The organism is Vibrio sp. TAP-3B (assembly GCF_057784735.1).
Map to the genome: position 1 here is coordinate 1,037,809 of NZ_CM173496.1, position 57,671 is coordinate 1,095,479.

Here is a 57,671-nt window from a genome sequence, read left to right on the forward strand (position 1 = left end):
CTTCCGCTTTTTTAGGTTAATAATTGAGCTGTATAACCACTAACGCACTTGATGAAGAAAATATAAGTGTTTTTCGTACTGGTCTATAATGTCCGCTATTAATTGGTTTTTGCTGTAACCGCAGATATTATACTGTTGTGAACCTTCTTGAAGGTAAACCTCAATGTAGTATTGCGACTCAGTTTTTGTACCACTGCGCTCGCCAATAAAGGAAGGAGTCGACACTTCTCGGGCCCAGGCACCATAAAGGAAATCAATTTCATTTCCGTGTCCCACGACCAGCGCACAATGCGTATTATCGATCTCTACTTTGGTTTCTAGACCTTTATTACTAAACACTATCGCAACGTCTTTCATTGCTTCTGTAATGTCAGTGTGTAGAAAGTCCATGGCTTCTGTTTTTTGTGGCATTGCAATCAAGTTCTCGAGTTGTTGCTGCCAACCGACTTCTTGAATACGCGCTAAACTACTCGGTGTGGCTTGATTAAGGTGCTGCACACTGTCGCGCTTGAGCATTTCCAACCGCAGTGATTTAAACAAACCATAACCGACTAATAATAGTACGGGAGCAAATGGAAGTGCTGATGCCAAAGAGGCCGCTTGTAGCGCTGATAAGACATCTTGCCCACCCGCAATGATTAACGCGGCTGCTACTAAACCTTCCGATACTGACCAAAAAATACGCTGTTTGACAGGCGTTTCATCGCCATCTTTTGCTGTGAGCGTATCAATAACGAGTGAGCCAGAATCTGATGACGTCACAAAAAACGTAAAGATCAAGAGTGTAGCTAATACCGATGAGATGCTTGCGAACGGCATGGTATCTAAAAAGCGAAATAACGACGTTGGTGTATTCGCGAATACTTGGTCGACAAGTTCAGGCATCTCGCCAGATAAAATACCGTGCAAAGCCGTATTACCGAACACTGTCAGCCAAATTATCGTAACGCCGACGGGGACAAAGAGTACACCTAACACAAATTCTTTGATCGTGCGGCCACGAGAAATTCTCGCTACAAACATGCCAACAAAGGGTGACCACGCAATAAACCATGCCCAGTAGAAGAGTGTCCAACCACCAAGGAAAGACTGCGTATCTTCATTGCCTGTGTAAGCAAAGTTATTGAATGTCATGTCAACAATTGACGAAAGGTACGAACCAACATTTTGTGCTAACGACTGGAAGATAAATAAAGTTGGACCGACGACAGCAACAAATACCAAGAGCAACACAGCAAGGAGTAAGTTCCATTCTGATAAACGGCGAATCCCCTTATCTAAACCTAATATCACCGAGCAGGTTGCCATGCCCGTTACGACTGCTATTAAAATAAGTTGGGTCGTCGTGCCTATTGGAATATCAAAGAGGTAGTTTAATCCAGAGTTGATCTGTAAAACTCCGAGACCTAAAGAGGTCGCAATTCCGAACATAGTTCCGAACACGGCCAAAATATCGACCGCGTAGCCGATTGGGCCATAAATTCGATCCCCGATGAGAGGGTAAAGCGCAGAACTAATGCGCAAAGGTAAGTTGTGACGGAAACTAAAGTAAGCTAAAGCAAGTGCGACAATCGCATAAACGCCCCAGGCATGAACACCCCAATGGAAAAAGGTTTGTGTCATCGCTTCACGTGCTGCTTCTGCGGTACCACCAGCCCCTTGCGCAGGGGTAGCAAAGTGGAAAATAGGTTCGGCGACACCGTAAAATATTAGACCAATCCCCATGCCAGCAGAAAACAGCATCGCAAACCAAGAGAGGTTACTGTATTCGGGCTTACTATGGTCAGGGCCGAGTTTAATTTGACCGTATCGGCTGAATGCGAGCACAAGCGTGATGATGAGATAGACGCCCATTGCTAATAAGTAGAACCAGCCAAATGTATCGATAATCCAAGACTGTAGAGAGCCAAACCAAGAGCCTGCGAGCTCTGGCATAGTGATCGTAAACAGGACAAAAAGGACGATTAAGCCTGCAGAAGGGAAAAAGACGGGTGGGTTAATTCCAGCCAACTTGGGGGAATTTACTTCAATAGTGTTACTCATAATCAGATGATTTGATTAACCTCTTAGTTATTTAAAGAACGCCAATCTTGGTTTAGTAGAGGGCATAACGTAATGATGTAATGAGGAAACGTTATGCAGGGCAACGCCAAGAGAGGTAATGTTTTGGAGCGGATAGCATTTTGAAACAAGAGCTAATATTATGAAAACGATAAATGATGATATGAGTATTACGAAACATGATAGTAGATAAGTCACAAGTACGACTCTTAGATTTGGTTGTACTCAATACTTTTATAAAAGTTGTTGATAATAAAGGTTTTACTTCTGCTGCTGACGAGTTGCACTTGGCTCAATCTACGGTGAGCGCGCATATTAAACGTTTGGAAGAAACGGTAGAAGGTCGTGTTTTAGAAAAAGGCCAGCGAGTACCAACCCCCACATCAATCGGAACGAAAGTGTTGGCTCATGCGCGGCGACTGATCAACCAAAACACATTAGCTTGGCAGGATATTTCAGAGCAACGTATTGATGGCGTAGTTAGACTCGGGATTCCTGATGATTATTTGGTTTATATCCCGAAAGTGTTGGCTGAATTCGAAAGTCAGTTCCCCGATGTTGAGTTACAGGTTTATTGTGGGTTGAGCGTTGAGTTACTAGATAAAATGCAATCAAAAATGTTGGATCTAGCGGTGACCACACGACAGCCCAATAGCCCCGGTGGCGAGGTGTTGTGCCGTGAAAAGACGGTGTGGGCTGGCGCCCCCGGGTTCGACATGCATCAACGTTCTCCGTTACCACTTGCTGTTTCCACAGATGGTTTATGTATTTTTCGTCAGAGGGGAATAGAAGCTCTCAACAGTGCAAGCATTCCATGGCGAATTGCTTATACGAGTGCAAGTTTATCTGCGTTAACTTCTGCGGTTAAGGCGGGTTTAGCGGTGACAATATTAACCCCGTCAATGCTGGTTCCTGGGCTAGAAGTTTTGTCTGAAACGAAAGGGCTGCCAACTTTACCTATGACAGAGATCGCGTTACATCAACAAAATGACGTCGATTTAAATGAAGCGTCAAAAAAGTTAGCGGAAGAAATTAAGCGTCATATTCAAACGAGTGAGGCGTCTCGGGTTAAATTGCTCTAAAAGAGGGCTCTGTGACCTTTATGCAGTAATCAAATAGATAAAACCAATAAGGCCTTTAAGCGCATTAAAACCGGCGCTCTTGTACATCGATTTGTGATTAATATAGCACCTTTAAACGAAGTGCTATGAAATATTAGGTAATCCATTTATGTGGATCACCTAATTGTGTTATTGCTTAAACTCAACGGACTTCGCTGCAGTAAGCATTTAGACGTTGCTGGGTATATATTACTCTTAGACTTGAACTAAAATGGTAGCGAAGTAAGGAAACAAAGACGTTCAACAAAGTTGAGTAATATAAATAGCTTAATGAGAATTTATTTCATCAACGTCACAAGCCGTTACAAATATCCGTTAGGTATTATACTTTGTTGATGGTTAGTATTTAACCTAACAAGGAGGTTTGTATGAAACGATTTACGAACATACTTTTTGCTACACAAGGATTACCAGGCCATAGCGATGCGCTTGAACAATCCATTAGGATCGCGTCAAGTAATGGTGTGCCTGTCACGGGGCTGATTGCCTGCCCCAACTTCCCTGCAGATATGTTCCAATATCAGCAAAGCTATGAGCAGTCGCTGCAAGACTCCCTTAAACAAAGTATTCACGATTATAGACAGCAGTACAATATTTCCGAAGATGACGTACCATTTCCTCTTACGGTGCGAAGCAGTGAAAAGCCAGCGGTTTGTATCATCCAAGAAGCATTAGCGCACAATAAAGATCTCATTATTAAAGAAGCTGAGCCACTTAGTGACGGCGCGGAAGGGTTCAAAGCCATCGATATGACTTTGCTACGAAAATGTCCTTGTCCGGTTTGGTTGCATCGACCAATTGATAAGCCAAAGGACAAACGCCGTGTGGCGGTAGCCATAGATCCAGTTACAAACAGTGATGAACAGCATTTATTGGCCCTGCGCTTACTGGAGTTATCGCGCTCGATAGCAGATACCTGTGATAGCCGTTTACATGTGATCTCTTGCTGGGAGTATTACTTAGAAAATTATTTGCACGATAATGCCTGGATTCAAGTCGAAGAAGATCAATTAAAACAGGAGATAGATAAGGCGAAAGTAAATCATAAACAAGCGCTACAACAGCTATTAGAAGAGTCGGGGATTGCTGGTGAAATTGTTGTTCATCACCTACATGGAAAGCCAGATGAAAAAATCCCAGATTATGTGGAAAGTATTGAAGTTGATGTACTTGTCATGGGGACACTCGCGAGAACAGGCATATCTGGGTACGTAATTGGTAATACGGCTGAAAATATTCTGCAATCTATTAACTGTAGTTTGGTTGCTCTTAAACCTGATGGTTTCGTATCGCCAATTCAGCAATGAGTTATTGATGTATAACAAACCGAGGTTAAGTCGTTGTTTTTAATTAAGGGAGGGACTGAGTTTTAGAACATGGAATTATCAGCTTATCAATAAGTTATAAGAGGAGAGTGACATGAAAAAACTATGCCCGAAATGCCATACAGAAATGATAGAGCGTGCGAATGTTTATATTTGTCCGAGAAATGACATCGGTGATTGTAGCTACGATGCGTTTGAGTTTACCGATAACGATAATCCATACGTACTAAGCCAAGAACAGGTAAGTTGCGATTTACGTTCTTACACTATAGCGGATAGTAAGTAACCGTTTTTTGTCGTGGTGTCCCTTGAAGTAGCATTCAGTGACTGCTGTTTGCTACTTATCGAACGCTTTTGTTATGGTGTTAGAGACACGAAGACTAAAGCAGCAAAGTTGGTAGTTGTATCGTCCTTATAGCATAAGGCATGTTTCTAATAACTAAGAATGGGCTACGATGTTGAATAGCATAACAGGTAAAAAAAAACTGCCGAAAAATAATGATGATCAGTTTGTACTGCTGATTTTCCCTGTGCTGCCAATTCTAATCTTCTTCTATCTTTTCTACATTTATACACCAGCAGGCATAAGTTGGAATACGGAGTGGATCCCAGGGCTCGATATTAACTTAAGCTTCAGGCTTGATGGGCTTTCATTTCTTTTTGCTGGTTTAATCAGTGGGATTGGTGCGCTGGTTCAAATTTACGCTTTGGGTTATTTACGAGGGAGCGATAGTCGGTTTTCGTTCCATTTGTACCTCACCTTATTCATGCTTGCCATGTTGGGGATTGTAATAAGCGATAACATCCTATTGTTGTTTGTTTTTTGGGAACTCACAACCATCACCTCCTACTTACTGATTGGCTTTAATCACGAAAACAAAACTTCACGCAAAAACGCTTTACAGTCACTGATTGTAACTGGGGCTGGTGGTTTAGCGTTGCTAGCAGGCCTTATCTTGCTTGGAGCCATGGCAGGAAGCTATGAAATAAATACGATTATTAGTCAGGCAGAAGTTATCGCGCAGCATGAATGGTTTATGCCATCTTTAATGCTCATACTGCTTGGTGCATTTACTAAATCAGCTCAATTCCCCTTCCATTTTTGGCTGCCTAACGCCATGGCTGCGCCAACTCCGGTAAGTGCTTATTTACACTCCGCGACCATGGTCAAAGCTGGAGTTTACTTATTAGCGCGTTTATCACCGATTTATGCGCATAGTGATGTCTGGTTTTATGTTTTAGTGTTAACCGGAAGTATCACGGCCGTTTGGTGTACGTTTGTGGCGTTAAAGCAAACCGACTTAAAGCTGATGCTTGCTTACAGCACCAATGTTGCTTTGGGTAAATTAATTCTTTTGCTTGGTATAGGCACAGAGCTGGCCGTTAGTGCCGCATTAATGTTTATTCTGGCGCATTCTTTCTATAAAGCGGCGCTTTTTATGGTGGTGGGGAATATAGATAAGGCCACAGGGACCCGAGATATCAATCAGCTATACGGTCTGAAGTCGGTGCTAGTCATCAGCATGATCGCAGGCGTTTTCGCGGCTCTATCCAAAGCCGGGTTTCCGCCCTTATTGGGTTTTTTGAGCAAAGAGTACATGTACAAAGCCGCTTTAGGGATCAATAGTTGGATTGCCATGGTGCTTTTAGTGGTGAACATATTGATGGTCGCATTAACCATCATGCTGATCGCGAGGCCGTTCTTTGTAAGTCGAAATGGTGTAGCGCTTGAGACCAAACCCGTCGAGACGAAAAGAAGCATGTGGGTTTCACCGTTACTCTTGGCATTCGGCAGTTTGGTATTTCCATTAGTGGGTTTGAGCTGGTTCGATCACAATGTCGTCTTCCCTGGTGCATCTGACATTTTGCCTTCTGCCGATATTAAAGCGACATCTTTGTGGCATGGTGTGAATGTCCCCTTAATTTTGAGTGTCATTACGCTATTACTTGGATACGTGGTTTATCGTATTTATCCGAGCGTTTCTGCCTTTTTCCAACGATTAAATGGGCTCGTACCAAAAGCGGAGAATGTATTTGAACACATGCTAGAGAGCATGATGGCGCTGGCAAAATGGCAAACCGCATTTTTACAACAAAGGCATTTAAGTCGTTATGTATTGTTATTTTTTGTTGTTTTAGCCGCCGCTTTACTGAGTCAGGTAGCACTTGTCCCTCAGTCTTTATTTGAGCAGCTTTCTAATGTGGCATTTTATGAGATTGGCATCGCTTTATTGCTTGTGGCGGCTGCATTAGTGTGCACGTTGTCCTATTCAAGGTTGTTGGCGATTTTAGCTCTGGGGATGATTGGTTTTATGACCACGTTGGTCTTTATGATTTACAGCGCGCCAGATGTTGCGAAAACTTTGCTGTTAGTGGAGACGCTAATGGTGGTCTTTTTAGCGCTATTAATGCGCCATATGCCGCGCTTAACGACCGTGCCCCAACACTCGATAAAACGTAAAGTCGTGCATGTCTTTATCGCCAGTACCATTGGTGTTTCAGTCACGTTGCTATTGATGGGCGTCACGTCACAGCCGATGGACACGATAGTCGCTGATTTCTTCGTCCAAAATAGTGTTCCGGGTGGCCATGGACGTAATATCGTTAACGTTATTTTGGTTGATTTCCGAGCGTTTGATACATTGGGAGAGGTGGTGGTGGTGGTTATTGCAGGTATTGCGGCGGTGAGTTTATTAAAGACGCGAGCCCTAAAGCAAAACCGTATCCAATCGTTGGTTTTCGCGACTACCGCGCACATCGTAGCGGCACTGATGCTGGTGTTTTCTGTTTATTTATTGTTGCGAGGTCACAATGAGCCGGGAGGTGGTTTTATAGGTGCTTTGATCGCCGTTATCGGGTTGTCGCTTCTCATGTTTGCTGAATCACCTAAGTATGTTCGCTCTAGATTGCACTTCAAGCCATTTGTTATTGCGTTATTTGGTATCTCATTAAGCCTTTTCTCTGGAAGTTTGAGCTTTGCTTTTGATAAGCCGTTTTTAACGGGATTATGGTGGAAAGACGTTATACCGCTAGGCACACCGTTGGTATTTGACGTCGGTGTTTATCTTGCCGTTATCGGTGGGGTCATGGGCATGCTACTGCGTATCAATGAGGAACTCGACTGATGGAAATTGTGTGGAGTATTGTGGTTGGCGTGTTTGTGGCCGCTGGTATTTATTTAATGTTGGAAAGACATATTTTGCGCCTGCTGTTTGGGGTCATGTTATTAAGCAGTGCGGTTAATCTCGCAATTTTTACTGCCGGAAGGTTAACACCGGGCGCACCGCCACTTATTGGCGATAACGCCACGTTACCGCAAGAAGGTGTTGCCAACCCCTTGCCTCAAGCGCTGATTTTAACCGCTATCGTCATAGGTTTTGGGTTACTGATATTTACCTTAATGCTGTTTTATCGAGCTTATAAGGAAACGGGCACTGCAGACGTAGATGAGATGCAACACTCAGAGGAGGAACAATGACATTGATTTGGCTAACATTGCCCGTTGTTCTTTCATTGAGTACGGCGCTAGTGATCTTTTTTGTGCGTCGGTTTACGAAAGCTGTGGAATGGCTGAGTGGCGCCAGTGTCGTTCTGAGCCTAATCGTTGCCGGTTTGCTAACGGAAAGTGTGATAAAAAATGGGGTGCAAGCGGTCGCCTTTGGTCAGTGGAAAGCGCCGTTTGGTATTGTTTTTGTGGCTGATCTTTTTAGTGTCGCGATGGTAATGATTACGGCGGTGATCGGTGCGATCAGTATTTTTTACGCCATGGCCGATCTTCGTCAAAAGCGATCATACGGTACGTACCATGCGTTAATGCACGTCTTGCTCGCCGGAGTGTATGGGGCGTTTCTGACCGGTGATATTTTTAATCTGTATGTTTGGTTTGAAGTGATGCTCATCGCATCATTTGGTTTAATGGTGCTTGATGCCACCAAGGCTCAGGTTGATGGGGCAGTGAAGTATGTGATGCTGAACCTGATTTCGACGTTGGTTTTCTTACTTGCCATTGGCTTGCTTTACGGCGCGACCGGAACCTTGAACTTAGCCGATTTATACACCAAAATCGGACAGAGTGAGTCAAATACCAGCACTATGCTCGCTGCTCTGTTTTTATTCGCGTTTGCAATCAAAGCGGCACTGTTTCCGTTATTCGCTTGGTTGCCAGCGTCTTACCATACTTTGCCTAGTGGTGTCGTCGCGCTGTTTGCTGCACTTTTAACCAAAGTCGGGGTATACGCGTTGATCCGCGTATTCACGTTAGTTTTTCCTCTTGCTGAGAGTGGCTGGCAACCGACGTTAATCTGGGTGGCTGGTTTAACGATGTTAACCGGGGTTTTGGGCGCGGCTAGCCAGTTCGATATTAAGAAAATCCTCTCTTTTCATATCATCAGCCAGATTGGTTACATGATCATGGGACTTGCGATCTATACACCATTAGCCCTAGCAGGCGCCATTTTCTATATCGTTCATCATATTATTGTAAAAGCGAACTTGTTCTTAATTGGTGGTTTTATTGAGCGAAAATACGGCTCAAGTGATCTTGAACAACTCGGTGGCGTCTACAAAGCGATGCCCTGGTTAGCATTTTTGTTTCTGGTTCCGGCGTTTTCTCTGGCGGGTTTTCCCCTCTATCTGGTTTTTGGGGGAAGTTTTTGGTGATTAAATCGAGTTTACAGGCGGAATATTATTGGTTAGCAGGCACGGCGTTGCTGGTTGGGCTACTTACGGTGTTCTCAATGACAAAGATTTGGAGTGAGGCATTTTGGAAAAAACCAACTCACGTGAATACCGCGGAGGTGCTGCCGATGAAAGTGCATTGGATGTATTGCATTCCAATTGCCGTCTTAACCACCTTTACTTTGATCATTGGTTTAGTGGCAGATCCTTTTTATCAATTCGCGGTAGAAGCCGCTGAGCAACTATTGAACCCAAGAGAATACATCCAAGCAGTATTAGGAGGAAGTGTATGATCTATCTATTCCTCAACTTTTTTTTAGCACTGGCGTGGATGATGCTCAATGGTAGCTACTCTAGTCTGAGTTTTATCGTCGGTTTCACGGTGGGTTTTTTTGCTCTGCGATTAAGTCAACCCTTTGGGCTCAAAACCAGCTACTTTCGACGCTTTACATCAACGCTCAAACTCCTTGTGTATTTCGGGTATGAAATGCTCATCTCTGTTGCGCGAGTCGTATGGGATGTCGTTACTCCTACGCACCTCAGCGAGCCAGATATCGTGTATGTGCCTTTGGATGTGGATTCTGACCTTGAAATCACGCTACTTGCGAATATGGTTTCTTTGACTCCAGGAACATTAAGTTTGGATGTCACAGCAGATAAGAAGCATCTTATCGTTCATGCAATGTTTGCCCCTGAACATGACGATGTAATACGAGGAATTAAAGAGGGATTGGAGCATCGAATTTTGGAGGTAACTCGTGGATAGCTGGTTACAAATAAGTATTACGTTTGCTTATGCAGGGTTACTAATCAGTTTTGTGATGACCTTTGTTCGCCTAATTTTGGGCCCGACCTTGGCAGACCGAGTGGTCGCGCTGGATCTGATTTCATTTATTACAATCGGGTTTATTACTGTTTACACCTTAGACAGTGGTGAAGATGCGTTGTTGGATATCGCGATCACGTTAGGATTAGTTGCATTTCTTGGCACGATCGCTTTCGCAAGGTTAATCGTTAAACGGAAAGGAAAAACGTAATGGAAGCTTTGATAGGGGGATTTTTATGCTTAGGGACACTGCTTATTCTAAGCGCGAGTTTAGGCGTACTTCGGATGCCAGACTTATATACTCGCATGCATGCTTCAACTAAAGCAGGAACGGTAGGGCTGAGTTGTTTACTTATTGCGGTTGCCATTTCAATACCGGAAGTCAGTGTGATTTCCCGAGTGATTGGTACTATGTTATTCATCGTACTCACTGCGCCAGTAGCCTCGCATTTACTTGGTCGAGCAATGCGAGAGGTTGGTTATAAAATCTGGCGCAATGACTAGGGGCAACATGGAGTGTTGTTAGCCTCGGGTTGAAATAAACTCAAAACTGTACTGATATAACCGGAAGTAATTCACTGTATATTCAAAGGCACGGCCATCATCTAAATAACCAGTAGATTCTACTTTTAGAATCGGGGATGCTTCTGACTCATTAAGGTTTGAAGCGATCTCTGCATCCAGTAGGTAGGGTTTAACAGACTGACTGCTCTTCGCAATTTTCAATCCTTTGTCTTTTTCAATGTATTCGTATTTAGAGCCATTCATAATAGCAATGCTCAAGTCAGGAAATAACCCCGCTGGCATATGAGTGATTTCATAAATTTCAGGCTCATCGTTGATACATCTGAGTCTATGTATTTCATAAGTATCATCGTTAGGGGTGAGGTTGAGTTTCTTAGCAATCTGTTCCGTGGGTTTTTTAAGCTCAAATTTTATGACTTGAGAGCTTGGTACTTTTCCTTGTCGGCTGACCTCTTCAATAAAGCCAAGCAAATGCAATGCATCGTGCTGTGCTTTTAGATCATTGACATAAGTGCCACTACCCCGAGTTCGACTTATTAAGCCTTTATCTACAAGAATTTGTAAGCTTTTTCTTATAGTTACACGACTGACAGAGAACGCTTCTTGCAGCGCACTTTCTTTTGGGATCATCGATTTGGGCTCGAGCTCCCCATCTTTGATCTTCCTTTCTAATAATTCGGCAATTTCTATGTATTTAGGTTTCATAACACCTCACTAAATCTTGTTTCATGATAGCAAGAATGTGATCTGAGATGTAGTTAATACTTTTACTTCCTCCCCTTATGTGATTGCTCTCTCTAATTTCTAATTGGGCTCTTTATATGTATCACAAAAGTATTAATACTTAAGTTATACGTTAAACGAAGATATACCTTTGAGGTGACAAAATGAAACGCCAAAAATTAACCATAGTTGGTGCAGGCAGCACGTACACGCTCGGCATGATGAACAGCTTGATTGCTGAAAAGGAAAATTTCCCCCTTAAAAAAGTGGTGTTTTACGATATTGATGAAAAGCGTCAGGAGTCGAACGCGTTAGCAACGGAGATTCTGTTACGAGAGCAGTATCCAGAAATCGAAGAGTTTGTTTATACAACCGATAAGTCTATCGCCTTCGCCGATTCGGATTTCTTTTTTATTCAGATCCGTACTGGTGGTCTGGCCATGCGTGAACGTGATGAGCAAATTCCGTTATCCAACTCGTGTGTCGGGCAAGAAACCTGTGGTGCAGGTGGCATGGCATATGGACTGCGCTCTATCGGAGACATGATTACGTTGGTGAACGAGATTAGAACAACATGCCCAGAAGCATGGATTCTTAACTACACCAACCCAGCAGCGATTGTGGCTGAAGCTTTAAACCGCGAATTTCCGCATGATAAGCGAATCCTTAATATTTGCGATATGCCAGCTGCAATCATGGTCAGCTACGCGAAATTGTTAGGTTGTGAGATCTGGGATTTTGTTCCGGAATATTTTGGACTCAACCATTATGGGTGGTTCACTAAAATCCGTAACAAACAAGGTGAAGACCTAACCGATAAAATCAAGAACATCATTTTAAAAGAAGGTATCAGCGCGGTTGATGCAGAAATTGCTGATGATCCGTCTTGGCAAGCAACCTTTAAAAACATGCAAACCATGCTAGAGGACAATCCCGAATACTTACCGAATACTTATCTTCAGTATTACTTATATCCTGAAAAAATGACGGCGAAAGAGGACATTAATAATACTCGAGCAAGACAAGTGATTAATGGTCGAGAAAAACGCGTTTTTGAACTGAATTCCAGAATCATCGAGGCGGGAACCACAAAAAACGAAACATTACATGCAGACATCCATGGGCGCTATATGGTGAGAGTGGCGGCCTCGTTGGCTTATAACTTGAGTGATGTTTATCTTGTTATTGTGCCGAACCATGGTGCTATTTCAAACTTACAAGAGGATGCGATGGTAGAGGTACCCGCCGCATTGACCAGTGATGGGCCTAAAGCATTCGCGGTTGGAAAAATACCGACATTCCAAAAAGCAATGATAGAGAGTCAACTGGGGTACGAAAAGCTCGTGGTGGATGCCTGGTACGAAGGCAGTCAACAAAAGCTGATTAATGCACTGACGCTAAACCGTACAGTGATTAATGTTCCGAAAGCGAAAGAAATAACAAAACAATTATTAGAAGAAAATAAAGCCTACCTTCCTCAATTTTTTCAATAACAAATGGATTTAGGAGCCTTTGAATGGGCTCCTTTGCTGAAACAAGAGGTTTATATGAAAGACATTATTCAAAGGTTTGGGGCGGCAATGTTTGTCCCGGTGTTACTGTTTCCTGCTGCTGGTATGCTACTTGGTCTCTCTGTTGTTCTTTTAAATCAGGACGTGTTCCCATGGGCACAAGAGGGCAGTGCTTGGGTGAAAGTTTCGACCATTATTTTACAAGCATCTTTAGCTGTATTTAAAAATATGGCGCTTATTTTTGCCGTCGGCCTGCCAATTGCGTTAGCGAAAAAGGCATCCGGAAGAGCCGTTCTTGCAACGCTGGTTTCTTATATCACGTTCAACTATGTTATTGGCGGAATTCTTCAGTTTTGGGGAGCTGACCTAGGAGTGAATTATACTGCGGGAGAGCGTGGTCTAACGGAAGTCGGTGGTATTTTAACCCTCGACACAAACTTGTTAGGGGCTATTTTAATCGCCAGTCTCTCGGTTTGGGTTCATAACCGATTTTTTGATAAAAAACTGCCCGATTGGGCGGCGGTATTTGGTGGAACACCACTAGTGGTGATCGTTAGCTTTCCAATTATGATTGCCATGGCAATTCTGACTTGTTTGACTTGGCCTAATATTCAACATGGCATTTATAATCTACAAGAATTTTTGGTTTCCGCTGGATCGTTAGGGGTATGGTTATTTACGTTTTTAGAACGAATCATGATTCCGACTGGTTTGCATCATTTCGTATACGGCCCGGTTTTTTATGGTCCAGTGGCGGTTGACGGCGGAACCGTTGCATATTGGATTCAAAATATACAGACATTTGCTCAAAGCTCAGAGAGTCTAACCACTCAGTTCCCACAAGGTGGCCTGATGCTAACGGGCATGGGTAAAGTATTTGGCTGTACAGGCATCGCGTTAGCCCTTTACTCCGTAGCAAAAAAAGAAAATAAAAAAATGGTCATGGGGCTCGTTCTTGGCGCCGCAATTACAGCGATTCTCACGGGGATAACCGAGCCAATTGAGTTCACCTTCTTGTTCATTGCGCCAGCTTTATTTGCCTTACATGCGCTGTTATCAGCAACAATGGCAACAATCGCTTTTATGTTTGGTGTCTCCGGTAACTTTCAGACGGGCTTGATAGACTTTATTTTCCAAAACTGGTTGCCGCTGGCAGGTAATCATGCAGGAACATACGTCATTCAGATCGTTATCGGTTTGGCATTCACTGGCATTTACTTTGTGACCTTCCGTGCTCTGATTTTGAAATACAATATTCTTACCCCAGGAAGAGAGGGAGCCGATACCAAGCTGTATTCAAAAGCAGACTACAAGGAAGCGAAGTCGACGGATCAAAATGGTGTTGAACCGTCTCAAGCCAATGCATTTATAGAAGGCTTGGGTGGTAAAGAAAATATCGCGTTACTGACGAATTGTGCGACTCGTTTACGGGTCAAAGTAAAAGACACATCGCTGGTAAGGGATAATGCTTTCTTTACTCAACATGGAGCGGTGAACGTGGTGAGGAACCAAGAGAGTTTACAAATTATCGTCGGCTTAACCGTCCCTCAAGTTCGTGAAGATATGAGTCAACTGATAAAAGCTTAACCCCCTATTTATGCTCCTTTCTGTGTGACTCTAAGGTGAGGCAATAATAATGTCTCACCTTTTTTATACCGAATATCCTCACTCACTAGATATTCGTGCTGTGGGTTTATTGACCACTGTTTCATGGAATCACTTTCGCTTCATTACGCAGCTTATCCAGAAGTTCTGAGACAGACTCAACGTTGACTCCCCCTTTTCTCTGTGGTGGTGGCATGACCTCTTGGATGGTTTGGCTAAATACGACGTCAACCCCTAAGCTGTCAGGCGTTATTGTATCTAACGGCTTGTGTTTGGCTTTCATGATATTAGGCAGTGAGGCGAAGCGAGGTTCATTTAAGCGTAAGTCAGTACTGATCACGGCTGGCAAACTCATCGCCACCGTCATCAAGCCGCCATCCACTTCTCTTACTACCTGAACGTTTTGAGCTTTGAGCTTCACGTCCGAGGCAAATGTCGCTTGTGGCCAGTCGAGCAGGGCTGCCAACATCTGAGCAACTTGGTTGTTGTCGGTATCAATAGACTGCTTACCGGTAATGACTAATTGCGCTTGTTCTTTCTCCACCAGTGCTTTGAGCAGTTTTGCTACCACGAGTGGCTCTATTTTATCGTCGGTATCGATATGAATTGCACGATCGGCACCTAATGCAAGAGCGGTACGTAATTGTTCCTGACATTGACTACCGCCAGCACTTACCACGAGGACTTCATCCGCCACTCCTTGCTCTTTTAAACGCACGGCTTCTTCAACGGCTATTTCGCAAAATGGGTTGATCGTCATTTTGACGTTATTCGTTTCAACACCGCTGTTGTCGGCTTTAACCCGAATTTTAATGTAAGGGTCAATAACCCTTTTAATTGGCACCAGTATTTTCACGTTAGATTCCTTTTATATTGAAGGCTATGTGACGATATCTTTAAGGTGACTTTGCTTTTCCTCTGCTTCAACTTTAAATATATTGTTGTTCAACAAATGGGCAACATAGACAGTAAAAATGCCATGAGGCAAAGAAAATGCGTGGTGTTTGGCCTTCTGTTCACTGTAGCTGCACGACTGGCTGTTCGCTATTTTTGATCCAAACTTGTCTTTTCTCCATATGACTAACCGCACAATTACTGAGTTTTCCATCATGGGTCTGCGAATAGAACTCACTGATAACACCAATGTAAATAACTTGGGTAAGTCAGGAATTTTAGTATAATCCCGCGTAAGTAAGCCCAATTAGCATACAGCCTTAAGTGATTTTTTGATGCGTGTAATCCAAGGTCGATTGTGTTCGGATCTAACGCCCCAAGTCTCAAAGTCATTTGGGAACATAAATAATAAGCCTCTGATTAATCGATAGATGAGTCAGTTAAGGAAAGTAATGTTTTTTAATAAGTCGCTTCAACAAGAAAATCAACGATTAAAGCAAGAGTTATATAGTCTCCAGCAAATACAACGTAGCCTCGATGAGGACATGCTAAGGCTGACGCTTGATCATAAAGGCAATATCACATCGGTAAACTCAAATTTTCAGCAACAACTTTCGCTGTTAGATACGGCCATTTTATCAAAGCACATTACTGAATTAGTACCGGCAAAAGCAAACAATACCGACCACTTCCATCGGATGAAGAAAGCGGTACATGAGCAAACATTTTGGAATGGCGCATTGCAAATAACCAAAGGTGATGGTGAGGAAGCGTGGTTAAGGACTATTATCCAGCCCGTGTTGAATGTTCATGATCAGGTTGACAACTTTGTTGTGTTTGCCTCTGAGTTAACTCGTACTATTGCGACCTCGCGTGAACAGCAAGACATGCTCAATGCGCTGAGTCGCTCGATGGCGGTGATTGAATTCACCTTGGATGGCACAGTATTAAAAGCCAATGAAAACTTCCTCAGTACGATGGGATACACACATGAGCAAATTGTTGGTAAACACCATCGAATTTTTTGCGAGCAAGAAGAAGTCAACTCTCAAGCTTATGAAGAGTTTTGGCAAAGACTGGCAAAAGGACAGTTTGTATCAGAGCGATTTAAGCGAGTAGACCGTTATGGTGTAACGGTGTGGCTGGAGGCATCTTACAACCCTATTCATAATGATAGGGGAGAGCTTTACAAAGTGGCCAAGTTTGCTACTGATATCACGCAACAAGTGTTGCAAGAGCAGTCGATGGCACAAGCGGCCCAATTGGCCAATGAAGTGTCGAAAGAGACAGGGACGCAAACCCTGCAAGGACAGCAAGTCATCGGTTCCACGGTGGAGAAAATGCAAATGCTCTCAGAGCAGATGCAGCAAGCCAATACGGCAATCGATGAACTAAAAGTGCATTCATCAAGAATCAGTGAATTAGTAAACAGCATCAGTGGCATTGCTGACCAAACTAACTTGCTTGCGCTCAATGCCGCGATAGAAGCGGCGCGAGCCGGTGAGCACGGTAGAGGGTTTGCGGTGGTTGCTGATGAAGTACGACAACTTGCTACGAGAACCAACGCAACGACCGATGAAATCGTTTCTATGGTCGGCGAAAACTTACAGCGAACGAATAATGCCGTCGCGCTCATCTCCCAGTGCCAACAAGAAGCACTCGATACTCTCGAATTGTCAGAAAAAGCTGGCAATGTGATGAATGATATTCAGGATGGCGCAAGCCGTGTTGTTGAGGCGGTCGCGCAATTTAATCGTTCATTGTAATTGAGGCTATGCGTGCCGTAGCCAAGTTAAGCGGTTTGAGCAGGAGACTATTAAGCATCCGGTGCAGGTTTTAACTGGTGTGCTTAATAATTTAGAAATGCTCGAATAATTTAGTGTACGAAAACGCTTGCCTTAAGACTTTGCCTGCCTTTAATGTATCTCGCCTGCAGAGTGTCCCTCTGCATCACAACAATACAGGAGAAAATCGAGTGTCCACTTCTTGCTCGATAAGATCTCCGCTCAAATAAAGACAATGGCGCAGCGAACTTCTCTCGCTGCGCCATTGTGTGTTCCATATTTTGTGAGTATTTATGTTTAACTCAGAACGCAAAGCGACGGTTATTCTGGTTGCGACGACGATGATAGCGGCACTCGGTTGGATCTTTTCCAAAGAAACGATACAAGGTTTGCCACCTTTTGGCTTTATTGGGGCGCGATTTACGATCGCATCACTGTGTTTGCTACCTTTGTGTTATCGAGCTTTGTGGGCCGCAAATTTTAAAGATGTGCTGTCAGCAAGCGGAGTTGGGCTGCTGTTAGGTAGTGCTGTCATGACGTGGATTTACGCTATCTCCATTAGCGATACGTTAGGTGAAGGTGCATTTATCATGAGCCTGTCTATGTTGTTTGTGCCCATTGTCGCTTGGGTGATGTTCCGTCAGCGGCCACAACGAATTTTTTGGATTGCATTACCCATCGCTGTATTAGGGCTTGCTTGTCTCTCTTTAGTGGGTGGCTGGAAGCAATCGGCCAGTCAATTTTGGTTTCTTGGGGCGGCGCTGATCTTGGCGTTGCACTTTAATGTGAACCGTAAATACTCGCAAACATTGCCGGTGTTGTTGCTCACCTGCGTACAACTTTTTTCTGCAGGTTGTTTAGGTTTATTGGTTTCCTATTTTATGGAGTCCTTTCCTACCAAGGTCGACTCATCCATCTGGTGGTGGTTTGCGCTGAGCACTTTGCTGGCCACAAGTTTACGATACGTGATGCAAACGATGGGGCAAAAGTTCGTGCAGGCAGGTAATGCAGCGTTGATAATGATCCTAGAGCCAGTTTGGACGGTTATTCTTAGTGTGCTTTGGTACGGAGAGGTGTTAACCGAGAATAAGCTTGTCGGTTGTGTACTGATTTTGTTTGCGCTTATTATTTATCGAACTGGCGGAAGGCTTCGTCTGCCAACAAAAGCATAGGTGTGAGTCATGGCAAATACCGATCATCAGGAACCACTAGATTTTTTAGATATTTTGAGTGTCTGTTTGTATCGTTTAGGCATTAGCGTCTTTGCCATCGGGCTTATCGGCGTGGCGCTCTCGGCTTTTGGTTTTATGGAAGGCATGACCGCGTATTATCGAAGTATGTTGTTGATGATCGCTATTGCTGGTGCGCTTTCCGCTGCGAATATTCACGTCTACAGCAAAGCCGTACGAATGGTGATCAGCTGGTCGAGCTGGATTGGCGTGATACTCATGGTGAGCGATCCTAATTTAGGCCATGTATGGCTTTCGCTCGGTTTTGTTTTTGTCACGTTCTCTGGGATCGCGTTGAAAGAGTCGTTTTGTTTTAAAGTACCAGGCCTGAAAGCGGTGCCAATCCTACTTGCCTTTGCCACCTTTGCGTTTTGCTTTGAGCTGTTGTTCGCTACAGGTATCACGATGGTTGTGTCTGGCTTGATCATCGGTTACCTGTCAATTGCAAAGTGGCGAATGCCGCTGCATTTTGATATTGGGATCAAAGCGAACTATGAAATTTAGAGCCTTAAAGGCTTTCAAGATGACGATCACATGCGATGACGCAGTGCGAGTGATACTTTAGACGTTGGAACGCGATTAAGCTCTTCACTTATCATCCATCCGGATTTTGCTAACAGCTCGAGATCAACGCCTGTTTCGACACCTAAACCTTGGCACAGATACAGCACATCCTCAGTGGCGACATTGCCTGAAGCGCCAAAAGCATAAGGGCAACCTCCCAAACCAGCAACACTGCTGTCTATCGTACTGATACCCATGCATAAAGCTTGATGGATATTAGCCAGCGCTTGCCCCCACGTATCATGAAAATGAACGGCGAGCTTTGGGCTTGGGATATCAGCCATGACAGTTTCTAACATGTGACTAATACGATTTGGGGTTGCTGTTCCAATGGTGTCGCCTAGTGACACTTCGTAACACCCTAAGTCGATAAGCGCTTTGGTCACACTGGCCACCTGTTGAGGATTTGTCGGGCCATCGTAAGGACAATCGGCCACACAAGACAAATAGCCGCGGATAGGAATGCCATGCTTGGCGGCTTGTTGCATAACAGGTTCGAATCGTGTCAGGCTTTCAGCGATGGAACAGTTAATGTTGTGCTGACAGAATCCTTCAGAAGATGAGGTAAAAATCGCCACTTGGTTTGCGCCAGCGTCTAACGCTTGTTCGAAGCCTTTTAGGTTTGGTGTCAGAGCCGAGTAAACGACCTTATTTCGTCTTGTTATGGCGTCCATCACTTCTTTAGAGTCTGCCATCTGCGGCACCCATTTCGGAGAGACAAAAGAGCCTACTTCAATATGCGTTAGCCCTGTATCTGAGAGCAAATTGATTAGTCTTATCTTTGTGTGGGTCGCCACAGGAGATTCATTTTGTAAACCATCCCGCGGGCCGACTTCAACGATATTTACTTTTAAAGGAAGCATTATTTATCCTGCGATTTCGTTATCCAATTCGGGGGGCGTTTCTCTAGAAACGCTTGTAAGCCATCTTGTCCTTGTGGTGATATCCGAATGTCTGCAATGAGTTGGCTAGTATAGTGAATGAGTTGCGTATCGATCGGGTTTTGATGACATTGGTGACACAGCGTTTTGGCTTTACGCATTGCATCCGGACTATTGAGAAGCAAAGTATTGATGACAGCGTCGACAGCGCTCTCAAGGTGCTTTGCATCTTGCACCTCGTGCACAATACCGAATCGTTCGGCGTCTTCAGCAGCAATGATTTCGCCAGTCAAAATGTATCGTCGAGCTTGCCGATTCCCCATGGCCCGCATGACATATGGCGCAATAGTGGCAGGGACTAAACCGAGTTTTACTTCACTTAAACAAAACTGGGCACATTGGCTTGCGATGGCGATATCACTGCAACAAATCAACCCAAGTGCGCCTCCAAATGCGGAACCTTGAACAACTGCGACGGTTGGCTGCGGGAAGGCGTCAAGTGTCTCCATTAGGCGCGCTAAGTTTTGGGCGTCACGGAAATTATCCTGACGAGTACTATTGGCCATCGATTTCATCCAATTAAGATCGGCACCGGAAGAAAAATTCTTACCATTACTTCGCAATACCAAGCACTTCACATCCGTTCGTAACGCAAGATAATCAAGGCGATGGATGAGCAAGTCGATCATGCAAGCATCAAAGGCATTATGCTTTGTTGTTCTATTAAGGGTAATCGTTGCTACGCCATTATCATCTACGTCCCAAAGGACATTGTCTTGTCTTTTAGCATTGGGAATGATGCTTGGTTGCATTTCCTGCATACTGCCTTCCTTTATGTTTCTTTGGATAATTTACATTCTGAAAATGCCAAACTCACTGTCAGGAATCGGCGTGTTCAGCGCTATCGTTAGGGCTTGCGCTAACACCTGACGCGTTCGTTTTGGGTCGATAATTCCGTCATCCCATAATCGCGCGCTGGCGAAATATGGGTGTCCTTGTGTTTCATATAAGTCTATGATCGATTCTCTAAAAATGTGTTCTTCTTGCTCTGACCATGTGTCTCCCTGACGTTTTTTCGCTTCTTTACGTACTTGCGTTAAGACGCCAGCAGCTTGCTCACCACCCATCACAGAAATACGCGCGTTCGGCCACATCCACATCATGGTGGGATCATAAGCTCGGCCGCACATGCCATAATTGCCGGCTCCATACGACCCGCCAATGATCACGGTAAATTTAGGGACGTCAGCACAAGCGACGGCCATTACTAATTTGGCGCCATGCTTAGCGATGCCTTCTTCTTCGACTTTTTTCCCGACCATAAAACCGGTGATATTTTGAAGAAAGAGGAGCGGGGTTTTACGTTTGGCGCACAGCTCAATAAAGTGCGCCCCTTTTTGGGCAGATTCACAAAACAAAATGCCATTATTTGCCACAATGCCGATCAGTTGACCGTGAATACGTGCAAAACCACACACTAACGTTTTGCCATACAGCGCTTTAAATTCATCAAAATCGGAGTCATCGACAACACGAGCAATAATTTCTCGAACGTCGAATGACAAGCGTAAGTTCGCATTGACGATGCCGTATATTTCTTCGGCATCATAGCGAGGGGGTAACACAGTGCTTTCCGGCTTGATAGGTTTTGCCTGATTTGCATTGGCAATGGCTTCTCGTGCAATCATCAGCGCGTGCTCATCATTCTCTGCGTAATAATCGGCGACGCCAGATTTTCGGCAATGGACGTCGGCACCACCCAGCTCTTCACCGGTGACGACTTCTCCTGTGGCGGCTTTGACTAAAGGGGGGCCTGCTAAGAAGATGGTGCCTTGCTCTTTGACCATAATGGATACGTCTGCCATCGCAGGGACATAGGCACCGCCAGCGGTACAAAGTCCCATCACGACCGCGACTTGCGGAATGCCTTTGGCTGACATTCGTGCTTGATTAAAGAAAATACGGCCGAAGTGTGCTTTGTCTGGGAAGACTTCAGCTTGATGGGGAAGGTTTGCCCCGCCGGAGTCGACTAAGTACACACAAGGGAGCTGGCAGCGTTGGGCGATTTCTTGCGCTCTGAGATGTTTTTTGACCGTGAGTGGATAGTAGGTTCCGCCTTTTACCGAAGCGTCGTTGGCAATCACCATGCATTGAACGCCCTCAATGTGGCCAACGCCTGCAATGACGCCAGCGCAGGGGACGGACTCGTCATACACTTGCCAAGCGGCGAATTGACTGATTTCTAGAAAATCAGAACCTTCATCCAGCAAACGCGTGACACGCTCACGGGCAGGGAGTTTTCCTTTTTGACGCTGGTGCTGAATGGCTTTCTCACCGCCTCCTTGTTTGATGCATTCAATGTCGTGGTTTAGCTGATTGACTAACTTCTCCATCGCGATTTTATTGGAAAGAAACAACGCGTCAGTTGGCTTAGTTTTGCTTTTGATAATGGCCATAACGACTTCCTTGTCACGCACTGGTTTATGGTCGAGATTCTTCGAATAGCTCTCGGCCGATCAACATACGACGAATCTCGGACGTGCCTGCGCCGATTTCGTAGAGCTTCGCATCGCGTAGCAACCGTCCGGTTGGATATTCATTGATATAACCGTTCCCACCGAGCAGTTGTATGGCATCCAGTGCCATGTGTGTGGCCAATTCGGCGCTATACAAAATCACACCAGCCGCGTCTTTTCGTGTGCAATCGCCACGATCACAGGCTCCCGCGACGGTATACACATAGGCTTTAGCCGCATTCATTCGTGAATACATGTCGGCGAGCTTGCCTTGAACTAACTGAAACTCACCAATAGATTGCCCAAACTGCTTTCGCTCATGCACGTACGGCAGCACAATATCCATGCAGGCTTGCATGATGCCGAGAGAGCCAGCGGCAAGGACAACGCGCTCATAGTCTAAGCCACTCATCAGCACCTTTATGCCTTGGTTCACGCCTCCGAGGATGTTTTCTTTCGGTACCACACAATGTTGAAAGACGAGCTCACAAGTGTTGGAACCTCGCATACCCAGTTTGTCGAGTTTTTGGGCATGGCTGAATCCCGTAAAGCCACGCTCGATAATAAATGCAGTAATACCGCGTGAGCCTGCATTGCTGTCCGTTTTGGCATAAACCACAATCACGTCAGCATCAGGGCCGTTGGTGATCCACATTTTGTTGCCATTCAGCGCAAAGTGATCACCTTTGTCTTCGGCTTTGAGTTGCATGCTGAGCACATCAGAGCCTGAGTTCGGCTCGCTCATTGCTAAAGCCCCAACGTGCGTGCCATCAATGAGTTTAGGTAGGTATTTTTTGCGTTGGGAAGAGGTGCCGTTACGAAAGATTTGATTGACGCAAAGGTTCGAGTGCGCGCCGTAGCTGAGTGCGACAGATGCTGATGCTCGGCTGATCTCTTCCATTGCTACAACGTGCGCCAGATAGCCCATTCCTGCGCCACCAAATTCTTCGTCAACGGTCACGCCAAGTAATCCCATTTCTCCGAACAAAGGCCATAAATGATTCGGGAATTGGTTATTGCGGTCAATATCTGCCGCGATGGGAGCAATGTGTTCTGCGGCAAAGGCATTTACGTGGTCTCGGAGCATAGCAATGGTGTCACCAAGTCCAAAATTCAGTGGGGCGTAAGTGCTTTTCATAACGTCTCCCTGTGGCGAAGGCGGTCGCAGCAGTCAGTAGCAAGGTGTGATTACCTGATTTGGTCTGCTATTTTTCGTGGCTTTTGATGGTTTCAATGCATCGTTCTTTCGCGGTATTTAATTCATTCATGACCACACTAATGTCGTTTAATTGTTGCTGAAGAAACGCTTGCTTCTCTTCAATAATATTCAGCATTTTTAGCAACTGCTCATCGGTTTGCTGCATGTCGTAAAGCTCGAAAAGCTCACGAATTTCCGCGAGTGAAAAACCAAGCCGTTTGCCCCTTAAAATCAGTTTAAGGCGAGTTTTATCTCTGCGCTGATAAAGACGCATGTTGCCTTTTCGCTCTGGCTCAATCAGACCGATGTCCTCATAAAACCGGATGCTACGAGTCGTAATATCAAACTCCTTGGCGAGATCACTGATCTTGTATTTGTCCATAACATACTTGCCTCGAATAAAAATTCAGCGTCCCGAAATTGACCCTTGGTGCGTTTTTTTATCTCACTGTAAAGGCTAGTGCTATGCTTACGTAAACGTCAAGAAATCACAGTACGAAAGTTGGTTGATTGAAAAGGGCTAAAGGGTCAGTTCAGGGTTTCTTTTGGCTTTGTGTTAAAGCGGAAAAAGCGCATGACCAATCGATTAAGCTTCGTGATTTAGATATACCTCTAGGGACGGAAATCATGGGAAAAGACATCTGGATTGTCAGTGCGAAAAGAACACCGATCGGGCGCTTTCAAGGAAAATTGCAAAAATACTCTGCTCCCCAATTAGGCGCGATGGCGATCAAGGCCGCGATGAAAGAACGGAACACAACATCCGTTGATGAGGTGTTCATGGGGTGCGTGCTCGCGGCTGGTTGTGGGCAAGCGCCGGCAAGACAGGCTGCGCTCGGGGCGGATCTCCCATTGAACACGGGGTGCACGACCATCAACAAAGTATGTGGCTCTGGCATGAAGAGTGTCATGCTAGCTCACGATTTGATTAAAGCGGGTACGATTCGAACGGCCATTGCTGGTGGCATGGAGAGCATGACCAATGCGCCGTATTTATTGAAAGAGGCGAGAAAGGGAATGCGCATGGGGCACCAATCGACGTATGACCACATGTTTCTTGATGGATTACAGGACGCACGCGAAGGGCACTTAATGGGCGTCTACGCTCAACACATCGCAGACAGGCTTAAGTTTACCAGAGAACAAATGGACAAATGGGCAGTCATGTCCGTGAAACGCGCATTGGAAGCGCAAGAGCGAGGTTTATTCTCGGATGAGATTGCACCGATTGCGATACACACCAACTCAGAACAAACCACGCTTGATTACGATGAGCACCCGCGCTCGATTGATCTGGATAAGATATCTCAGCTTAAACCTGCCTTTGATAAAAACGGCACCGTGACTGCGGCAACCTCAAGTGCGATTGCCGATGGCGCTGCGGCGCTGGTTCTGATGGATAAAGAGACAGCGCTTCATCAAGGGCTTACGCCACTTGCCATTATCAAATCACACGCCACCCACGCGAGAAAACCCGCCGAATTTACCTTGGCGCCAGTCTATGCGATTGAGCAGCTATTGTCGCGATTAGACTGGTCGATTGATGAAGTGGATTTATGGGAAATCAATGAAGCGTTTGCTGTCGTTACTCAAATCGCAGTGGCTGAACTGGGGATTGAAGCCAATAAAGTTAATATCAAAGGCGGGGCATGTGCGCTAGGGCATCCCATAGGTGCAAGTGGCGCCCGAATTCTGGTGACGTTAATTCATAGCTTACGTCAGTTGCAAGCTTTAGGTACCAATGGAGACTTGGAAGCCAGAAAAGTGATGCGAGGCGTTGCGTCACTGTGTATCGGCGGTGGAGAAGCAACCGCGATTGGTATCGAGATACCGCTTTAATTGAAATCAGAAAGGAGTAAATGATGACTCGTTTGGTTCCCCTATTTATTGCTGGTGAGTTTCGTGAATCTCAAACGTCTGATTGGGTCGAAGTGACCAATCCTGCCACTAATGATGTCATTGCGTACGTTCCCTGCTCAACGGATCACGAGATGGAAGCCGCCATTGATAATGCGAAAGAGACATTCCAATCGTGGAAGGAAGTGGCAGTATCCGAGCGTGCCAGAGTCATGCTTCGTTATCAGCACCTTCTCAAAGAACATCATGATGAGCTTGCCACACTGCTTTCTCATGAAACGGGTAAGACTTTCGCTGATGCCAAAGGCGATGTGTGGCGAGGTATCGAGGTGGTTGAGCAGGCCGCAAACATTGCCAGCAACATGATGGGCGAAACCGTCGAAAACGTTGCCACGGATATTGATAGTTACTCAATGATTCAACCCCTAGGTGTGTGTTGCGGCATCACGCCGTTTAACTTTCCTGCCATGATTCCGTTGTGGATGTTCCCGATCGCTATCGCGGCGGGCAATACGTTTGTGCTCAAACCTTCCGAACAAGTGCCGTTGACCTCTATTCGTCTAGCCGAACTCTTTGAGCAAGCTGGCGCGCCGAAAGGAGTGTTGCAAATCATTCATGGCCGCAAAGAACAAGTCGACTTTCTGCTGGCTCATCCTGACATCCGAGCGGTGTCATTTGTTGGCTCGGTTCCGATTGCCCGTTACATCTACACCACGGGAACGAAACACTTTAAACGCGTTCAAGCTTTTGCTGGCGCGAAAAATCACATGGTGATCATGCCCGATGCGAACAAAGAGCAAGTGGTGAATAATTTAATTGGTTCATCGGTTGGGGCGGCGGGGCAGCGCTGTATGGCGATTTCTGTTGCGGTATTTGTCGGCGATTCAAAACAATGGATTGCAGACCTCAAACAAGCAATGGCGAAAATACACCCTGGACCTTGGGACGATGAGCAGGCTGCTTATGGTCCACTCATCAGTGAACAGGCCAAACAACGCGTATTGGACCTAATTGAAGATGGTAAGCAGCAGGGCGCGGTGTGTGAATTAGATGGTAGCCAGTGTGACGTGGACGGTTTTCCCGATGGTAACTGGGTCGGGCCGACTTTGTTTAGTGGTGTGACGGCGAATATGTCGATTTACACCCAAGAGATATTTGGCCCTGTTTTGGTTTGTATGGAAGTGGATACGTTGCAAGAAGCCATTGAGTTAGTGAATCACAACCCATACGGGAACGGCACTTCCATTTTTACCGCTAATGGCGCTGCGGCGAGAAAATATCAGCATGACATTCAAGTCGGTCAGGTCGGGATCAATGTGCCTATTCCGGTCCCTTTGCCATTTTTCTCTTTTACAGGCTGGAGAGGCAGTTTCTATGGCGATTTGCATGCGTATGGTAAACAAGCGGTACGTTTTTATACCGAGACTAAAACGGTGACGGCACGTTGGTTTGATGACGATATTCCAACGGGGCCTAATCTGACCATTCAACTGCGCTGAGTGAATAGAAGGAGCTTTTATGGACTTTGAACTTAATGAAGATCAACGTGCATTTGCCGATACCGCTCAGCAATTTGCCGATGAGCGTTTAGCGCCGATGGCGGCGGAGTGGGATGAGCAACAGGTTTTCCCAGTCTCCGTATTGCGAGAGGCCGGAGAGTTAGGTTTTCTGAGTCTCTACACACCAGAAGCGCAAGGTGGCCTAGGGCTGAGTCGCTTAGATGCTTCAATTATCTTTGAGCAACTGTCTATGGGATGTACGTCTACCACGGCGTTTATGACGATTCACAACATGGTCAGTTGGATGATAGCCAGTTTTGCTACCGATGAAGCCAAAACGCAGTTCTGCTCGAAGTTAGTCACAGGAGAATGGTTAGGCTCTTACTGCTTAACCGAGCCCAACGCCGGATCGGATGCCGCCGCGTTGACCACGTCTGCCATTAAAAAGGGGGATCAGTATGTCCTCAACGGCGGTAAAACCTTTATCTCTGGTGCGGGTGAGACACAAGTATTGGTTGTGATGGCGAGAACTGGTGGTTCAGGTGCTAAAGGTGTTTCGGCGTTTGTTGTCCCCGCCAATGCTGAAGGCATCACATACGGTCGCAAAGAGCCGAAGATGGGTTGGAATAGTCAACCCACAAGAGCCGTCACATTTGATAATGTGTCTATCCCAAAAAGTTATTTATTGGGCGAAGAAGGACAAGGCTTTATCTTTGCGATGAAAGGGCTTGATGGCGGGCGTATAAATATTGCGACCTGCTCCGTCGGTACGGCTCAACAGGCCCTTAATCAAGCGACACAGTACATTCAGGAGCGTAAGCAGTTCGGCAAGCCGCTGGCACAGTTTCAAGCCTTACAATTCAAATTAGCAGACATGGCGACAGAGCTAGTGGCTGCGCGGCAGTTGGTGCGCTATGCCGCCAGCAAACTCGACCGAAGTGACCCGGATGCCACCGCTTATTGCGCGATGGCAAAACGGTTCGCAACCGATGTGGGCTTTCAGGTTTGCGACCAAGCGCTGCAGCTTTATGGCGGCTATGGTTACATCAAAGAGTATCCAATGGAACGTCATTTCAGAGATGTACGTGTGCATCAAATTCTGGAGGGGACCAACGAAATCATGCGCTTGATCATCGCGCGCCGTTTGTTCTCTGAGGAATCGACCTTGCTTTAGCGAAGTATTGGATTTGCTCATTGAGAAAGGATTCAGATATGCCATTAACCCAAGAAGCCATTCAACATACCATTACGAATCACGTCGCGGTGGTGACGATGAACAACCCGCCAACCAATACGTGGACAGCAGAGAGCCTCAAGGCACTGAAGTCGCTGATACTCACACTTAACGATGATAAGCAGGTCTACGCACTGGTTTTAACCGGCAGTGGAGAAAAGTTTTTCTCTGCTGGTGCGGATCTCAAGCTATTTTCTGATGGTGACAAAGCGGTTGCGTTAGACATGGCACGATGCTTTGGTGAAGCGTTTGAAACGCTCTCGGAATTTCGTGGTGTTTCCATTGCCGCCATTAATGGTTACGCCATGGGCGGAGGTTTAGAAGTGGCATTGGCTTGTGACATTCGAGTCGTCGAAGAACAAGCGGTATTGGCTTTACCAGAAGCCAAAGTCGGACTTTTACCTTGTGCTGGCGGTACCCAGAATCTCACGGCCTTAGTGGGGGAAGGTTGGGCCAAACGCATCATTTTATGCGGTGAACAAGTCAGCGCAGGCAAAGCAAAAGAACTAGGCTTAGTAGAAGAGTTTGTGCCTAAAGGAGAAGCTTTAAACAAAGCGATGGCGCTTGCAGAGTCGGTTGCCAACCAGTCACCATCTTCTGTCGCCGCATGTAAGGCGCTCATTCAAAATATGCGCTCAGCGCCACTGAAGCATGGCTTAGTTAAGGAGCGAGAGTTGTTTCTGAATCTTTTTGATACGGAAGATCAAGTTGAAGGTGTTCGCGCCTTTTTAGAGAAACGCCCACCGCAGTGGAAAAACCGATAGGAGGCCGCATGGTAGGGATGGTAACCATGAGTGAAATGGATTGCTCAGATGGCGTGCACCGAGTTGGTATCGCAACGTTAGACAACCCCTCTTCATTGAATGCATTGACGTACGACATGTTGGTTCAACTTAACGACCTGCTTATCAAGTGGCAAGACGATCCGCATGTGGCTTGCGTGGTACTTACTGGCGCTGGAGAAAAAGCATTCTGTGCTGGTGGTGATGTTCGAGCCATGTATCACGTCATGCATAACGAGAGCAAAGAAAAAGCGGCCGAGTTCTGCACCGACTATTTCTCGCTGGAGTATGAGTGTGACTATCTGATCCACACCTACAACAAACCTATCATCGGTTGGGGAGAAGGCATTGTCATGGGTGGTGGGATGGGGCTTTTTATGGGAACCAGCCACAAAGTGGTGACGCCAATCTCTCGCCTTGCCATGCCAGAAATCAATATTGGGTTGTATCCCGATGTCGGAGGTACGTGGTTTTTAAGCCAGATAGACCCGCAAGTGGGTTTATTCCTCGGATTGACAGGTTCAATGGTGAATTCAAGTGACGCTGTCACTATTGGTTTGGCCGAGTGGTTATTGCTCGAAGAGCAGTACTCAGCTTTGTTGGAGGCGCTAAAGGGGTTCCAATGGGACAAAGAAGATGCGAAAGAGTTGGTAAATATACTACTACACTCAATGGAACAACAGGTTATTGATAGCAAACCAACCACGCAAATTTGTCCATACTTAGAGCAGATAAAAGAAGCGTGCAAAGGTTATGACCTTAATGCCATCGCGCAGCGAATTATGGCTATCGAGGGAAACAGTCAATGGATAGAAAACGCGAAAAAAACGTTCGCAGCGGGCAGTCCGATTACCGCGCATATCTGTTTCAGGCAAGTGAAAGAATATTACGGCTTATCGCTTGCAGATTGTTTCCGCTTGGAACTGAGTTTATCGGTTCGCAGCGCCTTATTAGGTGAGTTTAAAGAAGGCGTTCGTGCACGGCTTATCGACCGTGATGGTGAGCCCAACTGGATGTTTAACAATGTCAGTGAAGTCGATGAAAATGTCATCGATACGTTGTTTACCTCACTTTGGCCGGATGACGAACATCCATTGGCTAATTTGGGTGAAGAAACACGAGGTCAATAAGGAGAATGATCATGAGTACCATCGCATTTATCGGTTTAGGCAGAATGGGGCATCCGATGGCGCAAAACTTGTTAGCGTCAGGATTTAATGTGCAAGTATTTGATGTCGATGACAAAGTGACAAAACAGCTTGCGCCTTTTGGTGCAGTGGTGGCGAGCTCTATCGAGGAAGTGCTGGATGGAGCAAGCACCGTCATCACGATGTTGCCTGCTGGTTCTCATGTTCGATCTGTGTATCTTGGTGACTTACACGGTGGCGTCGGTGTTTTGAATATTGTTGCGCCCAGTACCTTAATGATTGATTGTTCAACCATTGATCCGGACTCCGCACGATTAGTCGCGAATGAAGCAGCAAATAAGCGCGTGTTGTTTGTTGATGCGCCCGTTTCGGGTGGCGTGGCAGGAGCAAAAGCGGCGACATTAACCTTTATTGTCGGTGGCTCGGATGAGGCATTTTCTAAAGCCAATGCCATTTTGCAGTACATGGGCAAAAACGTTTTCCATGCAGGGAAAGCGGGCGATGGACAAATGGCGAAAATCTGTAACAACCTCATGCTCGGCATTTTAATGTCTGGCACGTGCGAGGCGTTAAATCTAGGCATCGATCATGGCCTCGACCCCAAAGTGTTATCAAATATCATGTTGCAAAGCTCTGGCCGAAATTGGGCATTGGAGCTTTACAATCCTTGTCCGGGCGTGATGGACAGTGCGCCAGCCAGTCACGATTACCAACCGGGTTTTATGAGCAAACTCATGTTGAAAGATCTCGGTTTGGGATTAGATGCGGCGTTACAAACGCACTCTTCGGTTCCGATGGGCGCACTGGCGCGTAATTTATATTCTTTCCACAACGCGAGTGGCCACGGTGAGCTAGACTTCTCAAGCTTGTTTGAGTTTTACAAGAGTAAGAAAGGCTAGACCGAGTTTTGCTACAAACCGTCTGAAATGGTGAAGTAAAACGCATCATTTCTGACAATTTAGACAAGTTTGAAATAGGGAACATTATGGCTATGTTCCCTTTAATTGTTGCTGAAGACTTAACATCCTGTTTTCATTAAGTTCTTCAGTAACTTCCATGTAACGGTGCCAACCAAGGTAATGATCTAGGTACTTCGTTGCTACTCCATGGAATCGCTTCATCCATTCTTTGGTGCGACTGTGATAAGCATTCACATTTTGAACATGAAAAACTCGGTCAATGACCTTTAATCCTGCGGATATATTGAGTTGCTTATGCACTAAGTCATTGTTAAGGCATAAACTAATGTAAGACTTATGGCCATCAGTACAGAGCACACTATCTTTTTCTAGCTTGCCTGCTAACTCTTTGGCTAGTGTTTCTTCTTTTACATCAGGCAAGATTGACTCAAACGTGTGCTTACCTCGGTCTCTGACCGTTAAAACTGGAACCCAATCCTCCTTAGAGCGACCACGCTTATGCGCTCTCATTCCTCGTTTTCTTGGTTTACGTGTTAGCTTTTTTGAGCCTTTTTCAGAGTACGGAAATAGAGTTTCATCTGCTTCAATGATCCCCTCAAGCTTTGATGCGTTTAGCGTTGCAGGGAATTCAAGGAAGCGATGACGCCAGCGAAATGATGTTTTCAGGTTGATACCACACTCTTTAGCACTGACACGCAGCACTTTACTATCAAGCATACACTTCATGTAGTTAACCCATTGTTCTTTGTAACGCAATCGAGCAAGAGGCGTACCTGTCGTAGCGACAAATGTTTTTAGGCAGTTTTTGCAGCGATATCGCTGCATATCATTAACCTTGCCATGGCGATTTATGAGTGAACTATGGCAGTGAGGGCATTCAGGGGAGTCAACGACTCTTTGTTCAAGTTCACGAATGACTTGCGAGACAGGTTCAACCCCTCTCAAGAATTGTTCGAGTAGTACAGATTGATTATCGGTGAGCTTGGGTAGCAGTTTTATAAGCTTGTGGAACTGTGACTGAAGCATAGGAGTTCCCTCCAATCGTTGCCTACTTTAAGTATAACAACAGTTAAAGGGAACATAGCCAACATTATTAGCAATGGAGGGCAGCAAATATGGACATAAAAAGTAGTGTGATTGCCATTACAGGAGCAGGGCAGGGACTCGGGCAAATGATGGCAATTACGCTCGCTCAAGCCGGAGCGGATTTAGCGTTATTAGATGTAAATGCCAGCGGCTTAATGGAAACACAAGAGCAGTGTCGAATGTTCAGTGCGAAAGCACAGACTTATCAAGTGGATGTAACGAACGAGATCGACGTTGAAACCACGTTTGATGCAATTATCCAAGATTTTGGCCAACTCAATGGGCTAGTCAATAATGCAGGCGTGTTAAGAGATGGATTACTTGTAAAAGCCAAAGACGGCGTGATAAGCAAAATGTCATTAGAGCAATTTAATTTGGTCATGAACGTCAACGTTACGGGGACATTTTTATGTGGACGTGAAGCAGCGGTTAAAATGATTGAGAGTGGCTCACAAGGCGTTATCATCAATATTTCTAGTGTCTCAAGGGCAGGGAACATTGGGCAAACCAACTATTCTGCCTCTAAAGCGGCGGTCGCAACCATGGCGACCACCTGGGCACGAGAGCTAGCAAGATACGGTATCCGCGCAGCAGCGATTGCGCCTGGGGTTGTTCATACCTCAATGGCAGAGCAAATGAAGCCGGAAGCGATTGAGCGTCTAGAAAAAATGATCCCAATTGGAAGAATGGGCGAAACAAGTGAAATCGCGCACGCGGTAAAATACATTCTTGAGAGTGATTATTTTACTGGCAGAGTATTAGAAGTGGACGGCGGTATCCGGATGTAAGCGCAATCAAAACTCTTCATTCTTGTTCGTTAGAGTGGTCGCTTAATCACGCTTTCAAAGAGCATCACTTGCTCCGAGGGTAGCCTTGGCGGTCCTATTTTATTCATAGAGCGAGCTTTAGTCTCACACCATGAATAATGCTTTCTCATTCGATAATGAAAAGAAAATACCATTCAAACTCTAGGTGAAATCATTAGTTAGATATTGATGACAATTTTCTGCGGCGAATGTCGCTTCGCCATTGAAGCAAATGACGCACTGGTTAAGATAGAGGAACTTTTATTTTTGTCCTTTTGTTGGCCTTTCTATTTATGTGTTTACTCAAAGACCAGTTTTTCCAAAGGATAGCTAAAGTAAGTCGCGTTTAACGCACTAAACCTTAATCCAGATTAAAGTTTTGTCACCCACGAGGCATTAAGGTGCGCCTGTAGATTGTAAGTCTCAAGGATTCAGAGAAGGAACAGCCATACATTGTGTATCGCTGTTCCTTTTTCGTTCTTGGTTACTTGCGAAAAGATAGCACCATAAAGACAAATTTAAGAGGACTGGTTTTGAGCATTTTGTTTTCCGAAGCCCGCATTGGCAACATGATCCTAAAGAACCGTTTTGTGCGTAGCGCAACGTGGGAAAACATGGCGACTGAAGATGGTCACATGACGGATAAGCTTTACGATATTTACGCAGAGTTGGCGAAAGGTGAAGTGGGTCTGATTGTTACCGGTTATGCCAATATCGTCGAAGAAGAGAAACCCAACGCAGGTATGATGGGGATCTACAACGACTCGTTCATTGAAGAATACAAAAAGCTAACAAAGCTAGTACATCAACACGATTCTAAAATCGTCATGCAAATTGCTTACGGTGGCACCAAAACCACCTACAACGTCGGCGAACGCGTGATCTTCGCTCCGAGTGATGTGGCCGAACGTGGCACGAATACGCAAGGCAAAGCGATGACTCAGGACGAGATCGACTACATCGTAAAAGCATTTGCATCGGCGAGTAAACGTGCTCAAGACGCTGGCTTTGATGGGGTCGAAATTCACGCCGCGCACACTTACTTAATTAACCAATTTTTAAGCCCGTATTACAACCGTCGTGAAGACGAATATGGTGGCAGCTTAGAAAATCGCATGCGTTTTCTTATGGAAATTTATTCTGAAACCAGAAAATTAGTAGGGAGTGATTTCCCAATTCTTGTAAAGCTGACCGCAACAGAGTTCTTCGACGGTGGGTTAACCTTCAGTGAAACACGCACCGTGTGTAAAAAGCTCGAAGAAGTCGGCGTCGATGCCATCATTGTCTCTGGCAACATTCATGGTAAAGCCAGCGAACTTGTTGGCGAAACTTTCGACGGCTGCACACTGCAAGAAGAAGGGTATTTCCACGAATATGGTCATGTGATCAGTCAAGATGTAAACGTACCGGTGATTACTGTCGGTGGGTTGAGCGACATTGATGCGATTGAGAAAATTGCGGAAAACACGGATATCCAATTTTTCGCGGTGTCACGCCCGTTGTTGGCAGAGCCTCAATTGGTCAAGCGTTGGAAAGAGGGTGATCGTGCCCCAGTCGATTGCGAACGTTGCTCTAAATGTCGTACCAAGCGTGGTAATTTCTGTGTGGTGTATAAAAATCGAAACCGTCGTAAGGAGCTAAAGGCTTCACTCAATGCATAAAAACCGCCACTTAAATAGCAGAGGTTTTTGAATGATGTCGATAAAGCAAGGAATGCTTTATGCTTTTTTATCTTGATAGTTCAGGTAGTGTACACACAAATCATGAAATGCCTTGGCTTGAGGCGAGATCGTGCGGTCGGTCAAGGTAAAGATACCAATTTGCCTTTCGAGCGGTGGATCGATAAGCGGGATCCAAACTAAACGAGTTTCATTATTTGGGAAAGCGAGTTTCGGCAATGTGGTTACGCCTATCCCCAGTTCTAATACAGAAAATAGTGATGTGATATTTTCCACGGAATAGAGCGCTTGCTCGCTCAATGCTCTGGCAGGGGTGGGATCGAGTAGCGTGCAGGTCCCGTTGCGAATAAAAGGTTGTTCGAGCAGGGTTTGCCACTCGACCCCTTCAGGGTGTTTGGCGATGGGATTGTCTTGTAAACACACCACACCAATTGGATCGGATAGCAATGGCGTAAAGTCGATACCGCCTTCGTCTAAATGAGATGGGTTGCCGAGGGCTAAATCGACCTCTCCAGAGAGCAAGCGAGACTCGACGCCCGCGGCGTTATCATCGATCAAGCTCACTTCCACATTAGGATACTGTTCACAAAAGGCGCCCAGTACACTCGGGATGAGTTTAGCCGCCACAGAAGGCACACTGGCAATTCTCACTCGTCCTTGTTGTCCTGCGGCCGCGGCTTTTAAGTCGTTATCTAACGCGTTGTAGATATTGAGAAACTGCACCACTTTAGGTAAACAGATCTCACCAAAAGGCGTCAACTTAGTTTTGTTTCCTGGCTCAAATAATGTTTGTCCAAGTATTTTTTCTAGTTCTTTGATTGACGTTGATAGCGCTGCTTGAGTGCGGTTTGCTCGGTGTGAAGCGGCTCGAAACCCCCCTTCTTCGACTACCATCACAAAATGGATTAATTGTTGAAGCTTGATACTCATCCTCAATGCCTCGTCATCCCTTTATTTACCTTATTCTCAATATTCTGATAAGTTTAATTTATCGAATGTAAAGAATTTATCGTTAGATTTATCGTCTGTCAATGTGCATTATTTAACCATATTGAAACAAAGCTGCTACAAAGGTTGAAAGGCACGTGAATACTCCTACTAAAAAATACCCAGTAAAAACCAGTCTGTTTGCTTCTAAAGCGCCGCTCGAATGGGCAATTGTTAACAACAGTACCCTGTATACGGCACAAATCCCTATCGATGATACCGGCGTTGTAGTTGAAGGCGGCATCGAAGCACAAACACGCCAAACCTTTAACAATCTTATTCATACCCTAGAGTGCGCGGGAGAATCTTTGGACTCGGTGTTGCAGGTCCTGATTTACGTGACCGACAGAGAATACTTAAAAACCGTTAACCAAGTGTACGCAGAATATTTTGACGCGCCGTATCCAAACCGCGCCGCCATGGTGGTTGCAGGGTTAGCACGAGAAGAAATGCTGGTGGAGTTCGTCGTCTACGCGTCGGCAAGCCAATCAGAATAAACCATAACAAGAATTATTAGAGATCAGTGAATTGGTGGCTTGCCATCAGAAATCGGAAGAACAAGGAAAGAACCATGACTTTTATTAACAATGTTCAAGCAGAAAAATCCCTCTACATTGCAGGTGAATGGCAATCGGGCATGGATACCATCGCCAATATTAACCCTTCTGATATCAGCGAAAACATTGGTGATTTCGCTCAAGCGAGTGTGTCGCAAGTAGAACAAGCGATCCAAGCAGCAAAATCGGCGCAACCAGAGTGGGAAAAAACACCCATTGAGCGCAAACAAGCGGTGCTGCAAGCGATTGGCGATGAGCTGATTGCACGCTGTGACGAATTGGGCACCTTGCTTTCACGTGAAGAAGGTAAGCCATTTGCTGAAGGCCGTGGTGAGATTTACCGTGCAGGCCAATTCTTCCAATACTTTGCTGCTGAAGTGCTGCGTCAAATTGGCGATAACGCTGCTTCTGTCCGTCCAGGTGTCTCCGTTGAAGTGACTCGCGAAGCCGTCGGCGTTATCGCCATTATTTCTCCTTGGAACTTCCCAACAGCTACCGCGGCTTGGAAAATTGCGCCAGCACTTGCATTTGGTAACAGCGTGGTGTGGAAGCCGGCAAATTTAACCCCAGCAAGCGCTGTGGCTCTCACTGAGATTATCCATCGCCAAGGCTTGCCTGCAGGCACGTTTAATCTGGTTTTGGGTAGCGGTTCTCAAGTGGGTAATACGCTGATTAACTCCAAAGAGATTAACGGTGTCAGCTTTACAGGCTCTGTTGATACTGGTCGTAAAGTGGCAGCAGCGACCTCGCCAAACTTTGTTCGTTGCCAGTTGGAAATGGGCAGCAAAAATGCATTGGTTGTCGCTGATGATGCAGATCTTCAAATTGCGGTTGAAGCGACAATTGCGGGATCGTTTTCTGGGGCGGGACAAAAATGTACCGCATCGTCTCGCTTAGTCGTGATGGACGGCATTCACGATGCGTATGTTGAAGCGCTAATCAAACGCATGGGTGAGCTGAAAGTGGGTCACGCACTGAAAGAGGGCGTATTCATGGGCCCAGTGGTGGATGAAAATCAACTGAATGCCAATTTCGGCTGGATTGAAAATGCCCGTCAAGCGGGCGCAGAGTTGGCTTTCGGTGGCGAGCGTTTAAACCTTGAGCATGACGGTTACTACATGTCGCCAACCCTGTTTTTGAACACACAAAATAGCTGGGAAGTGAACCAAGAAGAAGTCTTCGCACCCATGGCGAGTGTGATCCGCGTGTCTGATCTTGATGAAGCGATTACGGTTGCTAATGATACACGCTTTGGTCTGACCGGCGGCATTATCACTCAAAGCCTGCGTAGCAGTGCCATCTTTAAGCAGCAAGTTCAGGCTGGATGCGTGATGGTGAATTTGCCAACCGCGGGGACGGATTATCACGTTCCATTTGGTGGCCGTAAAGAATCTAGTTTTGGTCCTCGTGAGCAAGGTCAGTACGCCAAAGAGTTCTACACCGTGGTGAAAACCGCTTATCAGCGCCCTTACTAAGAACAGTTGGGTAGTTGATGGCGTCAGCTACCCACACTGAAAGGCTAAGAAATTGTTTTTTAAGGAGTGGTTATGTACCAACAACGGATTGTGATTGACGGGTTGCAGTACTGCAATTGGGATCGAGAGTACTTCCAAACGCTAAAGGCGAGTGGCATTACCGCCGTTCATGCCACCATGGTGTATCACGAGAGCGCACGTGAAACCTTAACCCGTTTTGCTGAGTGGAACTTGCGCTTCGAGCAAAATGCGGATCTCATCATGCCTATCTATTCAATGGCAGACGTAGAAAAAGCCAAAGCCGAAGGCAAAGTTGGGATCTTCTTCGGCGCGCAGAATTGCTCTCCAATTGATGATGAAATTGGCTTGATTGAAGTGATGCGCCGCCAAGGTTTGCTGATCATGCAGCTGACTTACAACAACCAAAGCTTACTGGCGACCGGTTGTTACGAACAAAACGACTCTGGGGTAACTCGCTTCGGTAAGCAAGCGATTGAAGAGATGAACCGAGTTGGGATGATCATTGATATGTCCCATAGTGCCGAGCGTTCAACGTTGGAAGCTATCGATCTTTCTTCGCGTCCTATTTGTATCAGCCATGCCAACCCGACATTTGCGTATGACGCACTGCGTAACAAATCCAATACGGTGATCAAAGCGTTAACCGAGCGTGGTGGCTTGATTGGATTCAGCTTATACCCGTTCCATTTGCCAAATGGCAGCCAGTGTACGCTGGATGACTTCTGCCAAATGGTTGCGAAAACCGCAGATATGTTTGGTATCGACCATTTAGGCATCGGTAGCGACCTGTGCTTAAACCAGCCGCAACAAGTGTTGGAATGGATGCGCAACGGTCGTTGGTCAAAAGCGATGGACTATGGCGAAGGGTCAGCAAGTAACTCGGGATGGCCAGATGCGCTGCCATGGTTCTGCGGCAGTGTAGGGATGGAGAACATCTACAACGGATTAATGCGTCACGGATTCAGTGAATCTGAGGCGGGGAAAATCTTGGGTGAAAACTGGTTCAACTTTCTCAAAGAAGGGCTCGAGCCTATCTCACCGAAATAACCCTAACAGGAACCGCCTGCCAACATAACAACAATATGGCAGGTGCAAAACTCACATCTTGTAGCCAGTCTTTGGCAGCTGCAACAAACCTCTGGAGTCAGAGTATGTCTGATTTTACCAATAGCATGAAAGCTTCCGCGGTGAGCGTGTCATCAGGCGAGGCACAAACAACACGCAAAACATCAACGGTGACTAACACCACGGATAAATTAGGTCTAAATAACCCCGCTTTCTGGTATAGCGGCGGCTTTATCGGCCTATTCGTCGCCATCGCACTTTATGATGGCGAGCTGTTATCGACACTCGTTAATGCCGGATTTGGCTGGGCAGTTCAAGTGTTTGGGCCTTACTGGCAGTTATTGCTTCTTCTCACTTTTCTTATTGGTCTTGGATTAGCTGCAGGGCGAACAGGTAAGGTGATGTTGGGTGGGATCGCTAAGCCGGAAATGGACACCTTTCGTTGGATGGCGATTATTTTTTGTACCCTACTGGCTGGTGGCGGCGTTTTTTGGGCGGCGGCAGAGCCTATCGCACACTATGTGAATCCGCCACCTTTGTATGGCGCGCAAGATAACTCGCAGCAAGCGGCAGTGAATGCATTGTCTCAATCTTTTATGCACTGGGGCTTTCTGGCTTGGGCAATTGTTGGCAGCTTAACCTCTATCGTGGTCATGCATTTGCATTACGACAAAGGCTTACCATTAAAGCCACGTATTCTACTCTACCCAATTTTAGGTGAGCGAGCACTTAAAGGCCAAGTCGGCGCGTTGATTGATGCGTGCTGTATTATCGCTGTGGCGGCAGGGACCATCGGGCCAATTGGGTTTCTAGGCTTGCAGGTTAGCTACGCATTAAATGCATTGTTTGATATTCCTGATGGCTTTACCACTCAGCTCATCATTATCTTGTTTGCGATTGCACTCTACACGATATCGGCGCTGAGTGGCTTGAGCCGTGGAATGCAGTTGCTCAGTCGTTACAACGTAATTTTGGCGATGGGATTGATGGTTTACGTGCTGATTTTTGGTCCGACGAATTTTATCTTTAACGGATACATTCAAGGGGTCGGAAGCATGTTGGATAACTTCATCCCGATGGCGACCTACCGCGGTGACGAAGGTTGGTTAAGCTGGTGGACCGTATTTTTCTGGGGATGGTTCTTAGGTTACGGTCCGATGATGGCGATCTTTATTGCGCGTATTTCTCGTGGTCGTACTATCCGCCAAGTCATTTCCACCATCAGTATTGTAGCCCCATTAACCACGTGTTTTTGGTTCACGATCGTCGGTGGCTCGGGTTTGGCGTTCGAAATGGCTGAGCCAGGCAGTGTGAGTGCAGCGTTTGAAGGCTTTAACTTACCAGGTGCTTTGCTTGCGGTGACTCAGCAACTGCCAATGCCGATGCTGACTTCGATTCTATTTCTGATCTTAACCACGATCTTCATCGTCACGACGGGTGACTCAATGACCTACACCATCAGCGTCGTGATCAGCGGTGAGACAGAACCAAACGCGATCATTCGTACCTTCTGGGGCGTGATGATGGGTGTGACGGCACTGATCCTGATTTCTCTTGGCTCTGGCGGTATCTCCGCTCTGCAATCTTTCATTGTGATTACCGCGGTTCCGGTTTCGCTGATTTTGTTGCCGTCACTTTGGAACGCACCGCAAATCGCAATCAAGATGGCGAAAGATCAAGGGCTATAAAGATTATCTAATTCAAACAACGTGGAGCTTGTGCGGGTGTTTTCCTCCTGCATCCGCACAAACCCTAACATTCTTATAATAACAACTAGGTGGTGAGCAAAATGGATGCACATCGTTCTACTTATACGGAAGCAACTATGCGCGACGCAGCGATTGTCATGGCAGCAGAAAGGCTTGGCGCTATGCACCAAAACCGAATCAGCTTTGTCCGTAGTCTGATTCGTAATATGGCGAGTCAACACTGGCAAGTAACCAAGCATGAGTGGCAACTTTGTCCGCGTGGTTATGGTCACGTGATTTATAAACTGGCCACGCCGGAACACGTTTATCACTTAGTGGTGTTCTGCGATGAAATTGCTGATGACGAACGTAATGATCGCGTAATTGCTGAAAAGTGGGACGTCACATTCGCATTAGTTCAAGGCGGTGTCGATGTCACTTTGTTAGAAAGACTAAGAGCGAATGTCAGGCTCCAAGAGGCGGGGCGTAACTCTAATAATGTTCTTGTTCTTGCCCGAGCGAATAAAAGTGTACGAGTGTTTGAACATATCGTCAGCGCGCTGTCACAAGGTAAGCAGCCTGAGCCTAAAGAACTAGCGGAAGTGGGTTATATCCTGCGTACCACGGCCGTTTATGGTAACGGAAAGTTTGGTATTGCTGACTTCAAATTATTAGAGAATAACTCTGATTTTAGCCAGTCGTTTAGCGCGCAAATGTGTGCGGTGTATATGTTGCGTGAATTCAGCTTAGATTGGGTGCATTATTTGGCGCTTCAACAGGGAGGCGATAAGGCGGTGGCACTGCATCGCGGTTTGCAGCGCTACCTAGGTGTGGGTAATGCAACCGGTTTGGGCATGGCCCCATACTTGATTAATCACCCGTGTATCGTTGACCAATGGATGACCTCTCGCGAACGTGCTATTGCGCGAGTCTTTGCCATGCCATGTGAAGAATCATTCCATACGCCATTGCAAGCTTTACTAAACAAAGCGCAACGTCACCTAGAGCAAGTTATCACCATTAATGAGCATCAAGACAGGCTCAATCACCAAGCGATAGCGGACATCAAACAACTATTGTCTGAGCTTACAACGTTAATGGCATCGCATCCGAACTGGGCGAGTTTGGTCGAGCAAAAGAAAACAATGTGTGTGGAAGCCCAAGAAATCCTCACCTCTTGCTTGATTGAGCTTTACCCCTCTTTGGTGGACGAATTTGCCAGCCAAATGAACACGAATGAAACGTTATCTATTACGGGTGGGAAAAAGGTCCAAGATTTACTCGACGTATTGAAAAACAAATATCGCTGGGCGATAGAGGCCGATTATTCATTGGCCGAGAACAACTACTGGTTCTGGTATCGCTCGCAAGACAAAGAAGAGCCAAGGCTTGGTGTACGTGGTGAAGAGGCTGGAGAAGAAAAAGAGTTGCCGCTCGATATCGGAAGACAGGTGAATCGTCTTTATCACGCCTTGCTAGGATGCCGCGAAGAGACGTCTGTTGCCGAGTTTTTGTTGCAAAATCCGGCATACCGTTCGATTACCCGTCGAGTGTGGACGTTAGGCAACCGAGCTATGGGCGACATTCAGATGAACGTCTTACGCCAAGATGCACTGCCGATGCATTTATTACGTTGTAAGTTGGCCATATTTGGTGCGACTAAGTTTGATCCACGCTCGGATCGTTGGGTTCGCGTGACCTTCTTCCAAGGCGCGCCGCTGTTGGATGAAATTCACGACCCGCAATTGGCAGATAACTGGATTTTCCCAAGCATGCCTGAGCGTGAAGAAATTACGCAAAGTGACAATCAAAAAATCAACGGAGGATTTGCAGTATGATCGTCTCTCACAACGAATTGGTGGCCGTGGTTAATAAGGCATTTCTTGGCATGCGCCGTCACTGTGGTGAGGCGGATGTCATCGCAAACATGGTGGCGGATTTGCAAATGGTCGGTTTGCACGGAGTACGCCACTTTAATAACGCCAGCCTGTTTCTTGGGTTAGATTCAGACTGCGCCGTATCGGTGACCAACAGCACGCCATCGAGCATCGAGGTGGATTTGCACAATGGTAGTGTGGCGTGCCACTTACCTACCGTGTTGGACTTCGCACTTGAGAAAATGATCAACAGCAAATCCATTACCGTTACATTGAAGCAGTGTCATAATCGCTGGTTAGCATTCAGTGAACTACTGAAGTTATCGGCTAAAGGGATTGCTTGCCGCGCACAGTGGATTAATGGTTCCAGCCCAAGACGCACGCTTTATGTACTCAATCGAGGACGTATCGCACCCGAAGTATTTTTCTCGGATCAGGTTGATGAACAGGAGACGGATCTTCATCGCATGATCATTGAGCTTTCAATCAACGATTTCGATCTTGAAAAGAGCTCACAAGATTATGCTATTCATATTGAAGGAGATGAGTTGATCCGAGCTCAGCAAACATCATGGAAAAATGGCATCTTTGTTGAAGACCAAGAGTGGGAAACCCTTAAGCAAAGCGCAACGGCATTCTTAGTTGAAAGTAGCGAGCGCTCAATACAAGGTGCGGGTGGGGTGGTTTAGAGCCAATACAAATAAGCCACATTAAGGCGGCGTACGCGGCCTTTTTCTGTTGTATCAGATCCCAGCAGAAACGATGAGCCGGCATAGCATGTATGAGCATAGTTAGCCTCCTAAATCGTTATAGAAAGGAGGCTAAATAATTTGTTCGTTTTGGCGTGCGATCGTTACAGTGCTTTTTCGATCTTCATCGCGACGTTTTTAGATACCCATGTTTTCCATAAATCAGGATAGGTATCAAAGAAGTAGAACATCGCCTCTTCACCGTCAGCGTAGTTATCTTCCATCCACGCGAGCAGTTCACTCATCTGCTGGTTAGTAAAGCCCCGCTTTTGTAAATAAGCGAACGCTGCGGGCTCTCTATTCGCAAACGCTTCTGTTGTCACCGTACGAACGGGTGAGGGCGGGTACATCGTCACTTTTGGTGATACACAATCTGGTTGAGTTGTGCAATTACGATACTCGTCCAAATCGGTTCCGCTGCCAAAGTCCACTTTGACCATCTCATATTTACCCAATACTGGCGTTGGTGACCAATAGTAACCAAACCAAGGCTGCTTGCGATCATAAGCCTTGGCAATGGTGCCGGCTAAGGCGGCGCCGGAGCCAGGGTCGACCATCTCAAAGCCATGTTTATCCAGCCCTAACGCGTTAAATAGGTGACCAGACGTAATTTGGCATGTCCAGCCCGCAGGACAACTATAGAAGGCGAACTTCTCTTCATATTCCGGGTGTTCAAACAACGCCGCATGCTTAATAACGCCTTCGATGGTTGCCAGTTCTGGATATTGCTTGACTAAATAAGCAGGGACCCAAAAACCTTCCTCACCCCCATTTACCAGCGACTCGCCTGCAATACGTAAGCGTTTATCGGCAATACCTTTATCGAGTGCTTCTTTAATGCCATTTGTCCACAACTCGGGTGCAACATCGGGCTCGCCTTTTTCAATCATTGACGTGCCCGTTGGAACGCTATCACCAGGGATTAATTCCGCATCACAGTGGTAGCCTTCATTAAGAATAAATTGGTCGATGTGCGCCATTAAACTGGCCGAATTCCAGTTCATATCTGCGATAGTAATTTTGCCGCATTCGCTGGCGCTTGTATGAGTTGAAAGTGCAGATAGCAGCAGAACGGAGAGTATTGAAGGTGTCGTTTTCATGTGACTGAATTCCCTTATCGTTATCCTTTACTTCATTATATGCATAGACTTATGAAGGTTCAGAAAACAAGGTTTTTTCAGTGATGTTGAGCAGAAAAATAATGTTTGACGTCAGGCTTAGGGTAGGAGCCTTATGCGGTCGTGGCGCATGGACGGCCTATACGAAGGAGTAAGGTCGAACGTTTCGATAAGACGTTATTCTAAATAAAAAACGGTCACGAAGTTATCGAATATCCACGGTTTGATTACACAAATAGTTTGGATAACATATCTCTTTCTTCAACAGACAGTAGCGGATTTTGCTTGTTATTTAACTTAATGCTGATTTCACCTTGCAGTGATTTTAACTGACTGGCAGTCAGGTTACTCAGCTTTTGCTTGAGCTCATTAAATTGTTGGGCCGTCATCTCAATTTCCTCGTTGTATTTAGGCTTATCCTTCGTTAGCCGTATTTCGTCGTCCTTGATAGGGACACAACATACTTATTCAATATAAGTAGATTATGATTTGATCGATTACCTTTTGTCCGAATATTGTCAAGCTGTGTTAAGTGATACGTCAGATTTTCCTATGTCAGGTTTTTTCCGTCTATTTAAGGGGGAGATCACAAGGGAAGCCAAGTGGGCTTCCCTTTGTTTATAGTCTGTTATTGATACGTGAGGCTAGTTAACTCTCACCGCAAACTTACTCGCCAATGAATGTAGCTCTGGGAGCATGCGATAGATAAGGTAAAGCTGCTGCAACACCATCCGGGCGGAACTGTCATCTTCGTCCCGCCATTCATTTAAACGTTGCTCAAGGCCGGCATCGTCGATGCCAGAAAGATCACACGTTTCACAATGTTGGTGGAGCTGTTGATGGAGTACATCCAAATGCTGATGAATGCAGCGGTGAGCATCTAAAACCAGCTTGTGAATAGATTCATCTTCGATACGCGTTCGGTGTGCGCCGAGCGCCGAAATATAGTTTAACATTGCATGATTGAGGGTTAAGAAGCGAAAGCTTTCATCAAGGGCGGCGCGATATTTACCCGGTTCAGCAAGCATCGTACTAATAGCAGAAGAGAGTGTTGCATCATTATTGTGTGCTTGGCGTCGGGCAATGCGGTAATTCAAATTGTCTTTTTTTCCTATTCGATACTGACCGATGATCTGATCGAGGTACTGCTTATTTGCGTCTATCGCATCCGACATTACCTTGTGCAGTCTTCTCGATTGCCAGTCAGGCAAGATAACCAAGACGGCCACAACTGCGAGTGCACAGCCTATAAGCGTATCCGCTAAACGAGGCAACACGACGGCGTAACCTTCTCCTAATTGATTAAACAAAAAGAGTACCAATAGCGTGATGAAGCCGGTCGCGTACCCATAATTGTTCATCCTGAATGCGAAAAACATGACGCCAGAGATAACAATAAACACCAACTGACTCTCTTGCGACGGGAAGAAGGTAAGCAGTGGAACACCAATTAATAACCCTGCCAGCGTACCAATCACTCGCGCTGTGAGTTTTTGACGTGTCGCGCTGTAGTTTGGCTGGCAAACAAACAGTGTCGTTAGCAGTATCCAATAGCCTCGATCGATGCTGAACACTTGGATGATCCCGTATCCGACGGTTAATGCAATCGACATACGCAATGCATGACGAAACAACATCGAATCTTTGTGTAGGTTGGCTGAAATACGTTGCCACATCGCTTTTAATGTATGCGGGTTGGTATCTGCCAAAGTTTCTTCTTCTAAGCCTTCAACATCGGGGTTATTAATGTTGTTGAGTTGTTTTTCAACGGTCGCTAAGTTATTGAATAAATATGTTAACTGCATCAGCAAGCGCTTCCAGTGGCCTTGCTTTTGTTCTTCTAAATAAGCGAGAGAGTTTTGCAGCTCAGCTAAAGCCAAAATGGATTGATCGGTATGAGTGTATTCATTGCCAAGCTGGATGGCTTGAGCAATATCGCGGCAGGCTTGAGCTTGAGACTCTAGGAGATACTTAAAGCGGAATAATACATCGGAGCGTTCAAACTCGGTTGCTAAATCTTGGTAACGATAATGGCTTGAGCTAACGCGTTCGTGAATGTCTTGTGCGATAAAGTAAATATTTAAAAATCGGTCGCTTGGCCCATCAATATGACCTCGTTTGGAGCGGTTTAGCAATGTCGCTTTACAAGCGTTTAATGCCATGACCGTCGCGGCATTAAGTTTAGCCGCTTCAATTCGCATTGGCTGAGGGGCAAGGTTGGTGACCGGATGAAACAGCTTTGCTTTTGCATCAAGGTAGTTCGCCAGTTGAACGAACACATTGGCCAAGCTTTGTTGCACGGGTTGAAGTGGCCAAAACATCTGCCAAATCATTGACATAAAGTAATACCACGCCGCCCCTGTTAGTAACAATAGTGGTTGAAACCAAATGTTGGTGCTCTCATGGGCGCCGAGCATGGTATAAATAGCAATCAGCAAAGAGCCAAATGCAATGCTGGCATACTTGGGGCCAATCGCACCAAGTATGATGAAGCAAAAGGTGGAAATAAATAACCCTGCCGCAAAGGCCCAAGGAGTATCAAATAAAATCTCTATCGAGAAAGCCGCCACAGCAAAACAGAGGAAGGTAAGGAGTAACGCCTTAATTCGCCCGGTAAAACTGTCATCCGTTTCAGCCAACGCAGCGGCGATAACACCTAGAGTAAGTGGCGTTATTAGCGTATTTTGTTCAAAGAGCCAGGTCGGGATCACGACCCCTAGCAAGGTGATTAAGATAAGAACGCTATAATTTATGGTTTTATTGGCCCAATAGAGTCGAAATTTAGAAGTTGCTTGCACAATGCGCCTTACGTTACCGATGAAATATGGGGGAAATATTAGCAACGCCACTATAACGTGTTTATGATTTACTTTAAAAAAATATCGTTGTTGTTTATGAAATCAACAGTGATGTCATTGACTTAAACTTGATTTCGTTCTCAATGACAATGAAATTTTACATGCTTATGATTATTCGCTCATTAAATCGACAGTAATGTGAATTTTATTAAAGAATAAAAAAAGATGCTTACTTAGAGGCTCGCCATTACTACAATTCGGTGCCTTAAAATGATATAAACCGACAACTTCTAACTTAAAAGGCGCACGTTTCATGCAGCTCACTGCCACTAGCAAAGCACAGTTTTTTATTCAAAATGAGTACCATCACGTCGAAATAAAAGAAAACAGTGTTTTATTAAGCTCAATAGGTAGTGAAGAGCATATCCCTTTTACGGTTTGGAATGGCAAAGTCAGGGTAAAGCGAGGTTTATTCTGGAGTTCTCTTCAATTTTTTGCCCATGAACAAGGCGATAAACAACAAAGCTGGCTTGTTCAGGGGTTACCTTGGCCTCAATGCCGAAAGTTCGCCCTAGAGTCGGTGCGTCAATATCAAGAGTGGCACAACGACCAGTGTCGAAAGTTAGCGGAATACCTGCCTAAATGGGAAGAAGAGCTAGACAAGCTCAAGCATCTTCCTGCGTACTTATCGCATTCTCAAGTTCTGGGCTGGGTTGAGAATCTTAATCAAGAGTTGATTGAGATAAAAACCACTTTAGAAGAAGCCAAAATGCGGATGCCGAACCGGATGTCAGAAATTGAGCCTTGGCTTGTTGATACGTCGACCACGCTGGGTGAACGAAACCGAGACTGGCTTGAAAAAGAGCGCCCTAATTGGGAAGTGCTATTCAATCGTATTGAATCTTCGCCCCTGAACTTATCTCAGCAATATGCGGTGTTGCTTAATGATGATCACAACTTAGTCCTCGCCGGTGCTGGTTCAGGAAAAACCAGTGTTTTGACGGCGCGAGTCGCTTATTTACTGCAAAGTCATCAAGCGCAAGCGGAAGAGTTGCTCATGTTGGCGTTTGGCCGGGATGCGGCGACAGAGATGAAAGAGCGACTCGTGGATAAAGTCGGTATGGCGGCAGAAGGCGTGCGTGTAAATACTTTCCATCAATTGGGTTTATACATTTTAAACCAAGTGGAGCAACAGCCTGTCGAAATTAGTTGCTTAGCGTTGGATGATAACCAGCGTAATGCTTGGTGTGTGGACTGGCTGAAAAAGCACTGGATGACGCCGACCAATTTTAAACGCTGGCAAAAGCACTTAGATAAATGGCCGATCGCCTACTTAAAAGGGGATGATGAGCTAGGCAGCCATTCAGAAAACCCGAAGCTGATCGCTTGGCTAGACGCACAACTGTCCCACTTAGCGGCCATCGGCCTGAGTAAAAAGCAAGTGCAAGAAAAGTTGGTGAATCATCAAGATTACACTCGATTAAACAGCGAACTGGCTTTGTGTTGGCCATGTTTTACTGCTTGGCAAAAAATGCTCAAAGAGAGTAACCAAGTGGATTTCCCAACCATGATCAGTCGAGCGACGGATTATGTACAGAAAGGAAAATTTGTTTCACCTTGGCGTTTTGTCATGGTTGACGAGTACCAAGATATCTCTCCAGACCGATTGGCACTGATAGAAGCGCTGTGCGAGTCAACACAGAAACAAGCGGGCGCTACTTTATTTACAGTGGGTGATGACTGGCAAGCTATTTATCAATTTGCAGGGGCTGATGTAAACCTCATTACTGGTTTTAAAGAGCGATTTGTGCATTCTACCGTTCATCACCTTGATACCACTTACCGTTTTAACAATCAGATTGGTGATGTTGCCAATACCTTTGTTCAACAAAATCCATCTCAGTTACCTAAGGCGCTAAACAGTCACAAACAACGTAAGCAAAAGAGCGTGCATACCGCGCCAAGTAACCAAGTTGAAAAGATCCTTGATCAATTAAATCAACAAGCAAAGCAAACCAAGTCAGTTTTGTTGCTCGGGCGTAATCATTATCATAAGCCAGATTTGTATGATGATTGGTTAAGGCGTTTCCCAAATCTCGATATTCGCTTTATGACTTGTCACGCGAGTAAGGGAAGGGAAGCGGATTTTGTCATCATTCTTTCTGTTGATGAGGGACAATTTCCGGCGAAGAAAAAGCAAATTCACATTGATGGTGCACTGACAGAGTCCAAAGACAAATTCCCTTATGCTGAAGAACGCAGATTGTTTTATGTCGCAATGACTCGAGCAAAAGAAAAAGTTTGGATTACCCATACAGGTGCTGGGTCAGCATTTGTTCAGGAGTTAGTGACGGGTGACTACCCCATTAAGTCCCCACGCTAAAATGTAGGGTGAGTAACCTCCAAAAACCACAAAGGCGATACTCAGTATCGCCTTTGTGTTATCGAGGAATATCAATGGCGTTTAGGTGCGCTCGGCGATGTAGGCATCGTAGTCAGGCACTTCAATATCCACTTCTTGCTCTAAGAGCGGTGAATCGAATAGGAACTTCGCCGTGGCACGGTTGGCCGCAACAGGGATATTCCAAACACTGGCGATACGAAGAAGCGCTTTTACATCTGGGTCGTGTGGCACTGCGTTCAGAGGGTCCCAGAAAAAGATTAATACATCGATCTTGCCTTCAGAAATAAGAGCGCCAAGTTGCTGGTCACCGCCCATTGGGCCGCTGATCATGCTTTTAATCGCAAGGCCCGTTTCTTTGCTCAACATGTGGCCGGTGGTGCCCGTTGCGTATAGGAAGTGGCGCTGCAATTTTTCTTTATTTTCTGTTACCCAGCGAAGCAACTCAGGCTTGCAGTGATCGTGAGCAACCAACGCGACGTTTTTGTGTGCTGGCATGGTACGAATGGTTTTTTGCATCAAGTTATTACCGAATTTATGATGATTAATTGGACTCTTTCAATAGAACACTTTTTTAGTTGATCAATCAACAGGCTTTACGTGGAATGTTGGCCTATATTCTGACGGAGATAACGATTCTTCGATCGTATCGTCATGAAGTGTTTTTGGTGTCAGTGGTTCGATGACAGGTGACGCATGTCTTTCATACGCTTCACCTCTCAAATAGTGGGCGGCTTGTAAGATCGAAAGCCGACCTTGTTGCACCATTTTATCAGTAGGAGCGAATAGGACTTTATTGCGCAGCAAACCACGGTACACACCATGACTTAGATACACTGAGACCAAACCGATGTCTTCTGTTTTTCCTGCACTGCGCAGCTCACTGATCGCAACCTCAATCGCTACGGCGCTGCCTACGATATAATCGATATTGCCCATGTCGATCACGCGTTGAGCTAGGTTGCGCTGTAATTCTTTATCGTTGTCTGCCCAGAAAGACTCAACGATATTAATGTCGCTACCTTGGATTGCTTCATAAAAGCCAGCCGTGACGGGTTTCGTCCCCCCGCTAGTACGAGGGCCCAATAGCAAAGCGATGTTGGTTTTTCCTGAGCCCTTGGGATGGTGTGTCGCGAGGTACTTACCCGCTTCGTAACCCATCCAATGCCAGTCAACCCCAACCGTCCCTTTCAGGAGTTTACTTTGCTCTGCATCCAGATCCAGTTGATTGACAGTCGCAAAGACAGGGATATTGCCGACCCAGCTTTTAAGGGAGTGCTTATAAGCATGAGGGGCCACCGTACCAAGGACAATCGCATCCGCCCCCCATTGACTACACAGAGTAAGCTGTTGTTCTTGACGGGTTTGGTTTGGATAGCCGCCGGCCTCCAGAACTCGTAACTCCACCCCTTGCTTTTTCGCTTCGGACACCATGCCATAGTTGACTGACAACCAGTAAGAGTCTTTTAAGTGGGGGTAAATGGCACATATTTTCTCTGCCGCTGCCGTAGGCAAAGAAACGAAGAGTGATAACGCCAGTGTAAAATATCTGGGAGCAGTGCGAAATGCGTGTTGATTTTTGACCATGAAATGAAGTTCGTTGGCATAGATTAAGTAAACACTGCAAAATATACCGTAATATGTCGCTGAACACGAACATTAAGGTCATGAAAATATGTTGCTAGCAACCGCAAGCATCGGTCGTAAACTCTTGTTGTCTTTTATTGCGATGGCAATGCTAGTCATTTTGTCAGCGCTTATCGGCGTGTCGGGGTTTTCTTTGGTCGCCAAGACGGAAAGGAACGTGGTTGATTCTGCGATCCCGGCCATGATTGAAGCCAGACAAGTGTCAGAATTGAGCACTCGGATTATTTCATCGGTGCAAATGCTTTCAAATGCACGAAATGAGCAAGAGAGAAAAGAGTCGGGACGAGTGTTATTCGAACAGCTCGAATCGTTGCTTAAGCACATTAAAGAGTTGGGCGGTGAATCGTTTGACTCCAAGTTGTTAGAGACTTTGGAAAGCGATGTCCAGAGCGTGATTAATAACCTGGCTGACTTAGGTGTTTCGGTAGAAAGAAAGCTCTGGTTAGCAAAAGAGATCGACGCTCGCGTCGAAGAGATGCGTTTACTCAGTGAGGAGCTCGAGCAGCTAACTCGGACACAAGTTCAAAACACCAGTACCATTGCGGTAGCGAACGTCACGCATATTTATGATCTATTAGAATCGAACCAAAAAGAGCAAGTATATCAGGCGTTAGATGCGCTAGTGGAAGTCGATTTAGACTTGGCTGAACGTCTGCATGAGTTGCACCTTCTCGCCTTTAAAATGCTTAACCAAATTGAAGAAGCTCGCACTTTAACCAATATTGAGCGAATTCAGCAGGTGCAAACAGATTTCGAAAGCAACCTTAAAATAATGAAGCGCCGCGTGCTTGCCGTAGAAGATCCAACACGTTCAAAGCAAATGAGTCAGTTACTTACAGAACTTGGCAAGCGGCAAGTCGTATTCACCATTTTGATGCAGCAGTATGAGAACAACGAGCAATCTCAACTACTGATGCAAAAAACATTAGAGTTGTTCTCGGGGCTCAATGGCACGGTCAACAAGCTGGTTGATAATTCAAATAAAACCACCACTTTCGCGGTTGATCAATTGACCAGTACGTTGAAGTTTGCGCAGTGGTCTCTCACCGTCATTTCTATTGTGGGCTTGATTGTGGTTGTGTTGATTCTTTGGCGGGTCGTATATGTTTCCGTGGTTAAAAGACTGGCTGAATATTCTGCTGCCTTATTGTCCGTTGCGCAGGGCAACTTGGCAGTCGAGTTGGAAGTAAAGGGAAAAGATGAACTTGCACATATGGGACAGGCCATCATTACCGCTCGTAATACCGCGCAGGCGTTAAAAGTGGTCGCAGAAGGGGAAGCTCAAGCTAAACGCGAATTAGAAAACCACAAAGAACACCTAGAAGAGTTGGTTGAGCAGCGAACCTCTCAGTTAAAACAAGCTAACCGCCGCTTGAATGAAGAAGTGCTTAACCATGCCAAAGCACGAAAACAAGCAGAGCAGGCCAGCCGCGCTAAATCCGCGTTTCTAGCGACGATGAGTCATGAGATAAGAACACCGATGAATGGTGTACTGGGTACAGCCCGTTTATTGATTGACTCTGGGTTGAATCCTATTCAAAAGCGATATGCAGAGATCATTAACCGCAGTGGTAAAACGCTACTCGCGATTCTAAATGATGTATTGGATTACTCTAAAATCGAAGCCGGACATTTGGAAATTCGCAACTTAGGCTTCGACTTGTATCAAATGGTTGAAGACACGTTTCAATTGATGAATGGCCGCGCACAAGAGAAAAAGTTGCTTTTCTCTTATCATATAGAAAGTGATGTGAACCGTTACTGGAAAGGCGATGTTACGCGTATTGGCCAAGTGTTGAACAACCTCGTCGGCAACGCAATCAAATTTACCGATGAAGGCGAGATTGATATTTACGTGAGCCTGAATCCAGAAGATGAGTCGCAAGTACTTTTCGAAGTGTCTGATACCGGAATAGGCATTGCAGAGAAAGATCAGCGCACGTTGTTTGATGTCTTTACACAAGCGGAAGGTGGTATGAACCAAACGGGTGGGACCGGTCTTGGTTTGGCGATCAGTAAGCGCATTATAGAAGCCATGGGTGGTTGTTTAAATGTGGACTCGGAAGCGGGACATGGCAGTCGTTTCTGGTTCTCTATTCCACTAGAAGAGAGCGAACCTGTTGACACTGGTGTGGTTGCGAGTGCGCGCTGTAAAGTGAAAGCAAAAGTTCTTTTAGTGGAAGACAACGAAGTAAACCGGGTTGTTGCTGAAGGCTTTTTAGAAAACATGGGTCACCAAGTGGTGATGGCAGAAGATGGTTCTCAAGCAGAATCGATTCTCGCGCAACAAGATTTTGATATTGCCTTGGTGGATATTAATCTCCCTGATTGCGATGGCACAGAGCTGATTCAACGTCTAAAACAAATTGAAGCCAATAAGCCTGCGGATAAAGCGCTGACACCGACCCCAATGATTGCCGTCTCTGCTCATGTGTTTGCCGAAGAGATTGAACGCTATTTGGCTGCAGGATTTGATGGCTATTTACCTAAGCCGATTGCTAAAGAAGCGTTGGCTGCATTAATTCAGGATATGTTGGATGGTAAGCAACTGCTGTTGCCCCAAACTGTCGAGGGCACGCCGTTTGGCGAGACATTATCAGAAGGGACAACGGAAAAAAACAAGCTCAGCGAAGACCAACAAATAGAGGAGCCAGAGGTGGTCATCATTAATTCCAGTGTGATTGAATCTGACATAAAAATCTTAGGCAGAGAAAAGATGCTGCATATTATCGACTTATTCAGAAACACCAGTGCGGACATTCTTAAACAGTTACAAGACTCAGCGGATAAAAGCGACAGCCAAGGTGTCAAAGATCTTGCTCACAAGTTAAAAGGCAGTGCGGGAAGTTTAGGCCTTACCGCATTGATGAACACTTGTCAGGGCATCGAGATAGCGGTGGAACCTTTGGATGCCTACATAGTTCACAAAAGTGCGCTGGTTGATCAAGTCTCGTCATCAATTAAAGCGCTGGAAGAGTTGATGACCAAATCGAGCTGACTATTACCCCAAATACCCAAAAACAAAAACCTCCGGCGCTCGCTCACCGGAGGTTTTTTCTATTCGATCTTATCATCTTCCCACTCGAGCCGCGTGTCTAGGGCATAAGGATCATCATCGAGCGGATGCTCCACTTTGCCTCGCAAATATTCGAGCTGATGCTCAAGCATATTGACGGTGTCGTAGTCTCCCTCAGAACAAGCAACGTAGATTTGTTGTTCAAGAGCGGCAATGTTATCTCGGATACCCATGAGACCCCTCCTTAAATCTTCATCGATTCTCAACAGGATTATAGTCAAGTAATCGAAATTCGATCGCTTGTTTTGTAAGATATCAATAATGCCGACGATCACGAAAGGGCCAAAATGTTTCTGACCCTTGACGAATCACAAAAGTATCCAATGACTTAACCAAATCGCTGCGTTTTGAATAGCGCCAAACTGACCGATAAATTTTTTACTTGGTTTTATTCCATCGAGAAAAGCGACGAGACAACATCCACCCACGCCATAATGTTCACGGTATCTCTGCCAGAGGTGGCGGGTGTATGGACATTCTACAATGAGCTTTAAGGTATTGAAGCGTTAGCCTCAATCTCGCTTGAACTGGGCGTTATTCTTTATCCCACGAGACATCGCACTCGTCTTCAATTGCAGATTTAAGAAGTGCAATCAGAGGGAAAGCTCTACGATCAAAACTGACTGCTTGTTCCTCTTGCTCATCCTCCTCGTTGTCAGCGTCTTGTGCGTCTTGCAACAATTTCTTTGAGGCAATAGCCGCGGTTAATTTTGAGAGTGCTTCAGGGACCTCTTGAGCAGAAAGTGAACTTGGGACGGTACCGCGATGGCCCATCATTTTGATCATCTCTAAGCCAATATCCCCAAACATAGTGACATTTGAATAGCTCCGACAACGAAAGGTAATAAGCATATAAATAACTCCTGTTTTCATGTGCTCATTTAAGTATAAAGCGAATATTTTTGAACGTAACCATGAAACTAAAATCGATGGTTTATTCACGATCTTGATTTTCATTACATCATCTAAGCTCAGGTGAATTGTTTGTAGGTACCACCTCCTTCTTTGCACTTATCGATGTTATGCAACGGTAACAACTTTGTGTGGTTAATTATTGCGCAACTAAAATCTATACGGGTTAAATGATTAGTACACGATGTATTTTTTTCTGAAGGAAAAGTTACGCTTTTAAAATTGTCCATATTAACGCTAAGGTTTTAAAGATCTCGTAACTTATAAATATATGAATAAATAGAGTATTTTTTAATTTCGAACAGCGGGGGCGATCTCTTCCTTTTCATTCCTAGCACGTATTTTTTGCCCACGGCCTCAACGTTTTCATGCTTGTTAATGATGTTTTTCTATAAAAATAATTTGAGTTCGAACTAATTTTCAGGCATTTTATATTTAACTAACCGTTCAATTAAAAACAACAAGGATGCAAAATGCCGAAGGTGGGGATGCCTGAAATAAGGAAACCACAGCTGGTGAAAGCGACAATGTCAGTGATTGATAGGGTCGGTTTACATGCCGCGAGTATTTCGTTGATCAGCAAAGAAGCTGGAGTATCAACCGGGATCATTAATCACTATTTTGGTGGTAAGCACGGGCTGCTGGAAGAAACGATGCGTGAGATCTTGCGTCAGCTGTCATCCACGATCACGCAGAAACTGCGTGAGCTACCAAGCGATGCGCATCAACAAAGAATCAATGCCATTATCGACGGTAACTTTGTCGGTTATCAGGCAGAAAACCAAGTCGCTAAAACATGGCTGGCGTTTTGGTCGTACTCGATGCATGACGAACAGCTCAAGCGTCTACAACGCGTTAATGAACGACGTCTTTTGTCTCATTTAAGAAAAGAGCTCAAAGCATTATTAAATACAGAGCAAGCAGAACTGGTTGCTAATGGGATTGCGTCACTCATTGACGGTATTTGGCTACGCGGAACGCTCAACCCGCAAGGCATTGATGCAGGTAAAGCGAGAATCATCATCAACGATTATCTCGAAAAACAACTCACGTATTACTCACAAAAAAATTAAAAGTCACAGGTCTTCACAATGGAAATGAAAGCACACTATATCAATGGTGCGATGTATAACGGGTGTTCACAAGAACACTTCACCACTTACAATCCGGCGAATGCTGAACCACTGGCCAATGTTAAACAAGCTGATCAACGCGATCTTGAAGCAGCGATTGAATCAGCAAAGAAAGGCTTTGCTGCGTGGTCTGCAATGACGGCGCTAGAGCGTAGTCGTATCTTGCACAAAGCGGTTGCTATTTTGCGCGAGCGCAATGATGAGCTTGCCGCATTAGAAGTTGCAGATACGGGGAAACCGATTCAAGAAGCGGTGGCTGTTGATGTAATAACGGGTACAGATGTACTTGAGTACTACGCGAATCTTGCGCCAAGCCTCCAAGGTGAGCAACAACCACTTAACCAAGACCAATTTTTCTACACACGTCGCGAACCACTAGGCATTTGTGCAGGGATTGGCGCGTGGAACTATCCAATTCAGATTGCAATGTGGAAATCGGCACCTGCATTGGCTGCGGGCAACGCGATGATCTTCAAACCATCGGAAGAAACACCATTAACCGCGCTGAAGTTAGCAGAAATTTATTCAGAAGCTGGCATGCCAGATGGCGTATTTAATGTCGTGCAAGGGGATTACCGCGTAGGGCAAATGCTGACAGCACATCCTGATATTGCGAAAGTGTCATTCACAGGCGAGTCTGGCACAGGCAAAGTGGTCATGAGCGACAGCGCTAAAACACTGAAACAAGTGACCATGGAGCTAGGTGGCAAATCACCTCTGATTATTTTTGATGACGCAAAGCTAAACGATGCGGTGTCTGCCGCCATGGTGGCGAACTTTTACACGCAAGGTGAAGTTTGTACTCATGGTACACGCGTGTTTGTGCATGAAGGTATTTACGATGACTTTATTGCGCAGCTTAAATCTCGTACTGAACTGTTGGTTGTGGGCGACCCACTTGATGAGAACACGCAAATTGGCGCTCTGATCTCTAAAGATCATGAGGCTAAAGTGTTGGGAGCGATTGAAGCGGCAAAAGCGAGCGGCGCGACCTTACTTACTGGCGGTTACAAAGTAACAGAGAATGGCCTTGCAAAGGGTAACTTTGTTGCACCAACGGTATTTATCGACTGTGATGACAACATGAGCCATGTGCAGCAAGAAATCTTTGGCCCAGTAATGTCAGTGCTGAAATTCCGTGATGAGTCGGAAGTGATTGCGCGTGCAAATAACACAGATTACGGCTTAGCCGCGGGCGTCTTTACCCAAAACCTATCTCGCGCTCACCGCGTGATCCACCAAATTCAAGCGGGTATTTGTTGGGTGAACACCTGGGGTGACTCGCCTGCAGAAATGCCAGTTGGTGGATACAAACAATCTGGTGTTGGCCGCGAAAACGGCGTCGAAACACTGAAGCATTACACGCAAACTAAAAGCGTGCTGGTTCAGCTAAGCGACTTCGAAAGCCCTTACAAATGATACCAATCGTAGTAGATAACTGACCACTTTAGCTTGTTAAAATGCTCGATAACTGCGTTGTCAATTTTGATTGTAGGCTGACTACTTATCGAAAATTTCCGCCTTGTTCTCAAGCATTTTTCCTACGCTAATTTCGTTCACTTATCTACTGTGATTGGTATTAACTCCTAGGAGAATCAAAATGCAACAACACTACGATTACATCATCGTCGGTGCGGGTTCGGCCGGCTGTGTGTTAGCGGATCGCTTGAGTGAGAGTGGTCATCACTCGGTATTATTGCTCGAAGCGGGTGGGTC

At 45.6% G+C, this 57,671-nt stretch carries 48 protein-coding genes and 3 pseudogenes (1 of these 51 running past the window's edge); 34 read left to right on the forward strand and 17 right to left on the reverse strand.

Annotated elements, in window-relative coordinates; all coding sequences use genetic code 11:
- Positions 1-39: 39 nt before the first annotated feature.
- Complete coding sequence (locus AC3D28_RS19150; RefSeq protein ID WP_098413766.1) at positions 40-2,043, reverse strand: BCCT family transporter; 2,004 nt, start codon at positions 2,041-2,043, stop codon at positions 40-42.
- A 197-nt stretch (positions 2,044-2,240) separates the two neighbouring features.
- Here AC3D28_RS19150 and AC3D28_RS19155 point away from each other — a divergent pair, with 197 nt between their 5' ends.
- The 9 genes and pseudogenes from AC3D28_RS19155 to mnhG all read left to right on the forward strand — a co-directional run bounded on the left by AC3D28_RS19155 (position 2,241) and on the right by mnhG (position 10,514).
- A complete protein-coding gene (locus tag AC3D28_RS19155; RefSeq protein ID WP_488536355.1) occupies positions 2,241-3,143 on the forward strand; it encodes a LysR substrate-binding domain-containing protein in 903 nt (300 codons plus the stop codon).
- Between the two features lie 407 nt (positions 3,144-3,550).
- Positions 3,551-4,489 (forward strand): universal stress protein, encoded by a 939-nt coding sequence (locus AC3D28_RS19160; RefSeq protein WP_098413768.1) that lies wholly within the window; start codon positions 3,551-3,553, stop codon positions 4,487-4,489.
- Positions 4,490-4,601: 112 nt separating this feature from the next.
- Positions 4,602-4,793, forward strand: coding sequence for a hypothetical protein (locus tag AC3D28_RS19165; protein ID WP_488536356.1), 192 nt, complete (start codon positions 4,602-4,604; stop codon positions 4,791-4,793).
- Between the two features lie 169 nt (positions 4,794-4,962).
- The gene (gene mbhE, locus AC3D28_RS19170) at positions 4,963-7,632 is read left to right on the forward strand and encodes a hydrogen gas-evolving membrane-bound hydrogenase subunit E (protein WP_488536357.1); all 2,670 of its coding nucleotides are present in this window, start codon (positions 4,963-4,965) and stop codon (positions 7,630-7,632) included.
- On the forward strand, positions 7,632-7,985 hold the full coding sequence (locus tag AC3D28_RS19175; protein WP_098413771.1) for a Na+/H+ antiporter subunit C: 354 nt from the start codon (positions 7,632-7,634) through the stop codon (positions 7,983-7,985). The genes mbhE and AC3D28_RS19175 overlap by 1 nt, the downstream gene beginning before the upstream one ends.
- Positions 7,982-9,477 (forward strand): annotated as a pseudogene (locus tag AC3D28_RS19180) (proton-conducting transporter transmembrane domain-containing protein). The gene AC3D28_RS19175 and the pseudogene AC3D28_RS19180 overlap by 4 nt, the downstream one beginning before the upstream one ends.
- Complete coding sequence (locus tag AC3D28_RS19185) at positions 9,474-9,950, forward strand: Na+/H+ antiporter subunit E (protein ID WP_098413773.1); 477 nt, start codon at positions 9,474-9,476, stop codon at positions 9,948-9,950. The pseudogene AC3D28_RS19180 and the gene AC3D28_RS19185 overlap by 4 nt, the downstream one beginning before the upstream one ends.
- Positions 9,943-10,221, forward strand: a complete 279-nt coding sequence (locus AC3D28_RS19190; protein ID WP_098413774.1) for a cation:proton antiporter — start codon at positions 9,943-9,945, stop codon at positions 10,219-10,221. Before AC3D28_RS19185 ends, AC3D28_RS19190 begins: the two co-directional genes overlap by 8 nt.
- Complete coding sequence (gene mnhG, locus AC3D28_RS19195) at positions 10,221-10,514, forward strand: monovalent cation/H(+) antiporter subunit G (RefSeq protein WP_098413775.1); 294 nt, start codon at positions 10,221-10,223, stop codon at positions 10,512-10,514. Before AC3D28_RS19190 ends, mnhG begins: the two co-directional genes overlap by 1 nt.
- Before the next feature lie 18 nt (positions 10,515-10,532).
- On the opposite strand, the gene AC3D28_RS19200 is transcribed toward mnhG, so the two are convergent.
- The gene (locus AC3D28_RS19200; RefSeq protein WP_488536358.1) at positions 10,533-11,240 is read right to left on the reverse strand and encodes a GntR family transcriptional regulator; all 708 of its coding nucleotides are present in this window, start codon (positions 11,238-11,240) and stop codon (positions 10,533-10,535) included.
- Between the two features lie 182 nt (positions 11,241-11,422).
- Between AC3D28_RS19200 and AC3D28_RS19205 the strand changes: the two genes are divergently transcribed.
- Both AC3D28_RS19205 and AC3D28_RS19210 read left to right on the forward strand, forming a co-directional pair.
- The gene (locus AC3D28_RS19205) at positions 11,423-12,751 is read left to right on the forward strand and encodes a 6-phospho-alpha-glucosidase (RefSeq protein ID WP_098413777.1); all 1,329 of its coding nucleotides are present in this window, start codon (positions 11,423-11,425) and stop codon (positions 12,749-12,751) included.
- A gap of 54 nt (positions 12,752-12,805) precedes the next feature.
- On the forward strand, positions 12,806-14,356 hold the full coding sequence (locus AC3D28_RS19210) for an alpha-glucoside-specific PTS transporter subunit IIBC (protein WP_488536359.1): 1,551 nt from the start codon (positions 12,806-12,808) through the stop codon (positions 14,354-14,356).
- 121 nt (positions 14,357-14,477) lie between these two features.
- Here AC3D28_RS19210 and AC3D28_RS19215 read toward each other — a convergent pair whose 3' ends face one another.
- Positions 14,478-15,230 carry an electron transfer flavoprotein subunit beta/FixA family protein gene (locus AC3D28_RS19215; RefSeq protein WP_488536360.1) on the reverse strand — a complete coding sequence of 251 codons (753 nt, stop codon included), beginning with the start codon at positions 15,228-15,230 and terminating at the stop codon, positions 14,478-14,480.
- 583 nt (positions 15,231-15,813) lie between these two features.
- Between AC3D28_RS19215 and AC3D28_RS19220 the strand changes: the two are divergent.
- The 4 genes and pseudogenes from AC3D28_RS19220 to AC3D28_RS19235 form a co-directional block, all read left to right on the forward strand.
- Positions 15,814-16,497 (forward strand): annotated as a pseudogene (locus AC3D28_RS19220) (PAS domain-containing protein); the annotation flags it as partial.
- A gap of 102 nt (positions 16,498-16,599) precedes the next feature.
- Positions 16,600-17,034 (forward strand): annotated as a pseudogene (locus tag AC3D28_RS19225) (methyl-accepting chemotaxis protein); the annotation flags it as partial.
- A gap of 311 nt (positions 17,035-17,345) precedes the next feature.
- Positions 17,346-18,224, forward strand: a complete 879-nt coding sequence (locus AC3D28_RS19230; RefSeq protein WP_488536361.1) for a DMT family transporter — start codon at positions 17,346-17,348, stop codon at positions 18,222-18,224.
- A gap of 9 nt (positions 18,225-18,233) precedes the next feature.
- Complete coding sequence (locus tag AC3D28_RS19235) at positions 18,234-18,785, forward strand: DUF2301 domain-containing membrane protein (RefSeq protein ID WP_488536362.1); 552 nt, start codon at positions 18,234-18,236, stop codon at positions 18,783-18,785.
- Positions 18,786-18,811: 26 nt separating this feature from the next.
- On the opposite strand, the gene AC3D28_RS19240 is transcribed toward AC3D28_RS19235, so the two are convergent.
- From AC3D28_RS19240 to AC3D28_RS19260, 5 genes are all read right to left on the reverse strand, one after another.
- The gene (locus tag AC3D28_RS19240; protein WP_488536810.1) at positions 18,812-19,711 is read right to left on the reverse strand and encodes a hydroxymethylglutaryl-CoA lyase; all 900 of its coding nucleotides are present in this window, start codon (positions 19,709-19,711) and stop codon (positions 18,812-18,814) included.
- Positions 19,708-20,547 (reverse strand): enoyl-CoA hydratase-related protein, encoded by an 840-nt coding sequence (locus tag AC3D28_RS19245; protein WP_488536363.1) that lies wholly within the window; start codon positions 20,545-20,547, stop codon positions 19,708-19,710. The genes AC3D28_RS19240 and AC3D28_RS19245 overlap by 4 nt, the downstream gene beginning before the upstream one ends.
- Positions 20,548-20,577: 30 nt before the next feature.
- The gene (locus AC3D28_RS19250) at positions 20,578-22,182 is read right to left on the reverse strand and encodes a carboxyl transferase domain-containing protein (RefSeq protein ID WP_488536364.1); all 1,605 of its coding nucleotides are present in this window, start codon (positions 22,180-22,182) and stop codon (positions 20,578-20,580) included.
- Between the two features lie 25 nt (positions 22,183-22,207).
- A complete protein-coding gene (locus AC3D28_RS19255; RefSeq protein WP_488536365.1) occupies positions 22,208-23,380 on the reverse strand; it encodes an isovaleryl-CoA dehydrogenase in 1,173 nt (390 codons plus the stop codon).
- Between the two features lie 67 nt (positions 23,381-23,447).
- The gene (locus AC3D28_RS19260) at positions 23,448-23,822 is read right to left on the reverse strand and encodes a MerR family transcriptional regulator (RefSeq protein ID WP_098413787.1); all 375 of its coding nucleotides are present in this window, start codon (positions 23,820-23,822) and stop codon (positions 23,448-23,450) included.
- A gap of 245 nt (positions 23,823-24,067) precedes the next feature.
- Here AC3D28_RS19260 and AC3D28_RS19265 point away from each other — a divergent pair, with 245 nt between their 5' ends.
- The 6 genes from AC3D28_RS19265 to mmsB are packed head-to-tail and all read left to right on the forward strand — an operon-like array spanning position 24,068 to position 30,859.
- Complete coding sequence (locus AC3D28_RS19265) at positions 24,068-25,279, forward strand: thiolase family protein (RefSeq protein WP_488536366.1); 1,212 nt, start codon at positions 24,068-24,070, stop codon at positions 25,277-25,279.
- Positions 25,280-25,302: 23 nt separating this feature from the next.
- Positions 25,303-26,796, forward strand: a complete 1,494-nt coding sequence (locus AC3D28_RS19270) for a CoA-acylating methylmalonate-semialdehyde dehydrogenase (RefSeq protein WP_488536811.1) — start codon at positions 25,303-25,305, stop codon at positions 26,794-26,796.
- A gap of 19 nt (positions 26,797-26,815) precedes the next feature.
- On the forward strand, positions 26,816-27,970 hold the full coding sequence (locus AC3D28_RS19275) for an acyl-CoA dehydrogenase family protein (protein ID WP_488536367.1): 1,155 nt from the start codon (positions 26,816-26,818) through the stop codon (positions 27,968-27,970).
- Between the two features lie 38 nt (positions 27,971-28,008).
- The gene (locus AC3D28_RS19280; protein ID WP_488536368.1) at positions 28,009-28,794 is read left to right on the forward strand and encodes an enoyl-CoA hydratase; all 786 of its coding nucleotides are present in this window, start codon (positions 28,009-28,011) and stop codon (positions 28,792-28,794) included.
- Between the two features lie 8 nt (positions 28,795-28,802).
- The gene (locus AC3D28_RS19285; protein ID WP_488536369.1) at positions 28,803-29,942 is read left to right on the forward strand and encodes an enoyl-CoA hydratase/isomerase family protein; all 1,140 of its coding nucleotides are present in this window, start codon (positions 28,803-28,805) and stop codon (positions 29,940-29,942) included.
- Positions 29,943-29,953: 11 nt separating this feature from the next.
- Complete coding sequence (mmsB, locus tag AC3D28_RS19290; protein ID WP_488536370.1) at positions 29,954-30,859, forward strand: 3-hydroxyisobutyrate dehydrogenase; 906 nt, start codon at positions 29,954-29,956, stop codon at positions 30,857-30,859.
- A gap of 90 nt (positions 30,860-30,949) precedes the next feature.
- On the opposite strand, the gene AC3D28_RS19295 is transcribed toward mmsB, so the two are convergent.
- Entirely contained in the window at positions 30,950-31,906 is a 957-nt protein-coding gene (locus AC3D28_RS19295) for an IS1595-like element ISVal3 family transposase (protein ID WP_086558361.1), read from the reverse strand.
- 89 nt (positions 31,907-31,995) lie between these two features.
- Here AC3D28_RS19295 and AC3D28_RS19300 point away from each other — a divergent pair, with 89 nt between their 5' ends.
- Positions 31,996-32,754 (forward strand): SDR family oxidoreductase, encoded by a 759-nt coding sequence (locus AC3D28_RS19300; RefSeq protein WP_488536371.1) that lies wholly within the window; start codon positions 31,996-31,998, stop codon positions 32,752-32,754.
- 551 nt (positions 32,755-33,305) lie between these two features.
- Positions 33,306-34,433 carry an NADH:flavin oxidoreductase gene (locus AC3D28_RS19305; protein WP_098413794.1) on the forward strand — a complete coding sequence of 376 codons (1,128 nt, stop codon included), beginning with the start codon at positions 33,306-33,308 and terminating at the stop codon, positions 34,431-34,433.
- A gap of 57 nt (positions 34,434-34,490) precedes the next feature.
- On the opposite strand, the gene AC3D28_RS19310 is transcribed toward AC3D28_RS19305, so the two are convergent.
- Complete coding sequence (locus AC3D28_RS19310; RefSeq protein ID WP_488536372.1) at positions 34,491-35,381, reverse strand: LysR substrate-binding domain-containing protein; 891 nt, start codon at positions 35,379-35,381, stop codon at positions 34,491-34,493.
- Between the two features lie 155 nt (positions 35,382-35,536).
- Here AC3D28_RS19310 and AC3D28_RS19315 point away from each other — a divergent pair, with 155 nt between their 5' ends.
- The 6 genes from AC3D28_RS19315 to AC3D28_RS19340 all read left to right on the forward strand — a co-directional run bounded on the left by AC3D28_RS19315 (position 35,537) and on the right by AC3D28_RS19340 (position 42,810).
- Positions 35,537-35,935, forward strand: coding sequence for a RidA family protein (locus tag AC3D28_RS19315; protein ID WP_488536373.1), 399 nt, complete (start codon positions 35,537-35,539; stop codon positions 35,933-35,935).
- A 74-nt stretch (positions 35,936-36,009) separates the two neighbouring features.
- A complete protein-coding gene (locus tag AC3D28_RS19320; protein ID WP_488536374.1) occupies positions 36,010-37,470 on the forward strand; it encodes an aldehyde dehydrogenase family protein in 1,461 nt (486 codons plus the stop codon).
- A gap of 72 nt (positions 37,471-37,542) precedes the next feature.
- Positions 37,543-38,538, forward strand: coding sequence for a membrane dipeptidase (locus AC3D28_RS19325; protein ID WP_488536375.1), 996 nt, complete (start codon positions 37,543-37,545; stop codon positions 38,536-38,538).
- 104 nt (positions 38,539-38,642) lie between these two features.
- Positions 38,643-40,244, forward strand: coding sequence for a BCCT family transporter (locus tag AC3D28_RS19330; protein ID WP_488536376.1), 1,602 nt, complete (start codon positions 38,643-38,645; stop codon positions 40,242-40,244).
- 101 nt (positions 40,245-40,345) lie between these two features.
- Positions 40,346-42,082 (forward strand): hypothetical protein, encoded by a 1,737-nt coding sequence (locus tag AC3D28_RS19335; RefSeq protein WP_488536377.1) that lies wholly within the window; start codon positions 40,346-40,348, stop codon positions 42,080-42,082.
- Positions 42,079-42,810 (forward strand): DUF3726 domain-containing protein, encoded by a 732-nt coding sequence (locus AC3D28_RS19340; protein WP_488536378.1) that lies wholly within the window; start codon positions 42,079-42,081, stop codon positions 42,808-42,810. Before AC3D28_RS19335 ends, AC3D28_RS19340 begins: the two co-directional genes overlap by 4 nt.
- Before the next feature lie 164 nt (positions 42,811-42,974).
- Here AC3D28_RS19340 and AC3D28_RS19345 read toward each other — a convergent pair whose 3' ends face one another.
- The 3 genes from AC3D28_RS19345 to yccS form a co-directional block, all read right to left on the reverse strand.
- A complete protein-coding gene (locus AC3D28_RS19345; RefSeq protein ID WP_488536379.1) occupies positions 42,975-43,970 on the reverse strand; it encodes an ABC transporter substrate-binding protein in 996 nt (331 codons plus the stop codon).
- 245 nt (positions 43,971-44,215) lie between these two features.
- Positions 44,216-44,377, reverse strand: coding sequence for a hypothetical protein (locus AC3D28_RS19350; protein WP_179885571.1), 162 nt, complete (start codon positions 44,375-44,377; stop codon positions 44,216-44,218).
- A 255-nt stretch (positions 44,378-44,632) separates the two neighbouring features.
- A complete protein-coding gene (gene yccS, locus AC3D28_RS19355) occupies positions 44,633-46,786 on the reverse strand; it encodes a YccS family putative transporter (protein ID WP_488536380.1) in 2,154 nt (717 codons plus the stop codon).
- 313 nt (positions 46,787-47,099) lie between these two features.
- Here yccS and helD point away from each other — a divergent pair, with 313 nt between their 5' ends.
- A complete protein-coding gene (gene helD / locus AC3D28_RS19360) occupies positions 47,100-49,169 on the forward strand; it encodes a DNA helicase IV (RefSeq protein WP_488536381.1) in 2,070 nt (689 codons plus the stop codon).
- An 81-nt stretch (positions 49,170-49,250) separates the two neighbouring features.
- Here the strand turns inward: helD and AC3D28_RS19365 are convergent, their stop codons facing one another.
- On the reverse strand, positions 49,251-49,706 hold the full coding sequence (locus AC3D28_RS19365; RefSeq protein ID WP_488536382.1) for a methylglyoxal synthase: 456 nt from the start codon (positions 49,704-49,706) through the stop codon (positions 49,251-49,253).
- 63 nt (positions 49,707-49,769) lie between these two features.
- A complete protein-coding gene (torT, locus tag AC3D28_RS19370; RefSeq protein WP_488536383.1) occupies positions 49,770-50,774 on the reverse strand; it encodes a TMAO reductase system periplasmic protein TorT in 1,005 nt (334 codons plus the stop codon).
- Between the two features lie 88 nt (positions 50,775-50,862).
- Here torT and torS point away from each other — a divergent pair, with 88 nt between their 5' ends.
- On the forward strand, positions 50,863-53,832 hold the full coding sequence (gene torS / locus AC3D28_RS19375) for a TMAO reductase system sensor histidine kinase/response regulator TorS (RefSeq protein ID WP_488536384.1): 2,970 nt from the start codon (positions 50,863-50,865) through the stop codon (positions 53,830-53,832).
- Positions 53,833-53,891: 59 nt separating this feature from the next.
- Here torS and AC3D28_RS19380 read toward each other — a convergent pair whose 3' ends face one another.
- Positions 53,892-54,083 carry a hypothetical protein gene (locus AC3D28_RS19380; protein WP_098413808.1) on the reverse strand — a complete coding sequence of 64 codons (192 nt, stop codon included), beginning with the start codon at positions 54,081-54,083 and terminating at the stop codon, positions 53,892-53,894.
- Between the two features lie 361 nt (positions 54,084-54,444).
- Entirely contained in the window at positions 54,445-54,762 is a 318-nt protein-coding gene (locus tag AC3D28_RS19385; RefSeq protein WP_488536385.1) for a DUF1840 domain-containing protein, read from the reverse strand.
- 533 nt (positions 54,763-55,295) lie between these two features.
- Here AC3D28_RS19385 and betI point away from each other — a divergent pair.
- The 3 genes from betI to betA all read left to right on the forward strand — a co-directional run.
- The gene (gene betI / locus AC3D28_RS19390) at positions 55,296-55,895 is read left to right on the forward strand and encodes a transcriptional regulator BetI (RefSeq protein WP_098413809.1); all 600 of its coding nucleotides are present in this window, start codon (positions 55,296-55,298) and stop codon (positions 55,893-55,895) included.
- Between the two features lie 18 nt (positions 55,896-55,913).
- Positions 55,914-57,374: a betaine-aldehyde dehydrogenase gene (gene betB, locus AC3D28_RS19395; protein WP_488536386.1), complete on the forward strand. Its 1,461-nt coding sequence runs from the start codon at positions 55,914-55,916 to the stop codon at positions 57,372-57,374.
- 181 nt (positions 57,375-57,555) lie between these two features.
- On the forward strand, positions 57,556-57,671 hold the start of the coding sequence (gene betA, locus AC3D28_RS19400) for a choline dehydrogenase (protein ID WP_488536387.1). Its footprint extends 1,600 nt past the window's final position; the window shows 116 of its 1,716 coding nt (coding positions 1-116); it begins with the start codon at positions 57,556-57,558; its stop codon lies off the right edge, out of view.

What these genes read in the sequence shown, in the direction of transcription:
- AC3D28_RS19385 (WP_488536385.1), bottom strand. Translation starts at nt 54,762, where the DNA reads ATGCTTATTACCTTTCGTTGTCGGAGCTATTCAAATGTCACTATGTTT.
- AC3D28_RS19335 (WP_488536377.1), top strand. Translation starts at nt 40,346, where the DNA reads ATGGATGCACATCGTTCTACTTATACGGAAGCAACTATGCGCGACGCA.
- AC3D28_RS19340 (WP_488536378.1), top strand. Translation starts at nt 42,079, where the DNA reads ATGATCGTCTCTCACAACGAATTGGTGGCCGTGGTTAATAAGGCATTT.
- AC3D28_RS19235 (WP_488536362.1), top strand. Translation starts at nt 18,234, where the DNA reads ATGGCAAATACCGATCATCAGGAACCACTAGATTTTTTAGATATTTTG.
- mbhE (WP_488536357.1), top strand. Translation starts at nt 4,963, where the DNA reads ATGTTGAATAGCATAACAGGTAAAAAAAAACTGCCGAAAAATAATGAT.
- AC3D28_RS19175 (WP_098413771.1), top strand. Translation starts at nt 7,632, where the DNA reads ATGGAAATTGTGTGGAGTATTGTGGTTGGCGTGTTTGTGGCCGCTGGT.
- AC3D28_RS19265 (WP_488536366.1), top strand. Translation starts at nt 24,068, where the DNA reads ATGGGAAAAGACATCTGGATTGTCAGTGCGAAAAGAACACCGATCGGG.
- AC3D28_RS19160 (WP_098413768.1), top strand. Translation starts at nt 3,551, where the DNA reads ATGAAACGATTTACGAACATACTTTTTGCTACACAAGGATTACCAGGC.
- AC3D28_RS19165 (WP_488536356.1), top strand. Translation starts at nt 4,602, where the DNA reads ATGAAAAAACTATGCCCGAAATGCCATACAGAAATGATAGAGCGTGCG.
- AC3D28_RS19380 (WP_098413808.1), bottom strand. Translation starts at nt 54,083, where the DNA reads ATGGGTATCCGAGATAACATTGCCGCTCTTGAACAACAAATCTACGTT.
- AC3D28_RS19250 (WP_488536364.1), bottom strand. Translation starts at nt 22,182, where the DNA reads ATGGCCATTATCAAAAGCAAAACTAAGCCAACTGACGCGTTGTTTCTT.
- AC3D28_RS19365 (WP_488536382.1), bottom strand. Translation starts at nt 49,706, where the DNA reads ATGCAAAAAACCATTCGTACCATGCCAGCACACAAAAACGTCGCGTTG.
- AC3D28_RS19325 (WP_488536375.1), top strand. Translation starts at nt 37,543, where the DNA reads ATGTACCAACAACGGATTGTGATTGACGGGTTGCAGTACTGCAATTGG.
- betB (WP_488536386.1), top strand. Translation starts at nt 55,914, where the DNA reads ATGGAAATGAAAGCACACTATATCAATGGTGCGATGTATAACGGGTGT.
- AC3D28_RS19295 (WP_086558361.1), bottom strand. Translation starts at nt 31,906, where the DNA reads ATGCTTCAGTCACAGTTCCACAAGCTTATAAAACTGCTACCCAAGCTC.
- betI (WP_098413809.1), top strand. Translation starts at nt 55,296, where the DNA reads ATGCCGAAGGTGGGGATGCCTGAAATAAGGAAACCACAGCTGGTGAAA.
- AC3D28_RS19345 (WP_488536379.1), bottom strand. Translation starts at nt 43,970, where the DNA reads ATGAAAACGACACCTTCAATACTCTCCGTTCTGCTGCTATCTGCACTT.
- AC3D28_RS19330 (WP_488536376.1), top strand. Translation starts at nt 38,643, where the DNA reads ATGTCTGATTTTACCAATAGCATGAAAGCTTCCGCGGTGAGCGTGTCA.
- AC3D28_RS19205 (WP_098413777.1), top strand. Translation starts at nt 11,423, where the DNA reads ATGAAACGCCAAAAATTAACCATAGTTGGTGCAGGCAGCACGTACACG.
- AC3D28_RS19310 (WP_488536372.1), bottom strand. Translation starts at nt 35,381, where the DNA reads ATGAGTATCAAGCTTCAACAATTAATCCATTTTGTGATGGTAGTCGAA.
- AC3D28_RS19155 (WP_488536355.1), top strand. Translation starts at nt 2,241, where the DNA reads ATGATAGTAGATAAGTCACAAGTACGACTCTTAGATTTGGTTGTACTC.
- AC3D28_RS19270 (WP_488536811.1), top strand. Translation starts at nt 25,303, where the DNA reads ATGACTCGTTTGGTTCCCCTATTTATTGCTGGTGAGTTTCGTGAATCT.
- AC3D28_RS19350 (WP_179885571.1), bottom strand. Translation starts at nt 44,377, where the DNA reads ATGACGGCCCAACAATTTAATGAGCTCAAGCAAAAGCTGAGTAACCTG.
- mmsB (WP_488536370.1), top strand. Translation starts at nt 29,954, where the DNA reads ATGAGTACCATCGCATTTATCGGTTTAGGCAGAATGGGGCATCCGATG.
- AC3D28_RS19300 (WP_488536371.1), top strand. Translation starts at nt 31,996, where the DNA reads ATGGACATAAAAAGTAGTGTGATTGCCATTACAGGAGCAGGGCAGGGA.
- AC3D28_RS19255 (WP_488536365.1), bottom strand. Translation starts at nt 23,380, where the DNA reads ATGAAAAGCACTTACGCCCCACTGAATTTTGGACTTGGTGACACCATT.
- mnhG (WP_098413775.1), top strand. Translation starts at nt 10,221, where the DNA reads ATGGAAGCTTTGATAGGGGGATTTTTATGCTTAGGGACACTGCTTATT.
- helD (WP_488536381.1), top strand. Translation starts at nt 47,100, where the DNA reads ATGCAGCTCACTGCCACTAGCAAAGCACAGTTTTTTATTCAAAATGAG.
- torS (WP_488536384.1), top strand. Translation starts at nt 50,863, where the DNA reads ATGTTGCTAGCAACCGCAAGCATCGGTCGTAAACTCTTGTTGTCTTTT.
- AC3D28_RS19230 (WP_488536361.1), top strand. Translation starts at nt 17,346, where the DNA reads ATGTTTAACTCAGAACGCAAAGCGACGGTTATTCTGGTTGCGACGACG.
- AC3D28_RS19280 (WP_488536368.1), top strand. Translation starts at nt 28,009, where the DNA reads ATGCCATTAACCCAAGAAGCCATTCAACATACCATTACGAATCACGTC.
- AC3D28_RS19275 (WP_488536367.1), top strand. Translation starts at nt 26,816, where the DNA reads ATGGACTTTGAACTTAATGAAGATCAACGTGCATTTGCCGATACCGCT.
- AC3D28_RS19260 (WP_098413787.1), bottom strand. Translation starts at nt 23,822, where the DNA reads ATGGACAAATACAAGATCAGTGATCTCGCCAAGGAGTTTGATATTACG.
- AC3D28_RS19320 (WP_488536374.1), top strand. Translation starts at nt 36,010, where the DNA reads ATGACTTTTATTAACAATGTTCAAGCAGAAAAATCCCTCTACATTGCA.
- AC3D28_RS19245 (WP_488536363.1), bottom strand. Translation starts at nt 20,547, where the DNA reads ATGCAGGAAATGCAACCAAGCATCATTCCCAATGCTAAAAGACAAGAC.
- AC3D28_RS19200 (WP_488536358.1), bottom strand. Translation starts at nt 11,240, where the DNA reads ATGAAACCTAAATACATAGAAATTGCCGAATTATTAGAAAGGAAGATC.
- AC3D28_RS19150 (WP_098413766.1), bottom strand. Translation starts at nt 2,043, where the DNA reads ATGAGTAACACTATTGAAGTAAATTCCCCCAAGTTGGCTGGAATTAAC.
- torT (WP_488536383.1), bottom strand. Translation starts at nt 50,774, where the DNA reads ATGGTCAAAAATCAACACGCATTTCGCACTGCTCCCAGATATTTTACA.
- AC3D28_RS19210 (WP_488536359.1), top strand. Translation starts at nt 12,806, where the DNA reads ATGAAAGACATTATTCAAAGGTTTGGGGCGGCAATGTTTGTCCCGGTG.
- AC3D28_RS19185 (WP_098413773.1), top strand. Translation starts at nt 9,474, where the DNA reads ATGATCTATCTATTCCTCAACTTTTTTTTAGCACTGGCGTGGATGATG.
- AC3D28_RS19285 (WP_488536369.1), top strand. Translation starts at nt 28,803, where the DNA reads ATGGTAGGGATGGTAACCATGAGTGAAATGGATTGCTCAGATGGCGTG.